General features: G+C 71.0%; 53 protein-coding genes and 1 pseudogene (2 of these 54 cut by a window edge). 20 read left to right on the top strand and 34 right to left on the bottom strand.

The window, feature by feature from the left end; genetic code table 11:
* Window positions 1–576 carry the 3' portion of a dolichyl-phosphate-mannose--protein mannosyltransferase gene (locus tag ACFVQ0_RS19295; protein ID WP_390089501.1) on the top strand. 1,203 nt of this gene lie to the left of the window's left edge, so the window shows 576 of its 1,779 coding nt (coding positions 1,204–1,779); its start codon lies off the left edge, out of view; the stop codon is at window positions 574–576.
* A 78-nt stretch (window positions 577–654) separates the two neighbouring features.
* Here ACFVQ0_RS19295 and ACFVQ0_RS19290 read toward each other — a convergent pair whose 3' ends face one another.
* The gene (locus tag ACFVQ0_RS19290; RefSeq protein ID WP_390089500.1) at window positions 655–948 is read right to left on the bottom strand and encodes a hypothetical protein; all 294 of its coding nucleotides are present in this window, start codon (window positions 946–948) and stop codon (window positions 655–657) included.
* 337 nt (window positions 949–1,285) lie between these two features.
* Here ACFVQ0_RS19290 and ACFVQ0_RS19285 point away from each other — a divergent pair, with 337 nt between their 5' ends.
* Window positions 1,286–2,941, top strand: a complete 1,656-nt coding sequence (locus ACFVQ0_RS19285) for a penicillin-binding transpeptidase domain-containing protein (RefSeq protein ID WP_390089498.1) — start codon at window positions 1,286–1,288, stop codon at window positions 2,939–2,941.
* Between the two features lie 22 nt (window positions 2,942–2,963).
* Here ACFVQ0_RS19285 and ACFVQ0_RS19280 read toward each other — a convergent pair whose 3' ends face one another.
* From ACFVQ0_RS19280 to ACFVQ0_RS19230, 11 genes are all read right to left on the bottom strand, one after another.
* The gene (locus tag ACFVQ0_RS19280) at window positions 2,964–5,135 is read right to left on the bottom strand and encodes a BTAD domain-containing putative transcriptional regulator (RefSeq protein WP_390089496.1); all 2,172 of its coding nucleotides are present in this window, start codon (window positions 5,133–5,135) and stop codon (window positions 2,964–2,966) included.
* A gap of 139 nt (window positions 5,136–5,274) precedes the next feature.
* Entirely contained in the window at window positions 5,275–6,807 is a 1,533-nt protein-coding gene (locus ACFVQ0_RS19275) for a B12-binding domain-containing radical SAM protein (protein WP_390089495.1), read from the bottom strand.
* 150 nt (window positions 6,808–6,957) lie between these two features.
* Entirely contained in the window at window positions 6,958–8,850 is a 1,893-nt protein-coding gene (locus ACFVQ0_RS19270; RefSeq protein WP_390089493.1) for a hypothetical protein, read from the bottom strand.
* Window positions 8,847–10,160, bottom strand: coding sequence for a M16 family metallopeptidase (locus tag ACFVQ0_RS19265; protein ID WP_390089492.1), 1,314 nt, complete (start codon window positions 10,158–10,160; stop codon window positions 8,847–8,849). The genes ACFVQ0_RS19270 and ACFVQ0_RS19265 overlap by 4 nt, the downstream gene beginning before the upstream one ends.
* Window positions 10,161–10,355: 195 nt before the next feature.
* The gene (locus ACFVQ0_RS19260; RefSeq protein ID WP_390089490.1) at window positions 10,356–11,171 is read right to left on the bottom strand and encodes an ABC transporter permease; all 816 of its coding nucleotides are present in this window, start codon (window positions 11,169–11,171) and stop codon (window positions 10,356–10,358) included.
* Complete coding sequence (locus ACFVQ0_RS19255) at window positions 11,168–11,947, bottom strand: ABC transporter permease (RefSeq protein ID WP_390089489.1); 780 nt, start codon at window positions 11,945–11,947, stop codon at window positions 11,168–11,170. The genes ACFVQ0_RS19260 and ACFVQ0_RS19255 overlap by 4 nt, the downstream gene beginning before the upstream one ends.
* The gene (locus ACFVQ0_RS19250; RefSeq protein WP_390089488.1) at window positions 11,944–12,891 is read right to left on the bottom strand and encodes an ATP-binding cassette domain-containing protein; all 948 of its coding nucleotides are present in this window, start codon (window positions 12,889–12,891) and stop codon (window positions 11,944–11,946) included. Before ACFVQ0_RS19250 ends, ACFVQ0_RS19255 begins: the two co-directional genes overlap by 4 nt.
* Complete coding sequence (locus ACFVQ0_RS19245; RefSeq protein WP_390089486.1) at window positions 12,888–13,748, bottom strand: hypothetical protein; 861 nt, start codon at window positions 13,746–13,748, stop codon at window positions 12,888–12,890. The genes ACFVQ0_RS19250 and ACFVQ0_RS19245 overlap by 4 nt, the downstream gene beginning before the upstream one ends.
* A 193-nt stretch (window positions 13,749–13,941) precedes the next feature.
* Window positions 13,942–14,379, bottom strand: coding sequence for an NUDIX domain-containing protein (locus ACFVQ0_RS19240; protein WP_390089484.1), 438 nt, complete (start codon window positions 14,377–14,379; stop codon window positions 13,942–13,944).
* 3 nt (window positions 14,380–14,382) lie between these two features.
* Entirely contained in the window at window positions 14,383–15,030 is a 648-nt protein-coding gene (gene tmk / locus ACFVQ0_RS19235) for a dTMP kinase (protein ID WP_390089482.1), read from the bottom strand.
* A gap of 27 nt (window positions 15,031–15,057) precedes the next feature.
* Window positions 15,058–15,894, bottom strand: coding sequence for a hypothetical protein (locus tag ACFVQ0_RS19230; RefSeq protein ID WP_390089480.1), 837 nt, complete (start codon window positions 15,892–15,894; stop codon window positions 15,058–15,060).
* Window positions 15,895–16,059: 165 nt separating this feature from the next.
* Between ACFVQ0_RS19230 and ACFVQ0_RS19225 the strand changes: the two genes are divergently transcribed.
* Both ACFVQ0_RS19225 and ACFVQ0_RS19220 read left to right on the top strand, forming a co-directional pair.
* A complete protein-coding gene (locus ACFVQ0_RS19225) occupies window positions 16,060–16,575 on the top strand; it encodes a YbaK/EbsC family protein (RefSeq protein ID WP_390089478.1) in 516 nt (171 codons plus the stop codon).
* A complete protein-coding gene (locus ACFVQ0_RS19220; RefSeq protein WP_390089476.1) occupies window positions 16,572–17,423 on the top strand; it encodes an EamA family transporter in 852 nt (283 codons plus the stop codon). Before ACFVQ0_RS19225 ends, ACFVQ0_RS19220 begins: the two co-directional genes overlap by 4 nt.
* Window positions 17,424–17,472: 49 nt before the next feature.
* Here ACFVQ0_RS19220 and ACFVQ0_RS19215 read toward each other — a convergent pair whose 3' ends face one another.
* The 4 genes and pseudogenes from ACFVQ0_RS19215 to ACFVQ0_RS19200 all read right to left on the bottom strand — a co-directional run bounded on the left by ACFVQ0_RS19215 (window position 17,473) and on the right by ACFVQ0_RS19200 (window position 19,213).
* Window positions 17,473–17,886 (bottom strand): hypothetical protein, encoded by a 414-nt coding sequence (locus ACFVQ0_RS19215; RefSeq protein WP_390089831.1) that lies wholly within the window; start codon window positions 17,884–17,886, stop codon window positions 17,473–17,475.
* 62 nt (window positions 17,887–17,948) lie between these two features.
* Window positions 17,949–18,065: pseudogene (locus ACFVQ0_RS19210) on the bottom strand (cupin); the annotation flags it as partial.
* Window positions 18,066–18,391: 326 nt separating this feature from the next.
* Window positions 18,392–18,757, bottom strand: a complete 366-nt coding sequence (locus tag ACFVQ0_RS19205) for a hypothetical protein (protein ID WP_371629464.1) — start codon at window positions 18,755–18,757, stop codon at window positions 18,392–18,394.
* A 219-nt stretch (window positions 18,758–18,976) separates the two neighbouring features.
* Window positions 18,977–19,213 carry a DUF397 domain-containing protein gene (locus tag ACFVQ0_RS19200; protein WP_390089474.1) on the bottom strand — a complete coding sequence of 79 codons (237 nt, stop codon included), beginning with the start codon at window positions 19,211–19,213 and terminating at the stop codon, window positions 18,977–18,979.
* Between the two features lie 418 nt (window positions 19,214–19,631).
* Here ACFVQ0_RS19200 and ACFVQ0_RS19195 point away from each other — a divergent pair, with 418 nt between their 5' ends.
* Together ACFVQ0_RS19195 and ACFVQ0_RS19190 are read left to right on the top strand one after the other, a co-directional pair.
* Entirely contained in the window at window positions 19,632–20,387 is a 756-nt protein-coding gene (locus ACFVQ0_RS19195) for a DUF6879 family protein (protein WP_390089473.1), read from the top strand.
* A 13-nt stretch (window positions 20,388–20,400) separates the two neighbouring features.
* Window positions 20,401–21,252 carry a helix-turn-helix domain-containing protein gene (locus ACFVQ0_RS19190; protein WP_390089471.1) on the top strand — a complete coding sequence of 284 codons (852 nt, stop codon included), beginning with the start codon at window positions 20,401–20,403 and terminating at the stop codon, window positions 21,250–21,252.
* Between the two features lie 191 nt (window positions 21,253–21,443).
* Here ACFVQ0_RS19190 and ACFVQ0_RS19185 read toward each other — a convergent pair whose 3' ends face one another.
* A complete protein-coding gene (locus ACFVQ0_RS19185; protein ID WP_390089469.1) occupies window positions 21,444–22,079 on the bottom strand; it encodes a GNAT family N-acetyltransferase in 636 nt (211 codons plus the stop codon).
* A 557-nt stretch (window positions 22,080–22,636) separates the two neighbouring features.
* Here ACFVQ0_RS19185 and ACFVQ0_RS19180 point away from each other — a divergent pair.
* From ACFVQ0_RS19180 to ACFVQ0_RS19170, 3 genes are all read left to right on the top strand, one after another.
* Entirely contained in the window at window positions 22,637–23,746 is a 1,110-nt protein-coding gene (locus ACFVQ0_RS19180; RefSeq protein ID WP_390089467.1) for a DUF1996 domain-containing protein, read from the top strand.
* 224 nt (window positions 23,747–23,970) lie between these two features.
* Window positions 23,971–25,728 carry a discoidin domain-containing protein gene (locus ACFVQ0_RS19175; protein ID WP_390089465.1) on the top strand — a complete coding sequence of 586 codons (1,758 nt, stop codon included), beginning with the start codon at window positions 23,971–23,973 and terminating at the stop codon, window positions 25,726–25,728.
* A gap of 19 nt (window positions 25,729–25,747) precedes the next feature.
* A complete protein-coding gene (locus ACFVQ0_RS19170) occupies window positions 25,748–26,194 on the top strand; it encodes a DoxX family protein (protein WP_390089812.1) in 447 nt (148 codons plus the stop codon).
* Between the two features lie 98 nt (window positions 26,195–26,292).
* On the opposite strand, the gene ACFVQ0_RS19165 is transcribed toward ACFVQ0_RS19170, so the two are convergent.
* Window positions 26,293–27,774, bottom strand: a complete 1,482-nt coding sequence (locus tag ACFVQ0_RS19165; RefSeq protein ID WP_390089464.1) for an MFS transporter — start codon at window positions 27,772–27,774, stop codon at window positions 26,293–26,295.
* 59 nt (window positions 27,775–27,833) lie between these two features.
* On the opposite strand from ACFVQ0_RS19165, the gene ACFVQ0_RS19160 reads away from it, so the two are divergent.
* Window positions 27,834–28,298 carry a MarR family winged helix-turn-helix transcriptional regulator gene (locus tag ACFVQ0_RS19160; protein ID WP_390089462.1) on the top strand — a complete coding sequence of 155 codons (465 nt, stop codon included), beginning with the start codon at window positions 27,834–27,836 and terminating at the stop codon, window positions 28,296–28,298.
* Window positions 28,299–28,312: 14 nt separating this feature from the next.
* On the opposite strand, the gene ACFVQ0_RS19155 is transcribed toward ACFVQ0_RS19160, so the two are convergent.
* The 5 genes from ACFVQ0_RS19155 to ACFVQ0_RS19135 form a co-directional block, all read right to left on the bottom strand.
* Window positions 28,313–29,107 (bottom strand): SDR family NAD(P)-dependent oxidoreductase, encoded by a 795-nt coding sequence (locus tag ACFVQ0_RS19155; protein ID WP_390089460.1) that lies wholly within the window; start codon window positions 29,105–29,107, stop codon window positions 28,313–28,315.
* Window positions 29,104–30,264, bottom strand: coding sequence for a serine hydrolase domain-containing protein (locus ACFVQ0_RS19150; RefSeq protein WP_390089810.1), 1,161 nt, complete (start codon window positions 30,262–30,264; stop codon window positions 29,104–29,106). Before ACFVQ0_RS19150 ends, ACFVQ0_RS19155 begins: the two co-directional genes overlap by 4 nt.
* Before the next feature lie 74 nt (window positions 30,265–30,338).
* Window positions 30,339–31,112: an energy-coupling factor ABC transporter ATP-binding protein gene (locus ACFVQ0_RS19145; protein ID WP_390089458.1), complete on the bottom strand. Its 774-nt coding sequence runs from the start codon at window positions 31,110–31,112 to the stop codon at window positions 30,339–30,341.
* On the bottom strand, window positions 31,109–31,870 hold the full coding sequence (gene cbiQ, locus ACFVQ0_RS19140) for a cobalt ECF transporter T component CbiQ (protein ID WP_390089456.1): 762 nt from the start codon (window positions 31,868–31,870) through the stop codon (window positions 31,109–31,111). The genes ACFVQ0_RS19145 and cbiQ overlap by 4 nt, the downstream gene beginning before the upstream one ends.
* A complete protein-coding gene (locus ACFVQ0_RS19135; RefSeq protein WP_390089454.1) occupies window positions 31,870–32,934 on the bottom strand; it encodes an energy-coupling factor ABC transporter permease in 1,065 nt (354 codons plus the stop codon). The genes cbiQ and ACFVQ0_RS19135 overlap by 1 nt, the downstream gene beginning before the upstream one ends.
* A 200-nt stretch (window positions 32,935–33,134) precedes the next feature.
* On the opposite strand from ACFVQ0_RS19135, the gene ACFVQ0_RS19130 reads away from it, so the two are divergent.
* Window positions 33,135–33,497 carry an SsgA family sporulation/cell division regulator gene (locus ACFVQ0_RS19130; RefSeq protein ID WP_390089452.1) on the top strand — a complete coding sequence of 121 codons (363 nt, stop codon included), beginning with the start codon at window positions 33,135–33,137 and terminating at the stop codon, window positions 33,495–33,497.
* 213 nt (window positions 33,498–33,710) lie between these two features.
* Here the strand turns inward: ACFVQ0_RS19130 and ACFVQ0_RS19125 are convergent, their stop codons facing one another.
* Window positions 33,711–35,942, bottom strand: a complete 2,232-nt coding sequence (locus tag ACFVQ0_RS19125) for an MMPL family transporter (protein WP_390089450.1) — start codon at window positions 35,940–35,942, stop codon at window positions 33,711–33,713.
* 126 nt (window positions 35,943–36,068) lie between these two features.
* On the bottom strand, window positions 36,069–36,641 hold the full coding sequence (locus ACFVQ0_RS19120) for a TetR/AcrR family transcriptional regulator (RefSeq protein ID WP_390089448.1): 573 nt from the start codon (window positions 36,639–36,641) through the stop codon (window positions 36,069–36,071).
* 192 nt (window positions 36,642–36,833) lie between these two features.
* Here ACFVQ0_RS19120 and ACFVQ0_RS19115 point away from each other — a divergent pair, with 192 nt between their 5' ends.
* Window positions 36,834–40,154, top strand: a complete 3,321-nt coding sequence (locus ACFVQ0_RS19115) for a S41 family peptidase (protein WP_390089447.1) — start codon at window positions 36,834–36,836, stop codon at window positions 40,152–40,154.
* A 114-nt stretch (window positions 40,155–40,268) separates the two neighbouring features.
* A complete protein-coding gene (locus tag ACFVQ0_RS19110; protein WP_390089445.1) occupies window positions 40,269–40,700 on the top strand; it encodes a hypothetical protein in 432 nt (143 codons plus the stop codon).
* 15 nt (window positions 40,701–40,715) lie between these two features.
* Here the strand turns inward: ACFVQ0_RS19110 and ACFVQ0_RS19105 are convergent, their stop codons facing one another.
* Window positions 40,716–41,141 carry an ATP-binding protein gene (locus ACFVQ0_RS19105; RefSeq protein WP_390089443.1) on the bottom strand — a complete coding sequence of 142 codons (426 nt, stop codon included), beginning with the start codon at window positions 41,139–41,141 and terminating at the stop codon, window positions 40,716–40,718.
* Window positions 41,138–41,362, bottom strand: coding sequence for a hypothetical protein (locus tag ACFVQ0_RS19100; RefSeq protein WP_079193632.1), 225 nt, complete (start codon window positions 41,360–41,362; stop codon window positions 41,138–41,140). Before ACFVQ0_RS19100 ends, ACFVQ0_RS19105 begins: the two co-directional genes overlap by 4 nt.
* Before the next feature lie 117 nt (window positions 41,363–41,479).
* Here ACFVQ0_RS19100 and ACFVQ0_RS19095 point away from each other — a divergent pair, with 117 nt between their 5' ends.
* The 7 genes from ACFVQ0_RS19095 (at window position 41,480) to ACFVQ0_RS19065 (ending at window position 47,411) form a co-directional block, all read left to right on the top strand.
* Window positions 41,480–42,361, top strand: coding sequence for a helix-turn-helix domain-containing protein (locus ACFVQ0_RS19095; RefSeq protein WP_390089441.1), 882 nt, complete (start codon window positions 41,480–41,482; stop codon window positions 42,359–42,361).
* The gene (locus ACFVQ0_RS19090) at window positions 42,312–42,515 is read left to right on the top strand and encodes a DUF397 domain-containing protein (protein WP_390089439.1); all 204 of its coding nucleotides are present in this window, start codon (window positions 42,312–42,314) and stop codon (window positions 42,513–42,515) included. Before ACFVQ0_RS19095 ends, ACFVQ0_RS19090 begins: the two co-directional genes overlap by 50 nt.
* Window positions 42,516–42,784: 269 nt before the next feature.
* Complete coding sequence (locus ACFVQ0_RS19085) at window positions 42,785–43,342, top strand: DUF6232 family protein (protein WP_390089437.1); 558 nt, start codon at window positions 42,785–42,787, stop codon at window positions 43,340–43,342.
* Window positions 43,339–43,680 (top strand): hypothetical protein, encoded by a 342-nt coding sequence (locus ACFVQ0_RS19080; RefSeq protein WP_390089436.1) that lies wholly within the window; start codon window positions 43,339–43,341, stop codon window positions 43,678–43,680. Before ACFVQ0_RS19085 ends, ACFVQ0_RS19080 begins: the two co-directional genes overlap by 4 nt.
* A 91-nt stretch (window positions 43,681–43,771) precedes the next feature.
* A complete protein-coding gene (locus tag ACFVQ0_RS19075) occupies window positions 43,772–44,410 on the top strand; it encodes a LysE family translocator (protein WP_390089434.1) in 639 nt (212 codons plus the stop codon).
* A gap of 236 nt (window positions 44,411–44,646) precedes the next feature.
* Complete coding sequence (locus ACFVQ0_RS19070) at window positions 44,647–45,999, top strand: prealbumin-like fold domain-containing protein (protein WP_390089432.1); 1,353 nt, start codon at window positions 44,647–44,649, stop codon at window positions 45,997–45,999.
* Window positions 46,000–46,406: 407 nt separating this feature from the next.
* Window positions 46,407–47,411, top strand: a complete 1,005-nt coding sequence (locus ACFVQ0_RS19065; protein ID WP_390089430.1) for a MarR family transcriptional regulator — start codon at window positions 46,407–46,409, stop codon at window positions 47,409–47,411.
* 44 nt (window positions 47,412–47,455) lie between these two features.
* On the opposite strand, the gene ACFVQ0_RS19060 is transcribed toward ACFVQ0_RS19065, so the two are convergent.
* From ACFVQ0_RS19060 to ACFVQ0_RS19030, 7 genes are all read right to left on the bottom strand, one after another.
* Entirely contained in the window at window positions 47,456–48,208 is a 753-nt protein-coding gene (locus tag ACFVQ0_RS19060) for a hypothetical protein (RefSeq protein ID WP_390089428.1), read from the bottom strand.
* A 12-nt stretch (window positions 48,209–48,220) separates the two neighbouring features.
* The gene (locus ACFVQ0_RS19055) at window positions 48,221–53,020 is read right to left on the bottom strand and encodes a putative T7SS-secreted protein (RefSeq protein WP_390089426.1); all 4,800 of its coding nucleotides are present in this window, start codon (window positions 53,018–53,020) and stop codon (window positions 48,221–48,223) included.
* A 2-nt stretch (window positions 53,021–53,022) separates the two neighbouring features.
* Complete coding sequence (locus ACFVQ0_RS19050) at window positions 53,023–53,667, bottom strand: hypothetical protein (RefSeq protein ID WP_390089425.1); 645 nt, start codon at window positions 53,665–53,667, stop codon at window positions 53,023–53,025.
* Window positions 53,664–54,080: a hypothetical protein gene (locus ACFVQ0_RS19045; protein ID WP_390089423.1), complete on the bottom strand. Its 417-nt coding sequence runs from the start codon at window positions 54,078–54,080 to the stop codon at window positions 53,664–53,666. The genes ACFVQ0_RS19050 and ACFVQ0_RS19045 overlap by 4 nt, the downstream gene beginning before the upstream one ends.
* Before the next feature lie 126 nt (window positions 54,081–54,206).
* Window positions 54,207–54,983: a type I methionyl aminopeptidase gene (map, locus tag ACFVQ0_RS19040; RefSeq protein ID WP_390089421.1), complete on the bottom strand. Its 777-nt coding sequence runs from the start codon at window positions 54,981–54,983 to the stop codon at window positions 54,207–54,209.
* Window positions 54,984–55,157: 174 nt separating this feature from the next.
* A complete protein-coding gene (locus ACFVQ0_RS19035; protein ID WP_390089419.1) occupies window positions 55,158–55,352 on the bottom strand; it encodes a hypothetical protein in 195 nt (64 codons plus the stop codon).
* 86 nt (window positions 55,353–55,438) lie between these two features.
* On the bottom strand, window positions 55,439–56,189 hold the 3' portion of the coding sequence (locus ACFVQ0_RS19030; protein WP_390089417.1) for an SDR family oxidoreductase. The gene runs 143 nt beyond the window's last position; the window shows 751 of its 894 coding nt (coding positions 144–894); its start codon lies beyond the right edge, outside the window — the gene reads right to left on this strand; its stop codon occupies window positions 55,439–55,441.

The raw sequence follows: 56,189 nt of genomic DNA, 5'->3' as shown, positions 1-56,189 counted from the left end.
AACCTGACGTCCGGGCACACCTACCAGTCCAATCCGTGGAGCTGGATCGTGCTGGGCCGGCCCGTCTCGTACTTCTACGAGGAGCAGAACGGCTGCGCCGCCTCGGAGACCGGCAAGTGCGCCCGCGAGGTGCTGGCGCTCGGCACACCGCTGCTGTGGTGGGCCTCCTGCTTCGCGCTGGTGTACGTGCTGTGGCGCTGGTTCTTCCGCCGCGACTGGCGGGCGGGCGCGATCGCGTGCGGGGTGGCGGCGGGCTGGGTGCCGTGGTTCCTGTACCAGGAACGCACCATCTTCCTTTTCTACGCGGTGGTGTTCGTGCCGTTCCTCTGTCTCGCGGTGGCGATGATGATCGGGGCGATGCTGGGTCCGGCGGCGGGTACCGGGGCGAAACACGAACTGGGCCTGACGGCCGGTGACCCCTCGGGCGAACGGCGCCGGACGCTGGGGGCGGTCGCGGCGGGCGTGCTGGTCCTGCTGATCGTCTGGAACTTCATCTACTTCTGGCCGCTGTACACGGGGACCGCGATCCCGGACGGCTCCTGGCGCGACCGGATGTGGCTGGACACCTGGATCTGACCGGCTGGACGGATGTCCGGGGGGCGTGGCCGGCGGCCACGCCCCCCGGACGTCTATCGGCCGATGAGGATGAGGGCGTCAGGAAAGCCTGATGCTTCCGCCGGGGTTGACGTCCCCGGCGTCACCGGAGGCGATGACGGTCACCGGTCCGTCCGCGCACGACGCGTCGAGGAAGACTTCGGCATTCGAATCGGTCTGGTTGTCGACCTGGGCGCCCTCGTCGCCCGCCGCGTAGCAGCCGGCGCCAGGGTTCTCGAACGCCTCTCCATTGACGATCAGAGTGCCGCTCGCGGCGAATGCCGACTGGGTCCCGGCGAACGCGAGCATGCCGGCGGCGGCGATGCTGCCGAGGGAGATCAGGGTGCGACGCATGTGGGGGGTCCTCCTGTTGTCAGGGGTGGTGGGGGGTTTGTCAGGGGCACTTGCTTGCTGCCCTCACCAGCAAGGATCACCATCAGTCGCGGTTGATAAACGGAGAGTCATCACAACGAGTGGGCCCGCGTGCCCTCTTGACGAGAAGGCTTGACGGACGCGAACGCGAACGCGGAGGGGAAAGAGCCGGATGCCCGTATATGGCCGCCCTGTTCACGCCGAGGCGGATCGCGTTCCGATAACAACCGGCTCCACTGTCACTACCGTCCCGTAAAGTGCCGGGAAATGCTTCCTTGAACACGTTCAAGGAAGCCTCCTGGGGAGGGGGACTGCGGGAATGCGCAGTGGAGTGAAGATAGGCATAGTCGGCGGAGTGTTCGCGGTCGTGGTCGGCGGGGTGGGCTACGGGGCCTACAACATCCTGGACGGGCTCGGGGACAGCGGCGTCGGGGGCGGCTCGGACACCGAGACCACCTCGCAGGAGGTGCGGACAGGCCCGGTCACCGAGCAGGAGACAGCCGACACGTCGAAGAAGTTCCTCGCGGCGTGGGCGAAGGGAGACGCGGCGGTCGCGTCCCAGCTCACCAACAACGCGGCCGACGCCGGACCGGCGTTGACCGGCTACCGCGATACGGCCCATGTCACCAAGGCCGTGATCACGCCAGGACCGGCGGTCGGCGCGAAGGTCCCGTACACGGTCGAGGCGACCGTCTCGTACAAGGGGACGACGAAGCCCTGGTCGTACAAGTCCGAACTGACCGTGGTGCGCGGCCAGACCACCGGACACCCGCTCGTCGACTGGAAGCCCGCCGTCCTCCACCCGGACCTGGCCAAGGGCGAGTCGCTGGAGACGGGCGAGGCTAAGACCGCGCCGATCGAGGCGGTCGACCACAACGGCCAGGTGCTCACCAAGGAGAAGTACCCCTCGCTCGGCGCCATCCTGGACGAGCTGCGCAAGAAGTACGGCGGGAAGACCGGCGGCACCGCAGGCGTCGAGACCTGGATCAACAGCGCGAGCGAGGACGGCGCGAACAAGACGCTGCTGACGCTGGTCAAGGGGAAGCCGGGCAAGCTGGCGACCACGCTGGACGCGAAGATCCAGGCGGCGGCCGAGCGGGGCGTGAAGAAGTTCGGCGAGTCGTCCGTGGTGGCCGTCGAGCCGTCGACCGGCGCGATCCGAGCCATCGCCAACAACCGGAAAGACGGCTACGACGCGGCCCGGAAGGCCTCGGTGGCACCCGGCTCGACGATGAAGATCGTGACGGCCGCGATGATCATCCAGAACGGACTGGGCAGCGCGAACGGGCCGGTCAAGTGCCCGCCCGACGTGGCCTGGAAGGGCGTGACCTTCCACAACCTGGAGAACTTCGGGATGACGGACGGGCCCACGCTGAAGCGGGCCTTCGCCAGGTCCTGCAACACGGCGTTCATCAAGCCGGTGCTGCCGCTGGGTGACGGCAAGCGCGACACCGCGCTCGGCGTCGAGGCCGCGCAGTACTTCGGCATCGGCCGCAACTGGCAGACCGGCATCGTGACGGTCGACGGCAGCGTGCCCGATTCCCACGACGCGGAGACGGCCGCGTCGTTCATCGGCCAGGGCAGGGTGCAGATGAACCCGCTGAACATGGCCTCCGTCACCGCCACCGCGATCACCGGCCAGTTCCGGCAGCCCTACATCGTCGCGCGGAACCTGGACAACCGGACCTTCGCCGTCGCCAACCCGCTTCCGAGCGGGGTGTCGGCGCAGCTGAAGGAGATGCTGGAATACACCGCCACCGCCCAGGAGGGCACCGCCACCCAGGCGATGGCGCGGGTGGGCGGCATCAAGGGCGCCAAGACGGGCTCCGCGGAGGTCGACGGCCACGCCACGTCCGACAGCTGGTTCACCGGCTTCAGCAACGACCTGGCAGCGGCGGCCCTCGTCCAGTCGGGCGGCCACGGCGGGGACGCGGCAGGACCGGTCGTCGCGGAGGTCCTGCTCGCGGGACCGTGACGGCGGGCCGTACGCCGGGTGGCTATGCGGTCGGCGGCGGCCGCCCGGCGACCAGGCCGCGCTGCCGCAGGAAGAACCCGTCCAGGCAGCGCGCCAGTTGGCGGGCGTACAGGAGGTGGCCCTCGGCGGCCGCCTGCCGGACCAACTCCGGAAGCACCGCGTGTTCGCGGGCGAGCCACTCCAGGGCCTGCCGGCGGTCGGCGAACTCCGCGACGGCGGTGCCGGGTTCGGCGCCGGGCAGTGGCGGCTCGAACGGCGTGCCGCAGTGGGCGCGGGCGGCGGCCGCGGAGTGCAGGTAGTGGCCGAGGCTCCGGAGCCGGGCCGCGGACCTCTCCCGCGGGGTCTCGTGCTCGTCGACGAGCTCGGCGGCGTAGCGGCGCAGCAGGCCGTGCAGGGTGAACCGGCCCGGTGCGTGCTCGGTGAGGAGGCAGCCGCGCGTCAGCTCGGAAGTCAGCAGCCTGGCGTGCCGCGCTCCGGTCCCGGCGAGGCTGGCAGCGGCGAGCAGCGAGATATCGGGCCCCGGATGCAGGGACAGCAGCCGGAACATGCGGGCACCGGAACGGCTCAACGTGCGGTAGGACCAAGAGAACACCGCCCGCACGCCGTGGGTGTCGTCCACCGCGCCGAACGCGTCCAGGCTCCGGTGGGAGCGGTCCAGGTCGGCCGCGATGGCGGCCAGGGGGAACGTGGGATTCAGCGCTGCGTTGGCCGCGGTGACGGCCAGGGCCAGGGGCAGCCGTCCGCACCGGGTGACGATCTCCTGTACCGCGGGCACCTCCGCGGACGTACGGCCGCGTCCGAGGCGGCGCGTCAGCAGCTCCCTGGCATCGGAGTCGGACAGGGGCTCCAGGGTGAGGGGATGGGCCCCCTCGTCGGCAACCAGGCCCGCCAGCCGGCAGCGGCTGGTGACCAGGACGAGGGAGCCGGGGGTACCCGGCAGCAGCGGCCTGACCTGGTCGGCGTCGCGGGCGTTGTCCAGCAGGACCAGCACGCGCCGGTCCGAGAGGACACCCCGGTAGAGGCGGGCGCGTGCTTCCGGACCGGCCGGGATCCGGGCGGGCGGCACCCCCAGGGACTCCAGGAGTACACGCAGCGCCGTACCGGGGTCGGTGGCGGTGACGCGGTGGTCGAAGCCCCTGAGGTTGAGGAACAGCTGCCCGCCGGGGAAGCGGTGCGCCATCCGGTGGGCCGCGTGTACCGCCAGGGCGGTCTTGCCGACGCCCGGCATGCCGCCGACCGCGATGACCTCCGCGGCGGCGGCGGACGTGTCACCGGCGGGGAGCAGATCCAGCAGGGCGGCCACCTCGCTCCGGCGGCCGGTGAACCCCCGCTGATCGGCGCCGAGCTGGGACGGCACGACGAGATCCGGTACGTCCACGGGGCGGGCGGAACAGGGCCGGGCGGTGGCGTCGGGCCGGGCGGTGGTGTCGGGCCGAGCGGCGAGCAGGGTCGGGTCGGCGCGCAGAATCCGCTCGTGCACCGTGCGCAGCCCCGGACCGGGGTCGATCCCCAGCTCGTCGGTGAGCACCACGCGCCCCCGCCGGTAGACGGCGAGGGCCTCGGCCTGGCGCCCCGAGCGGTACAGGGCGAGCATCAGCATCTCCCGGAAGCGTTCGTCCAGCGGATGTCCGGCGACCAGCTCGGTCAGTTCGGCCACCGTCTCCGCCAGCGAGCCCAGCCGGAGTTCGGCGGCGATGCGTTCCTCGATCGCGGCCAGCCGCAACAGCTCCAGCCTCGCCCGCTGCGCCTCCGCGTAGGCGCCCGGCACTCCGGCCAGCGCCGCACCGTGCCACATGCCGAGCGCGTCCCGCAGGTGCGCGGCGACCGTGGCGTGGTCACCCGCGCTGCGGGCCGCCTCCGCGCAGGCCAGCTGCCGCCGGAACACCGCGAGGTCCAGGTCCTCCGGGGACACGCGCAGCACGTACCCCTTGCCCACCGAGTCGATGACGGCGCCCGGTGGTGCCAGGACCCTGCGCAACTGGTAGATGTAGGTACGGATCACCCGGAGCGCCGAACTCGGCGGTTCGCTCCCCCACACCGCGCTGATCAGCTCACCGGCCGAGACCTGGGCGTCTCCGCGGAGCAACAGGGCGCTGAGGACCGCTCGTTGCTGAGGAGGACCGAGGGGAAGCTCCGTGGCGTCGCGCCAGGCCCGCACCGGCCCCAGCACCGCGAAACACAGTCGGCCGCTCACCTTCGTCCGCACCTCCCGCCCCTGTGGCTTCCGGGATGGAGAAGCCTTTCCGACCTCACCGCTCGTCTCAGGGCAGGTCATATGGATGTATCGACCACTTCGGGCTGTCTTAATCGGCGGCGCCCCGATTTGGCCGGTCTCAGGCGGCCGTCCTCGCGGCACGGCCGCGGGTGTGCTGTTCGCGGGTCAGCGAGGCGAGATGGCCGCGCAGTACGGGCAGCGGTGTCTCGGCGAACTGGATGCCGACCGAGAAGTTGAACTCGTCCCGCGCGCGCATGCTGTCGTCGGCCCCCTGCTCGGTCAGGTCGACGTCCGCGTAGGCGAGCATCTTCTCGGCGTCGTGCCCGGCCTGGACGAGCTGCTGCCACACCGGGGTTCCGGGGTAGGGGCGGAACTCGAACACCGAGGCGCGGAAGGCTCCCGGCAGCCGGTCGGCGGTGTCCCACAGGTGGTGGATGTGCCGGACGGTGGCGTCGATGTCCTCCCGCCCCTCGCCGGGGTAGCCGAGGATGAAGTAGCCCTTCACGTTGATGCCGCGGGCCATCAGCCGGTGCGCCACCGACGCGGTCATGTCCGCCGTGATGCGCTTGTCCATCGCGGCGAGCACCCGGTCGCTGCCGGACTCGATGCCGAGGGCCACCTCGCGCAGCCCGTTGCGGGCCAGGGTGTCCAGGGTCGCGTCGTCCGCGCGGTGCAGGACGTTGATGCGGCCCGTGGCGTCCCACACGTACCGTTCGCCGATCCTGTGCGCGGTGAAGGCCTCCATGGATGGCCGGATCACGCGGGCGGCGCCGAGGAACAGGTCGTCCACGAACCGGAACGCCGTGGCGCCGTACTCGGCGTTCAGCGACTCCAGCTCCTCGACGATGCCCTCGGGCGACCGGGTGCGGATCTTGATGTCCGGGTTCGCGGAGACCGCGGCGCCGCAGAATCCGCAGTCGTACGGGCAGCCGCGGGAGCCGACGATGTTCGCCTCGATCCGGCCGTCGTCCGCCACATAGGGGTCCTGCGGCAGGAACACCCGGTCCACCAGCGGCAGGCTGTCGATGTCGGGAGAGAGCCAGTGCCCGGCGTCCCCGCCCCTGGCCAGCCCCACCGCCGTCGTGCCCAGCAGCCGGTCGCGCCACATGACGCCCGGCAGTTCGGAGCGGCGCGCCCGGTCGGCGAGCAGTGCCGCCACCCGGGGTTCGCCCTCGCCAAGCACCAGCGCGTGCAGCTGTGCCATCCGGGGGTCGGCGAGCACCCGCTTGGGCATGGCCTTGGCGTGGTGCCCGCCCACCATGAGCGCGATGTCCTCGTCCAGCCCGGCGGCGATCCGCGCGGAGAGTTCGTACGTCGGGGCGAGGAGGTTCATCCCGACCCAGCGGGGGCGGGCGGCGTTGATGACAGCGACGGTCGCGGCGACGCCGAGTCCGTGCGCCTCGGCGTCCAGAACGCCGACGTTGAATCCGGCCTGCCGGGCGTAGGTGGCGATGTAGGCCATGCCGAGCACCGGCAGCGTGTAGTCGTTCACCCGGGGGCGCAGGGTGTAGTCGCGTAAGGGGGCGTTGACGAACAGGGCGTCCAGCGACCGGGCGGGATCGGCGCCCACGACGAGGCCGGCCCTCCTCGGCGGCTGGTCGGTGGGAGGCGTGGCGGCGGGAGGTGTGGTGGCGGTCGTCGAGGCAGGCATGAGTCCCCCAGGCGAAGGGTCGACAGGGTCGACGGGCGAAGCTGCGGAAGCGGAGCAGAGGGGCGGGGCGGGCAGTCGGGGCAGCCGGGCGGGGCGGCCGGTCGGGGCGGCCGGTCGGGGCCGCGGGAGGTCATGGCTACTCGCGGGGTCTCACAGTGAGCCGGGAGGGATCGTGGCTCCGGGCAGCGCCGCGGCCTCGGCCCGCGCGCTCTCGAACTGCTCCGGGTCCACCAGACCGCAGTCCACCAGGAGGTAGTCACCGACGGGGGTGAGCAGCAGGGTACCCGCCGCGCACTCGTGGACGCGGGCTCGGCCGGCGTCGGCCGAGGGCGCCCGGACGGGACCGAGCGGCATGCCGTACCGGAGGCGGGCGGCGGGAGCCCGGCCGGGGGCCGCGCGCCTGGCCAGCTCGCGGCCGGACAGTTCGCGCAGTGCCTCTGTGAGCGGCTGCGGGAGGTGGCCGAGCAGCCCGCCCCGGGTGCGGGCGAGTTCGAGGAGTTCGGCCAGTTCCGGGGCCAGCCGCCAACGGTCGGCGGTCGCGGCCAGCAGTTCGGGGTCCGGCATCCGCGCGGGGTGCAGCAGCAGGCCGGCGTCGAGCATGTCCTTCGCGTTGAAAGGGCGTTGGAAGCGCTCCTCGGCCAGCGCCAGCAGATCGGCCAGCACCTGGTCCGCGGGCAGCTCCGGCCGGACCGGTACGGCAGCCATGTCTCCCGCGTAGCCGAAGGTGGCGATCTCCACCCGCATCTCGGGGTCCAGCAGCGGGTCCGCGGGCTCCCAGTACGGGGCCGCCAGCAGCTGCCGCCCGCCGGCGGCCGCCGGCCCGGTGTCCTCCAGCAGCGACACCCCCACGCCCGTGACCGGCTGCCGGGAGAGCACGGTGGCGACCACCCGCCAGAGGGCGGGCTCGTCCGGCACGGTCAGGTCCAGGTCGTTCATGGTCCTGACGATGCCGCCGGGGTACCAGCGGCGGAGCGAGGGGCCCTTCACCGGGCGCACGGCGGGCTCCGACTCCGTGGCCGCGCGCAGGATCTCCTCGTAGGTCTCCGCCCGCTCCCGTGCGCGGCGCAGTTCCTCGGCCGTGCCGGGACCGGGCTCGGCGCCCTCCCGTACGGCGAGCGACAGGGCGAGCGGTACGAGCACCGGGGCGATGCCACGGGCCCGGCGTACCAGGGCCGCCGCCGGCTCCTCCTCGTCCACCTCCAGCAGCCCGTACAGGGTGCGGAGCCCGAAATCGGTTACGGCAAGCGGGTGTTCGCGGGGATGCCACCAGTACTCGTGGGCCACCCGCCAGCCGTGTGCCACCAGGTTGTCGACGACGCCGTCGCCGCTCCGGTCGCGCCGGTGGTGGATGACGTTCCCGATCAGCGGCAGACCGGCCGCGGCGGCCTGCTCGGCGCAGACCCGCACCAACGCGGCGGTGGCGCAACGGCGTTCGGCCGGGTCCTCGACGAGGATGTCCACCAGGTCGACGAAGGCGGCCCCCGCCACCTCGTCCCTGGCGTCGCCGAGCAGTGTGGCGTGGCCCAGGGGCGCGCCCTGCCTGACTGCGACGAAGGAGCGGCGGTCCGGCGCCGCCATCGTCTCCTCGGCCTGCGCCTCGGCCGCCGCGCGATCCAGCCGGTGCCCCTGGTCGGCCGCGCCGGTTTGGAAGGCGTCGGCGAGCCAGCGGCGTACGTGGGAGGCGTCGTCGTCGCGCGCGGGGCGCACGGTGATCCCGTCGCCCGCGTCCCCGGTACGCGCGCCGGGCCTCGCTCCCGCCAGGTAGGTCAGGCGGCGGGCCCAGGGGGACGGCGGTGTGCGGTGGCCGGGGACGCGCAGCAGCACACCGTCCGTGCCGGGGCACTCACCCAGTGCGTGCCCGGCGAAGGCGTTCAGCAGTTCCGGCGCTTCCAGCAGGCGGGGATCGATGTGTTCGACGAGGTAGGAGACCTCGCCCACGAGCGCGTCGGTGTAGCGGTCGCCCACGTAGTCGTAGCCGCGCCAGCCGTGCCGTACTCCGGCGCGGGCCGCGGCGTCGAGGTAGTCCTGCGTCGTGATGCTCATGCTGTCTCCCGTTCGGGCCGGACCACCGCGGTCAGTTCCGCGCACAGCCGGGCGGCCGCCCGCCGGACCTCGTCGGCGGTGACCGCCTCAAGCTCCTCGGCTCCGGACTCGCCCGGCCCGTCCGTGGCCGTCGCGAGCTGCTGGGCGTGCGCCGCGGGGTCCTCGGTGTCCGTCAGGAGTGCCGCCACGGCCTGCCGCCGGGCGACGGCGAGGTCCTCGGGGTCCGGTCCGTGTTCGGCCAGGCCGGTCAAGAGGGCGTGTACGTGTCCGAGTACGGCGGGTCCGTTCGCGGACTCGGCGCCGACCATGACACGCCAGGCGCCGGTGTCGCGGTAGGCGCGCGACCAGGCGAAGAACGTGTAGGCGAGGCCGTGTTCGACCCGCAGCCGCCGGTACAGCAGCGAGGCGGGGTTGGCGCCGAGGAGGTCGGCCAGCACGGTGTACGCGTGGCGCTCCGGGTCCTGGGCCGCGGGGGCCCGGCCGCCCACCGAGAGCCAGCAGAAGCCGTCGGCGGGCCAGTTCACCGACCGGCCAGGGGCGAGCGGCCGCGGCTCGCCCGCGCCGTCACCCGGCCAGTCGGGCCCGGTGGCGGATTCCCCCAGGGGCGAGCCGGCCAGGGCCTCGCGCAGCCCGGCCAGTGGGGCGCCACCCACGACCGCGAGTCTCATCGGGCGCCGCAGGAAGCGGTCGCGGTGGGCGCCGGTCACGGTGGAGACGGTGGCGCGGAGCAACTCCTCGCGCGTGCCGCCCACCGGCCTGCCCAGCGGATGGCCGGCGAAGATCCGGCCGAGGAACACGTCCTGCACCACGTCGCTGGGGTCGGCGTCGGCCGCCGCCAGTTCCTGTAGCACCACGCGGCGTTCGGCCTCCAGCATGTCCTCGTCCACGACCGGGGCCAGCACCGCCCGTGCGAGCAGCGCGGCGGTCTCGGGGGCGTCCCGGTTGAGCACCCGGACCTGGAAGAGCATGCGGTCAAGGCCGGTGACCGCGTTGGCGCTGCCGCCGAGCCGCTGCACGTGCTCGGCGAGCGAGCGGCCGGCGGCCACCGGGGCGGACATCAGCAGGTGCTCCAGCAGATGGGCGGTTCCGCCTTCGCCGTGCGGATCGTGGCGCGATCCGAAGTCCACGGCCAGACAAAGGCTGGTGGTCCGCCAGTGGCCGGCGGTGTGCCCCACCAGCAGGGTCCGGCCGTTGAGCCGGTGTTCTTCCACGGATCTCGCCTCCTCGTCGTCGGCGTCGGCGTCGGCGGTACGGGGGTACGGGGCCGGGGGCGGTGTGCCGCCGCGGGCCGGGGACCCGCGGCGGCACACGAAGGGCTCCCGGCGTCCTACGCCTTGTCGCCGACCTTGACCTTGTCCAGTCGCGGGCGGAGCCCGGACGCGTGCTTGCGGTTCATGGGTGACCTCCTCTCCGAAGTCGTGGCGGCCCGGCGGCGGTCGGCGCCGGGAGTCTGTGCGGCCGTGGCCTGATCCGTGAGCCCCTCGGGACTGGAGAGCCCGTGGGGTTCATGAGGTGAACTCGATCGAACCGTCGCGCCGCCCGTGCTCGACGAGCCGGCGCAGTACGAGCACGGCGAGGGCCAGCCAGCAGGCGCCCACCAGCAGGCCCAGCGCGGCGGGTACGGCCACCGATCGCACCGGCCCGCCCGCGAGCAGGCCCCGTACGGCGCTCAGTTCGTGGGTGAGGGGGAGGGCGGCGGCGAGCGCGCGGACCGGCCGGGCCCAGAAGTCGTGCGGCACCTCGACCCCGCAGACCGCCATCATGACGAGGAACGACACGTTCGCGGCGACATTGCGCAGCGAGGGGAACCCGAGCACGAGCGCCGACACGAAGAGCCCGAAGCAGTACGTGGTGAGGGCGGCGCAGCCGATCAGCGGCAGGGCGAGCAGCAGGGTGACCGGTGTCAGCCGCACCCCGAAGGGCGGGAGCAGCAGGCAGAAGGCGACGAACGAGGTCGCCGTGCCGCTGATCAGCCACTGGACGCCGCGCCCGGCCAGTACCCACACCGGGTTCGCCGGACCCGCCACCAGTAACGGCAGGGTGCCCGCACGGCGTTCCCAGGCGCTGGAGGCGACCACCATCATCGCCTCGATCGCGCAGACCGAGAGCGCGTTGCCGACCACCAGGAACCGCGCGTCGGCGGCGGGGCCCAGCGCTGTGCCCGCGACGGCGAAGAACAGCACCTGGCACACCATCCGGGTCAGCCAGCCGAACGTCCACGACCACCAGGTATGGATGGCCCGCAGATCCGCCAGCCCGTTCGCGGCCCCGCAGCGGGCGGCCCGCAGCGCGGCGGGCAGGGGGGCAGTCGTGGCGCTCATACCAGGCCCGCCGTTCCGGTGGCGCGCACCCGGGTCAGCACCACGCGGAAGGCGAACAGCGCCACCGCGTACCAGAGGAGGCCGAGCAGCACCACGGCCGCCAGCCGCCCCGCGGCGTCGGGCACCGGAGCCGCCTCGACAGACCGGCGCAGCAGGTCGGCGGACCAGGACAGGAAGAACAGCCGGCTCAACGGGCGCACCCAGCCGGGCAGTGCGCTCAGGGGCACGGTGAGCCCGGCGAGCAGGTACAGCGGATAGCTCAGCGAGTTCTGGAAGACCCGGGCCGAGCGCGCCAGCACGAACCCGGCCGACAGGAGACAGGCCGCGCACGTCAGGGCGAACGCCGTGGCGAGGGCGCCGGCGGCGAGCAGGAAGGGGTGCGGTACGGGCGGCCAGTGGCCGACGACCAGCGCCGTGGTGCACCAGCACTCCACGAGGGTGACCAGGCTGACGCCGGTGACGGCGGCGACCCGGGCGGTGGTCACCACCGCCATGCGGGCGGGTGCGGCCACCAGCAGTTCCAGCGTGCCGTCGAAGCGGTCCTGGGCGACCAGGTCGCCCGCGGTGAGCAGCGCCATCGTCCACAGCGAGATCAGTACCGGCACCACGACCGCGTAGCCCAGTGAGTCAGGCCGGCCGGAGTGCTTCGCCATCGCCGTGAAGATCAGCGCGTACAGCGGGGCGGTGAACAGCGGCTGCACGCTGCCGGGAGACCGCAGCAGCAGCGTCGCCTGGAGCCGGAGCGCGGCGCGTGCGGCGGTGGGTGAACCGGTCACCGGACCACCTCCATGCCGCGTCCGCCCACGAGTGCGAGATAGAGCTCGGCCAGATTCGGCCGGACGACGGCGACCCGGGTGACGTCGGCGTCCACCAGCCGCCGCAGCACCTCGCGTGCGGTGGCGTCGTCGTCCACGGCGATCCGCACCAGCGCGTCCGGGCCGTGCTCGACACCCCGCACTCCGGGGAGGCCGTTCAGGGCGGTCAGTACGGCCGCGGGCGGGTCGACCGCCTCCACGCGCTGGTGCCCGGCGGCCCGTTCGCCCAGGGTGCGCGGGCTGTCGGTGGCCAGCACCCGGCCGCCGTCGATGAGCGTCACCCGGTCGCAGAGCGCCTCGGCCTCGGCCATGTCGTGAGTGGCCAGCAGTACGGTGCGCCGCTCGTCGCGCAGTTCACCGACGATCAGCCGGAACTCGTGCGCCGCGACGGGGTCGAGGCCGGCGGTCGGCTCGTCCAGCAGGACCACCGGGGGGTCGTGGACCAGCGCGCGGGCCAGGTGCAGCCGCTGTTTCATGCCCCGGGAGAACGTCTCGGCGCGGTCCCCGGCGTGCGACGACAGGCCCACCCGGTCCAGCAGCGCCGCCACCCGCGCGGGCAGCGCGCGGCCGTCGAGCCCGTACAGCGCGCCCCAGTAGGACAGGTTCCGGGCGGCGCTGAGCCGCCCGTACAGGCCTCGGTCGCCGCCGAGGGAGATGCCGATCAGGGGTCGTACGGCGGCGGTCTCTGTGACCACGTCCCGGCCGAGCACGCTCGCGGTGCCGGAGCTGGGGAGCAGTACGGTCGACAGCACCTTGCACAGGGTGCTCTTGCCGGCGCCGTTCGGGCCGAGCAGTCCGTGCACCTCGCCCTCGGCGATCTCCAGGTCCATTCCGTGCAGCGCGACCTTCTCGGCCGGCCCGCGCACGAAGGTCCTGCGCAGGCCGCGGGTGCTGATGGCGTTCACTCGGCCGCCACCGCCTCGCGTCCGGGCACGCCGCGGCACAGCCCGAGCCGCTCCAGCAGCCCAGAGCGGCGCAGGTTCCGGGCGCCGCGGTCGTAGACCGGCTGGAGGCGCTCCTGAGTTCCGTCGTAGCCGTCCGGGAGCAGCGCCTCCGGGAGGGTGGCGAGCAGGGGGATGTCCGAGCCCCGCCGGGCCCGTTCGGCGACGGCGCGGCCGTGTTCGGCATCGCGCACCTGGTTGAGCACATGGCCGCGCACCAGCCGCAGCAGTTCCGGCGCCACCAGGTGCCGTACGCCTGCCAGCGCGGCGACGTGCCCGGAGCGGGCGGCGTTGACCACGAGCAGGACCGGCAGCCGTTCGGCGGTCGGTGCGAGGTGGTTCGCCAGATCGTGCTCGGGATTCAGCTCGCCCACCGCGCCCGCGCCCTCGATCACCAGCGGGCCGGGGCCCAGCCGGCGCAGCGCCTCCTGGACGGCGTCCGCGCACTCGCGCTGGAGCCGGGGCGAGACCCGGTGCAGGTCGACGCTGTCCTGGCCCCGGATGGGTACGTCACCCGCCGGGACGCCGCACAGGTACAGCTCGCCCCGGTGGCCGTCCTTCCGGTCGGGCACCACGGTGACCGGGTTGTGCCACCACCGCGGGCGGATCCGGGCGGCGCCGCAGTTGTGCAGGGCCCCGCGCAGCGGGACGGGCACCTCCGGGTAGGCCGGGTCGTCGGGGTCCACCACGGCGACGGCCTTGAACGGGCCGGCCGGGACTCCGAGGTCGACGAGCGAGCGCAGGATGTGGCCGCAGACGCTCGTCTTGCCGGAGCCCGCCGACACTCCGAGAACCGTGACCCCGACCCGTTCCGTGTTCAAGAACCCGTCCCTCCGCCGCCGGACCGCTCGATGGGGAGACTCTGGCAGCCGGCTGTCCACGGAGGGACCACAGCGCATCCACGTCCCATACATGGTCGCGAAATGCCTTGCTCAGGGGCGGTGTCCGGGCACGGGGCGGCTGCCGGCCGGTGGACGGCGGCGCGGCGGGACCGGTCGGCGGGTCCCTCGCGGGCTACCGCCGCCAGCCGTGCTGGGTGAGGGTCGAGGTGCCACTGAGATACCCGTGCAGGCCCGCGGCCGGGTACTCGATGATGTCGTCGGGCAGTTCGTGGACGGAGAACCACCGCAGGTCCAGGCACTTGTCCGGTTCCAGGTTGACCGGTTCGCCGCACCACTCGGTGGCCTCGAAGAAGAAGCCGATGCGCTCGATCCCGGTGTCCTGGCTGTGGTGGACGGTGTGCACGTGGCGCAGCCCGTCGGGGTCGACGCGTACCCCGGTCTCCTCGCGCAGTTCGCGGGCGGCGCCCTCGGTGAGGGTCTCGCCGCGGTCGAGCTTGCCGGAGGGGGCGTGCCAGCGGCCGTATCCGTAGGGGCCGCCGCGCTGGGAGAGGAGGATCTTGTCCCCGGCGCGCAGGAACACGTGCGTGTCGACCACAGGGGTTGCGTTCATGGTTCACCGAGCAGACTCGTCGGGGCGTATGGGTCGTACCGAGGCTATCGGGGAGCGGGGGACGGCAGCGGCGATTCGACCGGCCGCTTCCGAAGGGCTGATGTCGCCGGTGTCCAGGGTCAGCACCGGCACGCCCAGGCCCCGCAGCACGCGGGCCGCTTCGCGGTAGAGAGCGGACTCGCGGGCCGGGGCGGCCGGGTCCTCGTGGAAGCGGTGCCGGGCGCCCCGGCGGGCCAGCCGGGCGGCTATGACGTCCGGCGACGCGGTCAGGACGACCGCGAGGTCGGGGAGCAGGACGGCGTCGTTGAGGTGCAGGAGGAACTCCAGCGGCACCCCGTCGATGCGCTGAAGGACCAGCGTCGAGGCCAGGTAGCGGTCGCACACGACGCTGCGGCCCGCGTAGAGGTGCGGGTGCAGTTCGCTCTCCATGTGCTCGTACCGGTTGGCCGCCACCAGACAGGCGAGCGCGCGTCCTTGGAGCTCGCTCGCATGGGCGCGGGTGAAGGCGCCCAGGGGGCTCGTCGAGGGTTCGGCGGTGGTGTGCACGGTGTCGCCGCGTTCCCGCAGGAGTCGGGCGAGCAGCGGGACGGTGGTGGTCTTGCCGACCGCGCCGGGGCCGTCGACGGTGATGAACCGCCCGTGCCCGCTCATGTGCGGGCCTTCGCGGCGGCGCTCGGCTCAGGGTCGGGGCGATGGTCCTCCGTGCGGCGTACGACGGGCATGGCTCCCCCAGGTGAGTGTGAAGAGGGTCAGGGTGTGCAAGGTGTCGCGCTCCGGCGCCCAGGAACGCCAGAGCGCGGAGAACTCCGCTTCCTTGCGCGGCAGTTCCAGCTCCGGGGCCGCAGCGCGAGCCCAGGTGCGTACGGCCAGGTCCCCGTACGGGTAGTGCGAGAGGTCGCCGGTGAAGTCCGCGGTCGCGGCGGCCGCGGTCCACGGGCCGATGCCGTCCACGGTGACCAGTTCCTTGGCCAGCTGTTCACCGTCCAGGGTGAGCCAGTGCGAATGGCATTCGAGGTAGGCACGGGCGGCGGACCGCAGCTTGGGCGCGAAGAACAGCGCCCCCACCTCCCGGAACCGCTCGTCGCTGAGGCCGATGACGGTCTCGGGCGCGGGGACGAGCGCGAGCGGTCCCGCGTCCGTGGCGACGTGCTCCCCGTGGGCGGCCGAGAGGTTCCGGTGGACCTTGCGCGCCTGAGCGGCCTGTACGACCTGGCGCAGTACGGCCGTCGCCACCGCGTCCCACAGCGACGGGTTGGCGAGGCGTACGACAGTGCCCAGCTTCCTGAGCCGCGCGTTCAGCGGCCCGGCCGCCGGCGTGGACGGCAGGCCTGCGGGCGTCGTGGAGCGGACGGGCGGCGGCGGGCGGTCCGCGCCGCCCAGGGGAAGCGAGGTGAGCCCGGCGCCGTCCCAGCGCACGTACCAGGGCGCACCGTCGTAGCGCACGGCACGGTGGGCGCTGCCGTCCTCGGCGAGGTGCCAGGACGGGTGCTCGGTCATCAGGGTGGCGGTGTGCATGCGGTCATTGTCACGTCGACGCGGCAACCGTGGCGGCAGGACCGCCGAGTTGACGGGGGTGGCGTGAGGTGCGGCAGCTGCGGCGGGCGGCCCCCGGCCCGCCCCCTGCCCGCCCCCGGGAATCCGGCTCGCACGCCCGCGACCACGGCCGATAGCGTGCGGGGCATGAGCACTTCCGACACCAACGTACCGGCGGGCGGCGACACCGCCGCCGCCCATCCCCGATTCGCCGAGGCACTGCGCGAGCTGGGTCTCGATGTCGAGATCCGCCGCTTCCCGGAGGCCACCCGGACCGCCGCCGAGGCGGCGGCCGCGGTCGGCTGCGCGCTGAGCGAGATCGTCAAGTCGCTGGTCTTCGAGGCCGACGGGGTGCCGGTCCTGGTCCTGATGGACGGCTCCTCGCGGGTCGACATGGAGCGGCTGCGGGCGGAGCTGGGCGCGGCGAAGGTCCGGCGGCCCGGCGCCGACGTGGTGCGCGAGGCGACCGGGTACGCGATCGGCGGGGTGCCGCCGTTCGGGCACCGCACCAGGACCCGGGTGCTGGCCGACCGGGGGCTCCTCGCGCACGACGTGGTCTGGGCGGCGGCCGGCACCCCGTACACGGTCTTCCCGCTCGATCCGGGGACGCTGATCGGGCACGCGGGCGGCACGGTGGTGGACGTGCGCGAGCAGACCGCATGACGCCGCTGGTCGCCATAGCCGTCCTGATCGCCGCGTTCACCCACGCCGGCTGGAACGCCATCGCACACGCGATCAAGGACCAGCTGGTCTCGTTCACCCTGATCTCCGGCGGCGGACTGCTGATCGGCGCGGCCGCCGCCCCCTTCGTCCCGTTCCCGGCCGCGGACGCCTGGCCGTACCTGGCCCTGTCCGCCGCCCTGCACGTGACGTACATGCTGCTGCTGATGCGCTCGTTCACCCTGGGCGACTTCGGCCAGATGTATCCGATCGCCCGGGGCACCGCCCCGCTCGTCGTCACCGTCCTGGCCGCCGTCTTCGTGGGCGAACGCCCGGACGGCTGGGCCACGGCGGGCGTCGCGGTGGCCTCCGCGGGGCTGGTCGGCATGGCCCTGTGGGGCATCCGCGGCTCCGGCAAGCGCCCGCACTGGCCCGCGATCGTCGCCGCGCTGGCGACCGGTCTCGCCATCGCCGGCTACACGACGGTCGACGGCGTGGGCGTACGCGCCTCGGGCAGTTCGCTCGGGTACATCGCCTGGCTGATGATCCTGGAGGGCGTCGCGATCCCCGTCTACGCCCTGTACCGCCGCCGCTCCGCCCTGGCCGCCCAGCTCCGCCCGTACGCCCTGCGCGGACTGCTCGGCGCCGCCCTCTCGGTAACGGCGTACGGGCTCGTCCTCTGGGCCCAGACCCGCGCCGCGCTCGCCCCCGTCGCCGCGCTGCGCGAATCCTCGATCATCGTGGGCGCGGCCATCGGCACGGTGTTCTTCAAGGAACGGTTCGGCGCCCCGCGCGTCGCGGCGGCCGGGCTGATGGTGGTGGGGATCGGGCTGATGCTGCACACGAGTTGACGGGCGGGCGGGGGCACGGGGTCGGAGCGGAGGCACTTGAAGGCCCCGATCAGGTGGTGTACTCCAGCTCCGTCATCGCGGCATGTCGGACGGCCACCGCCACCTCGCTGACGTCGAGCCCGGACAGGTACTTCACCAGGGCCTCGCGAGCCCCCAGGAGCTGCCTGCCCAGCTCGGCCCCATCGAGTTGTCCTGGGCGCACGACCTGCCGGAATTCGCCCTGCGAGACAGCACCGGCCACCAGCTGCTCGGCAAGCCAAAGGGGTGTGCGCTCCCGCAGGGCGAACGTCAGGTGGACGCTGGTCTCATCGGAGTCCTCGACGCGAGGGTTGTGGACCCAGCCGCGCGGCAGCAAGAGGGACTGGCCGGCCTTGAGGTCGACCTCGTGGTCAGGCCCCTGCGCTTCCCACTTCGGGATGTAGTCATCCCGCCAGACCCGCCAGCTCTCGTTGAATTCACGCATGGGGCCTCTACCGGGGGTCGCCAGAGCTGCCACCGCTTAACACCTGCGGTCTGCACAATCACGGCCATCTGCTGATCCCAGTGGTGGCGCAGACCCTGGTTACCGGGAGGGGTCAGGAAGGCGTGTACGTAGTTCGAGTATCCCGTCTCCTCCTGGACGCGCTTGGAGACGCGCGCCATATACGGCAATACCCTCTGGAGGTTGCCCAGGCGGATGGTGTGTCCGCTCTCGTGCAGTAGCCGCAGCTTGGCTGCGTCGGTCCGGCCGTTCGTCATGAACGCGGCCTTGTTCAAGGACGGGTTCGGAGCCCGGACGACCGCGATCTCGTCCGCAGGTGCGCAGCCGGTGAAGAGATAGTCCTTCAGGAAGTCCGCCGTGATCGTCTCGTCCAGGGCCGTAATGCCTCGCTCGTACACGCGGGGCTCGTCGGGCCAGTTCAGGAGAAGATCGGTCACGCCTTCCTCGGGCAGTAAGAGACTCAGTGACATGCCGGTCACCTCTCGTGCTACTGGGGCGGCAGGGGGCAGGGAAGCTCAGGGTGGAACCGGTTCGGGCAGCACACGACGGAGAAAGCGATCAGGTTCTTCGACGGCATGTAGTACACCCAGCTCACATCAACGCCGCAGGGCAGGACGTCAGTGGCGTATTCCAGCTTGCTGTCGAGACTGTTGTACGCCCGGAGACCGTCCGCGCGCTCGAACGGAAGATTCGCCTCGTACTGCTTGGTCAGCCACGCGATGGCAATGCCCATATCGGCCCACGTGCGATCGGCGGAGACGTGGTTCCTCTTCGTCAGCCACCAGCCGGTCATGGTGGGCGGCACATTGCCCGTCTGGAACTCGGCGGCAGCTTCGCGGTATCGATCGAGCACCTGTTGCTGCTTCTTGTCCTCGGGATTCAGAACCGAAGGCGGCCCATTGGGATGCGGTGGCCGCCTGCCTCCTTCTCGTGCGTACACCGGGGACGGCCCGGTCCACGGTCCGTACCCATGCCAGTGTCCTGACCAGCTCATCTGTACCTTTCCGGGAGGTGCCGGGCCGCCCCCGGGAGGGCAGGGCGGCCCGCAAATGCGGGGTGGGGAGGAGCCAGACTAGAGCGGCAGCCCCTGCTTCTTGACCCAGCCGAGGGCGAAGTCGTTGAGTTCCGCCTCGGTGAACCTGAGTTCGAGACCAGCCCCCTCAGGTTTGTTGTCGCGGACGGCGAAGGCAGTGCCCGATCCGGGGATGGCCCCGACCTCGACGCACGACTCGTGTTCGCCGTTGAGGTTGCCACCACAGAAGTTCTCGAACGTGGTGCCTTCGGCCGTGAGGCTGTAGAGATCAATCATGGAAAATCCTCCTGGTGCTGGACTGAACGGAGATTCGTTCTCTGGGTCGTCGTGCACTTGCGACCCGTCAGGAAAGGGGCATCACGCCAACACAGAAGGCGGCCGGCGTCTCCACGCCCTCGCGGTACCCGACCGGCCGCGTCGGGGCGCTCACGAACGAAGGACGATTCCAACATCGGCCGGCGCCGCCCGAAGGGACTTCGCCGCTCCGAATGGGGTGATGACCCACTGTTGTTCGGTTGCCATGAACCAGACGCTAAAAGCCCACCGTTGGTGCGCGCGTGCTGTTTTCTCAAGATTGCTCGACGGGGGACGTGGATTGCTGCATCTTTCGCGTAGCCCTTGCCTTACTCCGTAGCACCGCGCGGATCTGCTCGGCCATGCTGTTGCATCAACACCACCGGAAGGGAGAACGTCCATGGCTCGTCAGCTGCGCTTCACCGGCACGGACAGCAAGGTCGACGGTTGCCCCGCCCTGCACACCGACGAGAACACCGGCGAGATCATTGTCCAGGGCCCGCCAGTGACCGACCCCGAAGAGCTCGCGCAGCTCCAGCACTTCGGGCCGGACGATGCGGCAGTGGCCGTACCGCGCGAGCTGCTCGTGAACTGGGGACCGAAGGAGATGGAGCGAGTGCCGGAGCTCGTAGACCGGGAAACGTTCCGGCGGCTCTTCGTGACCTTCAAGCACACGGCGTGGCGGCTGGAGACGCGGCGCGGCTACGCGTCGGACCGGCAGGACCCCGACTTCCAGGCATTCCTTGCCACCGGGTCCTCGCCGTGCGACCCGAACGAGCCCTGGTTCATCAACATCAGGGCCCAGACGGACAGCGGCAAGCGCGTCGAGCGCGTCCGGATCGCTGACAACCCGCCCACCACGGGCCAGCTCTTCCTCCTCGACTACGCCCGGCACAACGCCATGGCCGGCGAGGACATCCGCTATCTCTGGCGCGAGGACGCCGACAGAGCCGCTCTGCCCGCAGAGGACTTCTGGATCTTCGACTCACGGATTGTCGCCGTACTGCACTTCGACGACGAAGACGACATGCTCGACATCGAGCTGATCACTGAACCCGCCGAGGTGACGCGGTACGCGGTCGTCCGCGACACCGCCATGCACCACGCCGTCCGGTACGACCAGTTCGCGGTCCAGGTGGCCGCGACGACCGAATAGCGACGCGTGGCCGGTGAGCACTGACTACCAACAAGCACGGGCCTCGCTGGGAGTGCGGCTGCGGGGACTCCGCTTCTCGTGCCCCAGTGGCCGACTCACCGGTCAGCAGCTCGCTCAGCGGCTCGGCTGGGCCGGCTCCAAGGTCAGCAAGCTGGAGAACGGCAAGCAGACAGCCACCCCCGAGGACCTTCGAGCGTGGGCCGACGCGACCGAGCAACCGGGCGTGTACGCCGAGCTGGCAGCCCGGTTGGCTGGGTTCGAGTCCCACATCAGGTCATGGCGAAGAGCCTTGGCCAACGGCTTCAAGCCCTTGCACGAAGGCCTCAGTGCGGAGATCGACCGCACCTCGGACATATGGGTCTGGGAAGAGTCGGTTGTCGCCGGGCTGCTGCAGACTCCGGAGTACACCCGCCATGTCATCCAGCGGTACTCGAACTTGCTGGGCGGAGCCGCCGACATCGAGGACGCCGTGCGCTCACGGGTTCAGCGGCAGGAGTGGTTGTACCGGCCCGGTCACACCATGCACGTGCTGCTGTGGGAAGCCGCGTTGCGATCGCTGATCTGCCCTCCTTCGGTGCTGGCCACCCAGCTCGACCGCCTCACCGGGATGATCGGCATGGACACGGTCGAGCTGGGCGTCATTCCGTTCACGGCGCCCGTGAAGATCGTGCCTGCCAACGGTTTCTGGCTCCTTGATGACCGCGTGGTCGTCACGGAGGACTGGCACGCCGAAGTGTGGTTGGACGACTCCGAAAGCGTCACCCTGTACACGAAGGTCTGGAAGACCCTTCGCGAGTCGGCCGTCTACGGGGCAGACGCGCACAACGTCATCAGCACGGCCCGACAGGCGCTGAAATCCCATTGACGACGCCTCGACGCAGACAACAGCCCTTGGGTGGGCCGCCTGAGCGCGGCAGCGTCCGCATGGCCGGACGCGTCGCAGCTGTCACGGCACGCATGGCACGTCACCTCGAAATCCTGCGGAGAGCCGGTCACGCATGAGGCTCACCGAGCCGATGAACGGGCCGGCCTGACCCGGGACGTTGGGCTTCGTGCCTACGGGGTCGGCCCGAGCCGTCGCGTCAGGTCCATCACCATCACCGAGCCCCACTCCTGCCGTTCGGCCTCCGTGAAGCCCAGCCGGAGGTAGAACGCGTGCGCCCCGGGGTTCCCGGCGCCGACGCCCAGGTGCAGCCCACGCACCCCGCGCTCGCGCAGGGCCGTGAGCAGGGCCTCCATCAGGCGGCGGCCGAGGCCGGCGCCCTGGCCGCGCGGGAGGATGTCGATGTGGAGGTGGGCGGGGTAGCGCTCGTACAGGGTCTTCGGCTCCGGCGGTCCGGGGCGGTGGATGTGCGCCACGCACTGCCGGTCCTTCGTCCCGTCGCCCGGGTCCTCGGCCAGGGGGCGCGGGTAGCGGTGGCGCAGCGACGGCCACCAGTGCTCCTCCAGCCAGCCGTCGAAGGCGTGGGTGTCCGCGGTCGCGACGATGTAGCCGAGCACCCCCCGCTCATCGGCGGCGACGAAGGTGAGGCCGGGGTCGGCGGCCGGGTAGGGGCCCGCGTAGATGTGCGGGAGCAGGTCCGGGTCGCCGTAGAGCCCGGTCGCGTCCCGGCCGGAGTCGCCGGTGCGCAGGCACACCCGGTACATCCCGGGCAGATCGAAGGACTGGAAGGGGCGTACGTCGATGCTCATCGCGCCACCGGCCCCGCCACCGTGAGCGCGAACCGCGCCGTGTGCGGGGGTCGTTGTCCGGACCGGCGTCGGCTGCCGCCGCTCTCCCCCTGGGGCTCCAGGCGGAGCCGTCTTCTCTGTCCCGGTTCGCACGCGCGCGGCTCGGCCGTCATCCATCCCGGCAGCGTACGCAACCGGGCCGATCCGGTGCTCCTCCCGCCCTCCCGCCCGTGGTCGCTCCGACGATCCGGACGCGGTCATCGGGCAGTTGGCGGAGCGGTCCGCCGGGTTCGTGAAAGTGCGTCGGCCGCCTCCGCGCACCGCATGACGTACACGGCCCCCGAGTCCACCTCTCATATACGTGGCGTCCGCCGAGCGGCTGCGCGGACCGGGCGATCAGCGGACCGGCCCAGGCCACAGCATGTTACCGGGAGTAACACATCGCGTTCCGCCAACTCGGCGCGGCGCGGCGGTCGTTCACGAACTATTGACACGCTCTTGTCAGGAGCGGAACACTCCGGAATGGGAGAGCGCTCTCCCACCTTCATGCACCCCCACCCACGCAGCAGGAGGTCTCCATGCCACGGAGGTCGAGAACACTCACCGGACTGCTCTTGTTCACCTCGCTGACCCTGACCACCGCAGGGATCGCGGGGATCGCCGCGACGGCGAACGCGTCGACCGGGAAGCCGGTCGCGGCGGCGGGCGCGCACGCCGAGCACGCCGCGTACTCCATGCCGGGGATGCCCGGCATGCCCGCCTCCACCAAGGCTTCGGGCGACGACCCGGACGGGGACGGCTACATCATGGCCGACCCGCCGGTCACCGGGGTCACCCCCTCGATGGAGGTGCCACCGCCGGCGTACTTCCACGAGTTCCAGGCCAAGTGCGCACCGACCCACACGGCTCCGGACGACCCGATCGTGTACCCGGGCCAGCCCGGCAAGTCCCACGACCACACGTTCATGGGCAACACCACGACCGACGCCTACACCACCGCCGCCTCGCTGGAGACCGGTGACACGACGTGCCTGGCGCCCGGTGACAAGTCCGGGTACTGGATGCCGAGCCTCTTCAACGGGGACACGAAGATCCTCCCCGAGGGCGTCCAGACCATCTACTACAAGTCCGGAGTCACCGACTACCGGAGCGTGCGGCCCTTCCCGAAGGGACTGCGGTACGTCGTCGGCAGCCCGATGCAGTCCCAGGACGAGTTCAAGAACCTCAAGGGAACCGTCGAGGGCTGGGAGTGCGGTGAGTCGTTCAAGAACTACGACTTCCCGGCCAACTGCCCGACCAGCCGGGACACCTACCTCAACCTGCGCCTCCAGGCGCCGAGTTGCTGGGACGGCATCCACCTGGACACGCCCGACCACAAGAGCCACATGGCGTACCCGGTCGCCGGAGGCGCCAACTACAACTCGTGCCCGGCCGACCACCCCGTGGCCCTGCCGATGATCGAGTTCAAGATGGCCTGGCCGGTCAACGGCGACATGTCGCAGGTGAAGCTCGCCAGCGGCAAGGGCTTCTCGTTCCACTACGACTTCATGAACGGGTGGGACACCGCCACGCTCGACGCGATGGTCACCCACTGCGTCAAGGGCGGGCTCCAGTGCGACCCGCACGGCTACGACGAGAACCACCCCGAGAAGGGCGCGGTACTCAACGGGGACTACGAACTCCCGTAGCCCGCAAGGCCGGACGGTCCGACAGCGACCGGGCGACCCGACGACCGGGCGACCCGGCAGCCGGGCGACCGGACGGCCGCACCCCGGGTGGGGTCTTTTTTCGGACCATCTTGGAGAGCGCTCTCCAAGATCACCCGGGGTCACTCCTCCCCCACCAGCCTCCCCCACCTGCCTCTCCCCATATCGCTAACCCCACCTCCTCCCCCACCCTCAAGGAGATCGACATGCACCATCCCCCCACCCGTACGGCCAAACGTCTCGTGGCCCCCTTCGCGGCGGCCGCCCTGCTGGCCGGCGCGATGGTGGCCCTCCAGGCGCCCGCCGCCCAGGCGGCCGGAAGCGTCGTCAAGGTCACCGGTTCCCAGGGGAACTGGCAGCTGACCGTCGACGGTTCGCCGTACACCGTCAAGGGTCTGACCTGGGGCCCCTCGGTCGCCGACGCCGAGAAGTACATGCCGGACGTGGCGTCCATGGGCGTCAACACCATCCGCACCTGGGGCACCGACGCCACCAGCAAGCCGCTCTTCGACACGGCGGCCGCCAACGGCGTCAAGGTGATCGCCGGATTCTGGCTCCAGCCGGGCGGCGGGCCGGGCAGCGGCGGCTGCGTCAACTACCTGACGGACACGCAGTACAAGAACGACATGCTGGCGGAGTTCCCCAAGTGGGTGGACACCTACAAGGACAACCCCGGCGTGCTGATGTGGAACGTCGGCAACGAGTCGACGCTCGGCCTGCAGAACTGCTACAGCGGTGACGAGCTGGAGGCCCAGCGCAACGCGTACACCACCTTCGTGAACGACATCGCGAAGAAGATCCACACGGTGGACCCCAACCACCCGGTCACCTCGACCGACGCCTGGACGGGCGCCTGGCCGTACTACAAGAAGAACGCGCCGGACCTCGATCTCTACGCCGTCAACGCCTACAACGCGGTGTGCAACGTCAAGTCCGACTGGGAGCAGGGCGGTTACGACAAGCCCTACATCGTCACCGAGACGGGCCCGGCCGGTGAGTGGGAGGTCGACGACGACGCGAACGGCGTCCCGACCGAGCCGACCGATGTCGCCAAGGCCGAGGGCTACACCAAGGCGTGGGGCTGCATCACCGGTCACACCGGGGTGGCGCTCGGCGCGACGATGTTCCACTACGGCGTCGAGGACGACTTCGGCGGCGTCTGGTTCAACCTGCTGCCGGGCGGCGAGAAGAGGCTCTCGTACTACGCCGTGAAGAAGGCGTACGGCGCGGACACCTCGGGCGACAACACCCCGCCGGTCATCACCGGCATGAAGGTGGACGACGCCACCGCCGGTGTCCCCACCGGGGGCGATGTGCGGATCAGCGCCAAGGTGTCCGACCCGGACGGCGACGCGGTCACCTCCCAGGTGCTGTTCAGCAGCAACTACATCGACCAGAACAAGGCGCTCGTCCCGGCCGAGACCAAGGACAACGGCGACGGCACCCTGACCGCGAAGGCGCCCAGCAAGACGGGCGTCTACAAGGTCTACGTGAAGGCCACGGACGGCAAGGGCAACGTGGGCATCGAGACCGCGTCCCTCAAGGTGATCCCGCCGAAGGTGGACGGGACGAACGTGTCCCAGGGCAAGACGGCCACGGCGTCCTCGTTCCAGACCGACCCGACCGGCGGCTGCCCGTGCGGTGCGCAGAACGCGGTGGACGGCAAGTTCGACACCCGCTGGGCCAGTGACTGGAGCGACCCGCAGTGGCTCCAGGTCGACCTGGGCGCCTCGACGGCCTTCAAGCACGTGCAGCTCGCCTGGGACCCGGCGTACGCCAAGGCGTACGACATCCAGACGTCCGAGGACGGACAGAGCTGGACGACGGTGAAGTCGGTGACCGACGGCAACGGCGACATCGACGACATCGACGTCAACGGCACCGGCCGCTACGTGCGGATCAACGGCACGGCGCGCGGTTCCGGCTACGGCTACTCGCTCTACGAGTTCGGCGTCTACAGCTGACAGGAGAAGGGCCCTCATGATGATCAACAACCTGGGGCGGGCACAGCCCTACGCGCTCAGCCTGTTCCGCATCGTCATCGGGTTGCTCTTCACCTGCCACGGGGTCGCCTCGCTGTTCGGGCTGCTGGGCGACGCGCGGGTGCCGGCGGGCACCTGGCCCGGCTGGTACGCGGCCGTCATCCAGCTGGCCGGGGGCACCCTGGTGATCCTCGGCCTGGGGACGAGAACGGCCGCTCTGGTGGGGTCCGGCTCCATGGCGTTCGCGTACTTCGACGTGCACCAGCAGCGGGCACTGCTCCCGATGGAGAACGGCGGTGAGGCGGCGGTCTTCTTCTGCTGGACGCTGCTCCTGATCGTCTTCTCCGGACCTGGCGCGCTCGCCGTCGACCGGCTGTTCACCTCCCGCGGAGCCACCCGGGAGGAGACGGAGGTGCGGCGCGGTCAGCGCCTGCGGGTACCCGCCTGAGGGGACGGGTACCCCCACGCACCGGCCCTCCCGGGACTGCCCCCGGGAGGGCCGGTGCCGTGTGCGTCACGCCCGGCACGCCCCGCCCCCGTCCCCCGTTACGCCGCGGCCTTCTCGTCCGCGTCCGCGAACTCGTCGCCCTCCGGCCGGGCCTTCTTCGGCAGCAGCAGGGTGATGCCGAGGAAGGCCACCAGCAGACAGGCCTGGGCGATCAGCGCGTGGCGGTATCCGGCGGTGAACTCACCGGCCGTGGCCCGGTCGAAGAACACCGAGCCGAAGACGGCCACCCCGATCGAGCCGCCGATGGACTGCACCGCCGTGAGCACCCCGGAGGCCGAGCCGATCTCGCTGTCGTCCACGGCGGCGAGGATGAAGCTGAACAGCGCGGCGATCACCATGCCCGCGCCGATACCGGAGACGGCCACGCCGGGCGCGATGTCCCAGACGGAGAACGAGCCGGTCGCGCCGAGCTCGTACCAGAGCAGTCCGGCGCCCGCGAGCTGCACCAGCGGGCCGATCTGGAGGACCATCCGGCCGATCCGCTCGGCCAGGAACGCGCCGCTGACCGCGCCGCCGATCGCGGTGCCCACGGCGAGCGGCAGATTGCCGAGACCGGCCTCGCCCGCGGTGAAGTGCTGCCCGATCTGGAGGTAGAGGGTCAGTACGAGCTGGCTGCCGACGAGTCCGCCGAAGAACAGCGCGATCCCGCCGAGCCCCACGGTGAACGCGGGCTTGCGCAGCAGCGCGGGCGTCACCAGCGGCTGCCGCCCCCGGGCGGCGGTACGGCGCTGCTGGAGCGCGAAGGCGGCGAAGCCGAGGGCGGACGCGGCCATGCAGAGCCAGGTCCACAGCGGCCAGCCGGACTCCTGGCCCTGGTTCAGCGGCAGGACCAGCAGGGCGCAGGACAGGGCCACCAGCGCCGCCCCCACGCCGTCGACGACCACCGCGCGGTCGCCCGGTTTCTTCGGTACGGCCTTCGCGGCGACGATCAGGGCCACGATGCCGATGGGCAGGTTGACCAGGAAGACCAGCCGCCAGCCCAGGCCCAGGAAGTCGCCCTGGATCAGTCCGCCGCCCAGGACCGGGCCGACGATGCCGCCGAGACCCAGCACGGGGCCGAAGATGCCGAAGACCTTGGTGAGTTCGGCACCGGAGAAGTTCTCCCGCAGCAGTCCGAGGCCCTGCGGCAGGAGCATCGCGCCCGCGGTGCCCTGGAGCAGCCGGAAGACGATCAGCGTTTCGATGCTCGGCGCGCACGCGCAGAGAAGCGAGGTGAGGGTGAAGGCGGCGAGGCCCAGCAGGAACATCGGGCGGCGCCCGTAGCGGTCGCCCAGCCTGCCGCCGAGGATCAGTCCGGCGCCCAGGGTGAGCGCGTAGCCGCCGATCACCCACTGGAGGCCGACCGGACCCGCCCCGAGCGACTTCTCCAGCTCGGGTCCCGCCACGTTGACGATGGACGCGTCCAGCAGGTCCATGATCTCCGCGACGAGCATCACGGCCAGGATCAGCCAGCGCCAGCGGTAGGGCTCCGCAGCGGCCGGGGCGGCACCCGGTGCGGCGATCGGCTCCGTCGCGCTCATTTTACCTCAGATCATTGATTACCAATATTCTTAGCAATATCGAGAGTATCCTGAGCCGCATGGATGTCAAACGGCCTGCCACCGAGCCCGCGACGAGCGGTGGCGCCATCCGCGAGCAGCTACGGAACCTGACGCTCCGGCAGCAGCGGTTCGAGCGTTATCTGGGGCGGCGGCTGCGGGTGGACCCGGCGGGCCTGGCCGTGATGGACCATCTCGTCAACGTCGGGCCGACGACGCCCACCGACCTCGCGCGCAGGCTGGACGCCTCGACGGCGGCGACGACCCTGGTGATCGACCGGCTCGTCGCGGGCGGCCACGCCACCCGCGAGCCGCACCCCACCGACCGCCGCAAGGTGATCGTGACCCCGGCCGAGCACTGGGGCGCCACGGCGTACGAGCATGTGGCACCGGTCATCGAAGGCGTCGGCGAGGCCGCCGCGGAGCTCTCGCCTGGCGAACAGGCCGTCGTGGCGGCCTTCCTGGAGCGGATCGTGGGCGTGTACGACGCCGCGACCGACCGCTGAGGCGGGGCCGGGCCTCAGTCCTTCGTGAGGGCCTGCCGGAAGCCGGTGTTCACCGCCGTCAGCCCGCCGTCCACGCACAGTGTCGTGCCCGTGACCCAGGCGGCGTCGCGGGAGGCGAGGAAGGCGACCGCGGCGGCGATGTCCTCGGGCTCACCGACCCGGCCGAGCGGGTAGAGGCCGCTGACCCGGGCCAGCTCGTCCTCGCGGCCGGACCACGCGTCGGTGCGGATCGTGCCGGGCGTGACCAGGTTGACCCGCACCCCGCGAGGTCCGGCGTGGCCGGCGAGGGTGCGGGTGAGGGAGGCCAGGCCCGCCTTGGCGGCGCTGTAGGCGTGGTTGCCGAAGTCCTGTACTCCGTTGACCGAGCCGATGCTGACGATCGCGCCCCGGCCGGACGCCGCGAGGTGCGCCATCGCGGCCCGCGCGCACCGGTAGGCGCCGCTGAGGGTGACGTCGAGATCGCGCTCCCAGACGTCGTCCGGCTCGTCCTCGAACAGCGCCTCGTCGGGGGTGCACGCGTAGGCGTTGTTCACCAGCACGTCGAGCGCGCCGAACACCGCGACGGCGTGCGCCACCGCCGCCTCGACCGCCGCCCGGTCCGTCACGTCGCAGGCCAGCGACTCGGCCCGGCCGCCCGCCGCGACGATGTCCGCCGCCACCCGCGCGGCCCGCTCCGGGTCCAGGTCGGTGACCAGGACCCCGGCGCCCTCGGCCGCGAGGCGGCGGGCCGTGGCGGCGCCGATGCCCTGGCCCGCACCGGTGATGAGGACGCCGTAACCGTCGAAGCGCGCGAGCGCGGCAGAAGTCATAGCGCCGACCGTACTGCCCGGACCAGTGCCTGGGCACGGGGGTCGGCGGTGACTCCTTTCTGCAGACCGTTCGTCACATAGCCGAGCGCGATGCCCGATTCGGGGTCTGCGAAGCCGAGCGAACCGCCCCTTCCGGGGTGGCCGAAGGAGCCCGGGGCCAGCAGTGGGGAGGCCGGTCCGTGCAGCATGTAGCCGAGTCCGAAACGGGTGTTGACGACCAGCACCCGGTCCGGCCCCGCGGACTCCTCCGTGCGGGCCAGGGTCAGCGTGGCGGGGGCGAACAGCCGGTGGCCGTCCACCGGCCCGATCATCGCGGCATAGCAGCGGGCCAGTCCCCGGGCGGTGGCGATGCCGTTGGACGCGGGGAGTTCGGCGGCCTGGTAGCCGGGGTCGTTCTCGTCGGGGAACGGGTCGATCGCGCCGAACGCCCGCCGGGTCAGCGACTCCGGGTCGCGGTAGGCCTCGACGACCGAGCGCTTGGGCCGCATCCGCAGCGCGCCCGTGCCCTCGCCCGAGGGCGCCTCGACCGGGCCGATCCGGCCCACCCGGTGCGCCTCGTCCGCCGGGATGCCGAACCAGAAGTCCAGGCCGAGCGGGCGGGCGATCTCCTCCGCGACCCAGCGGCCGACCGTGCGTCCGGTGACGCGTCGCACCAGTTCGCCGATGAGCCAGCTGTAGGTCTGCGCGTGGTAGCCGTGCTCGGTGCCGGGCTCCCACTGGGGGCGCTGGGCGGCGACGGCGAGCGCCCCGCTCACCCCGTCGGCGGCCTCCTCGGGGGTCAGCGTCCGGTCCAGGGCCGGGATGCCGGCCCGGTGGGCGAGGAGGTGGCGGACGAGTACGCGCTCCTTGCCGTTGGCCTTGAACTCCGGCCAGTAGGTGCCGACGGGGGCGTGCAGATCGATCTGGCCGCGCTGGTGGAGCAGCAGCGGGACGGCGGCGGCGATGCCCTTGCCGGCCGAGCGGACGACCTGCACGGTGTCGACGGCCCACGGCTCCGCGCCGTCCACGTCTCTGGTCCCGGCCCACAGGTCGACGACCTTGTGCCCGTGCCGGTAGACGGTGACCGCCGCCCCCCGGTCGCCGCGCTGTTCGAAATTACGGATGAAAGCATCCCGGACCGGTTCGAATCCGGGCACCACCGCGCCCCGTACGTCCACGCCTGTTCCCGCGCTCCCGCTCATACCCCCATGGTGCATTGCCGCGCAGGTCGCGGGTGGGGCGGGTGAGGTTGTTACCTCGTGTTCACCGTCACGGAGCGCGGGTCGAAGCCGAAGGGCAGCTCCAGCCGGTGGGCGCGCATCAGTTGCTCGTCGCAGAGGAGGTCCTGGGTGCGGTCGTCGGCGGCGATGACGCCCTCGCTGAGGATGACCGCGCGGCCGCACAGCTCCAGGGCGTACGGCAGATCGTGCGTGACCATCAGCACGGTGACGTCCAAGGAGCGCAGGATGTCGGCCAGTTCGCGGCGGGAGGCCGGGTCCAGGTTGGAGGAGGGCTCGTCCAGGACGAGGATCTCCGGGCGCATCGCGAGGACCGTGGCGACGGCGACGCGGCGGCGCTGCCCGAACGAGAGGTGGTGCGGCGGCCGGTTGACGAACTCCTCCATGCCGACCTGCTTCAGCGCGTCGGTGACCCGCTCCTCCAGTTCGGCGCCGCGCAGCCCGCCGGACGCGGGCCCGAAGGCGACGTCCTCGCGGACGGTGGGCATGAAGAGCTGGTCGTCGGGGTCCTGGAAGACGATGCCGACGCGGCGCCGGATCTCCGCGAGGTTGCGCTTCTCGACGGGGAGCCCGGCGACCCGGACGGTGCCGGCGCCCGCGTCGAGGATGCCGTTCAAGTGCAGGACGAGGGTGGTCTTGCCGGCCCCGTTCGGGCCGAGCAGGGCGACGCGTTCGCCGCGTGCGACGGTCAGGTCGACGCCGAAGAGCGCCTGGTGGCCGTCGGGGTAGGCGTAGGCGAGTCCGCTGACTTCGAGGGACGGCGGTACGGGGTCGTGCTCGTGGCTCATACGGTCCATCCCAGCAGACACACGGCGAGGGCGAGCAGGGGGAGTGCCGAGGCGTACGCCCACTGGGTGCGCGAGGCGGTCACCTCGTCGATGACCGGCATGGTGCCGGTGTAGCCGCGGCTGACCATCGCGAGGTGGACGCGTTCCCCGCGCTCGTAGGACCGGATGAAGAGCGCGCCCGCCGATTTGGCCAGTACGCCCCACTGCCGTACCCCGCGCGCCTCGAAGCCGCGCGAGCGGCGGGCGATGGACATCCGGCGCATCTCGTCGGTGATCACATCGCCGTACCGGATCATGAAGGAGGCGATCTGGACGAGCAGCGGCGGCAGCCTCAGCCGTTGCAGGCCGAGCAGCAGGGAGCGCAGTTCGGTGGTGGAGGCCAGGAGTACCGAGGCGGCGACGCCGAGGGTGCCCTTGGCCAGGACGTTCCAGGCGCCCCAGAGGCCGGGGACGCTGACGGAGAGGCCGAGTACGTGGGTCTGCTCGCCGGGCACGACGAACGGCATGAGCAGCGCGAACGCGACGAACGGCACCTCGATCAGCAGCCGCTTGAGGAGGAAGCCGGCCGGGACGCGGGCCGCCGCGGTGACGCCCGCCAGGAGCAGCGCGTACAGCCCGAAGGCCCATACCGCCTCGCGCGGGGTGGTGACGACGACCACGACGAAGCAGAAGACGGCGGCCAGCTTGCAGTGCGGCGGCAGGTCGTGGACCGGCGAGTGCCCGTGCCGGTAGAGCTTGTGGGCGTGCCCCGCGCCCATCAGACCTTCGCGTCCGTGCTCGTGACGGCCTCGGTCCCGTCGCCCTTGCGGCGGCGGCGGGCGACGACGTAGAACGCGCCGCTGCCGACGACGAGGGTGGCGCCGACGCCGATCACTCCGGCCAGGCCGCCGGAGATCCGGGCGTCGGAGATGTCCTTGACGCCGTAGTCCGCGAGCGGGGAGTCCTTGGCGGCGTGCTCCTCGGTCTTCTTGTCGATGCCCTGGTCGGTGGCGACCTTCTCCAGGCCGTCGGGGTTGGCGGAGGCGTAGAAGGAGACGAATCCGGCCAGGACCAGCGCGGTGACCAGCCCGGTGGCCCACAGGCCGCGGTTGGAGCGGGCGGCGGGTGCGGCGGCGACGGGCTCACGGGCGGGCGCGTCGACGAGTTCGCCGTCGATCCGGAGCTTGAGCGGGGCGGTGAGTCCGCGGGCGCCGTGCACGAGGTCGGGGCGTACGGCGATGACGGCGCCGACCGTCAGCGCGGTGATCACCGCCTCACCGATGCCGATCAGGACGTGGACGCCGACCATCGCGGTGAAGACCTTGCCGATCGGGATGTCGGTGGTGCCGCCGATCCAGTACATCAGCGTGAAGGCGCAGGCCGCGGCCGGTACGGAGACGAGCGCGGCGACGAAGGAGGCGGCGGTCATCGAGCGGCGGGTGCGCGGCAGCAGCCCGACGAGGCCCCGGAAGAGGGCGTACGCGACGACGGTGGTGACGATGCCCATGTCCAGGATGTTCACGCCGAGCGCGGTCAGCCCGCCGTCCGCGAACAGGATGCCCTGCATCAGCAGGACGACGGAGACGCAGAGGATTCCGGTGTACGGCCCGACCAGGATCGCGGCCAGCGCCCCGCCCAGCAGATGGCCGCTGGTACCGGCGGCGACCGGGAAGTTCAGCATCTGCACGGCGAAGATGAAGGCGGCGACCAGACCGGCCAGCGGCGCGGTCCTCTCGTCCAGTTCCCGGCGGGCCCCCTTCAGGCTGACGGCCACGGCACCGGCGGCGACGACTCCGGCCACGGCGGAGACGGGCGGATTGATGAATCCGTCGGGTACATGCATGGGGGAGGCTCCGCTTCCTGCGTTACTGCGTGACTGCGCGGGGTCATGAACCTCTCAATAATAGAACCTTGTTGCGAACCGTTCGCAAGAGCGCTGTCGTCACAACTGCCCAGGGTTCTCACAGTGCTCTTTACGTAAAATATGGGACATTAGAGGGCGAAGGCGTATACAAGAGACGTATACACAGGAGGAGCCGGCCCATGTCCCCCGTGATCAAAGAACATGCCAGAGCCCGGCTCGTCACCGACGCCCGCGACCTGCCCGTGGTCCCGGTCGAGCTGCGTCACGACGCCGCCGACGCCCCGCCCACGATCCGGATCGCCTTCCCCGGCGGTACGGAATGGGTCATCGAACGTGAGCTGCTGGAGCGCGGGCTGCGCGCCCCGGTCGAGCGCGACGGCTACCGCGTCTGGCCGTGCGGCCGGGCCCAGCTGGTCGTCGAGCTCCATTCGGCGACCGGCGTGGAGGTGGTGCAGTTCGACAGCGCCCCCCTGATCCGCTTCCTGCGCCGCACCCACGCGGAGGCCAGGACCGGCCCGAGGCCCGAGGCCGCCCCCGCCTGACCCGGGACATGCCGAGAGCCCCCGTGCACACCAGGTGCACGGGGGCTCTCGTCGCTCCGGCCCCCCGTCCCCACAGGTAACCGGCGCTACCGGGGCCGCGCTCCGCTCAGACGCGGCTCCGGAGTTCAGCGGCTCGAAGCGAGCGGCTCGGTGAGCGGCCCGACGGGAACAGCTCGGTGAGCGGCCCGAATGGAGCAGCTCGGAGTGAGCGGCTCAGACGCGGGTCAGCTCGCGCTCGCCGCCGTGGTCCGGCGGACCGGCCCCGTCATCGGTGGCGGCGCCGAGCTCCTTGCGCAGCCCCTCACCCTCCACGTCGACGTTGGGCAGGACCCGGTCCAGCCAGCGCGGCAGCCACCAGGCGCGCTTGCCGAGCAGGGCGAGCACGGCGGGCACGATGGCCATCCGCACGATGAACGCGTCGAAGAAGACGGCGATGGCCAGCGAGAAACCGATCATCTTGATCATCTGCTCGCTGGAGCCGATGAAGCCGGAGAAGACCGCCATCATGATCACGGCCGCGGCCGTGACCACCCGCGCACCGTGCTTGAAGCCGGTGACGATCGCCTGGCCGGGCTTCTCGCCGTGGACGTAGGCCTCGCGCATCCGGGTCACGAGGAAGACCTCGTAGTCCATCGCGAGACCGAAGACGACGCCCACCATGAAGATCGGCATCATCGACATGATCGGACCGGTCTGCTCGACCCCGAAGAGCGAACCGAGCCAGCCCCACTGGAAGACCGCGACGACCGCGCCGAGGGCCGCGACGACCGAGAGCAGGAAGCCGAGCGCCGCCTTCAGCGGGACCAGGATCGACCGGAAGACCACCATCAGCAGCAGGAAGGCGAGGCCGACGACGAGCGCCAGGTACGGCAGCAGCGCGTCGTTCATCTTCTGCGAGAAGTCGATGTTCATCGCGGTGGAGCCGGTGACCAGGACCTCGGCGCCGGTGTCGGACTTGATGTCCTTGCCCGCGTCGCGGATCGCGTGGACGACGTTCTCGGTCTCGACCGAGCTGGGCCGGTCCTTCGGGACGACGGTGATCATCGCCGCGTCCCCGGTCTTGTTGAAGTTGGCCGGGGTGACGGCGACGACACCCTTCATGCCGGAGATCTCGTCACCGACCCGCTTGGCGGCGGCCTTGCCGTCCGAGCTGTTCTCGGTGTCGACGACGACCATCAGCGGGCCGTTGAAGCCGGGGCCGAAGCCGTCGGAGAGCAGGTCGTAGGCGCGGCGCTGGGTGGTGCTGGTGGGCTGGGAGCCGTCGTCCGGCAGGCCCATCTCCAGCGAGGCGGCCGGGATCGCGATCGCGCCCAGGCCGAGGACGCCGACGAGCAGCACCCACACCGGCTTGCGCAGCACGAACCGGGCCCAGCGGGTGCCCATGTTCGGCTTGGCATCGGGCCTGTTCTCGTCCTCCGCCGCCTTGCGCGCCTTGCGTCCCATGACCCGCTTGCCCGCGAAGCCCAGCATGGCCGGAACGAGGGTGAGCGCGATGAGGACGGCGATGGCGACCGTGCCGGCCGCCGCGAAGCCCATCTTCGACAGCATCGGGATGTTGACGACGGCCAGCCCGACCAGGGCGATGACCACGGTGAGCCCGGCGAAGACGACCGCGGAACCGGCTGTGCCGACCGCCCGTCCCGCCGCTTCCTCGCGCTCCCTGCCCTCGGCCAGTTCGGCGCGGTAGCGGGAGACGATGAAGAGCGCGTAGTCGATGCCGACCGCGAGGCCGATCATCATGGCGAGCGTCGAGGTGGTGGAGCCGAGGTCCAGCACGTTGGCCAGGGCCGTGATCGTGGAGACGCCGATGCCGACACCGATCAGCGCGGTGAGCAGTGGCAGCCCCGCCGCGATGAGCGAGCCGAAGGTGATGACGAGCACCACCGCGGCCAGCGCGATGCCGATGACCTCGGTGGCACCGGTCTCCGGCATCACCTGGAGCGCGTCACCGCCGATCTCCACGGTCATCCCGGTCTTCTGCGCCGCCTCGCCCGCGTCCTCCAGGGCGTCCCGGGTGGCGTCGGTCAGCTCCATCGAGTTGACCTTGTAGGTCACCGAGACGTACGCGGTCGAGCCGTTCTTGGAGACGGCGTTCCCGGTGTACGGGTCGACGACCGAGGCCACCTGGTCCGAGCCGGACTTCAGCTGGGCGGTGATCTTCTTGACGTCGGCCTTGTTGGCCGGGTCCGTCATCTTCTCGTTCTCGGGCGCCTTGAAGACGATGCGCGCGGTCGCGCCGTCGGCGCTGGCCGCGGGGAACCGCTGTTCCAGCAGGTCGAAGGCCTTCTGCGCCTCCGTGCCCGGGATCGAGAAGGAGCTGGAGGTGGCGGTGGACGCGGAGGCCGCGCCGAATCCGGCGAGCGCCAGCAGGGCCACCCAGATCAGGGCGACATAGCGGCGGCGCCGGAAGGCGAGCCGCCCGATTTTGTAGAGGAATGTGGCCACGGAGGCGTACTCCCGGTCGGGTCGTTGAGTGGAAAAAGGCGTACGGAACCAGCCCGACGACGAGAGCGGCGTGTCAGGTGGAGCTGCTTCTGGGGAGAGGGCTGTGCGGGGCCGTGGGGACGGCGGTCAGACTCCGAGAGCGGGGAGGATCACGGAGTCGACGTAATCGGTGAGGAACGCGTGATCGACCGGACGGTCCTCGATGAGCTGCCGAGCGGTGAACGCGCCGATCAGCATGTGGGGTACGTACTTCAGCGCCGGGTTGTCCGGACGCAGCTCACCCCGGTCCAGGGCTCGGTTCAGCAGCACTTCGAGACCGGAGAGCTCCGGCTCGACCAGCAGTGCGCGCAGGGCCTGGAGCAGGTCGGGGTTGTTGTGGACGGCATGGCTCAGACCCCGCATCAGCGCGGCGTCCTTCTCCATCTGACAGTCATCGGTACGGCTCAGGACGGCGTGGAAGTCACCGCGCAGCGAGCCGGTGTCGACATCGCCGAGGGACACGGGCTTGTTGTGCCGCAGGGCCGTGACGACGAGCTCGGGCTTGCTCCCCCACTGGCGGTAGAGGGTGGCCTTGCTGGAACGGGTGCGGGCGGCGACGGCGTCCATGGTCAGGGCGTCGTAACCGACCTCACGGAGCAGGTCGAGCACCGCGGCGTAGAGCTCGCTCTCGCGTTCGGGCGTGAGCCGTGTGCGTGCCATGTGTCGACCCCCGTTCCGAGCTCGCGATGTGTAGGTGTTGTGGCTCGGACTTGCGTCTCGAACTCATGTCAATCGAACGAAACTGTTTCGTACACCTCGACGGTACCCCGGCCACCCAGCGAAACGGAATCGTTTCGCTTGTGTTCCGCACCACAAGTTGCCGCCCCCCGCTCGCGCGGAAAGCATTGGGGGGTGAGTGACGACGTCTCGTATCTCCGGTTCCCGCACCTCCACGAGGATCTCCTCTGCTTCGCGGCGGAGGACGATCTCTGGGTCGCCCCTCTCGCAGCGGAGGGCGAGCGGCCCGGACGTGCCTGGCGGGTGACGGTCGACCGCACCAGAGTCAGCCATCCTCGCTTCTCGCCCGACGGGACCCGGATCGCGTACACGACCTGGCGCAGTCTCGACCCGGAGATCCACCTCGCCCCGGTCGACGGCGGCCCGGCCCGCCGGCTCACCTACTGGGGGTCGACGGACGCCCGGGTCTGCGGCTGGACCCCGGACGCCGGGGACGCCGCGCAGATCCTCGCCGTCTCCTCGCACCGGCAGCCGTTCTCGTACTTCTCCTGGGCCTACAGCGTGCCCACGGACGGCAGCCCCGGCGGCAGGCTGCCCTGGGGCCCGGTCTCCGACATCGCCGTGGCGGACATCGACGGCGAGCGCCGCACCCTGCTGCTGTCCGGCACCCCGCCGCACGAGCCCGCCGCCTGGAAGCGCTACCGGGGCGGGGCGACGGGACGGCTGTGGCTGCACGGCGAGCGGCTGCTCCCGGACATCGGCGGGCACCTCGGCTCACCGATGTTCGTCGGCGGCCGGATCGCCTTCCTCTCCGACCACGAGGGCGTCGGCAACCTCTACTCCTGCCTGCCCGACGGCACCGGTCTGCGCCGCCACAGCGACCACGACGCGTTCTACGCCCGGCACGCCTCCAGCGACGGGCGGCGCGTCGTCTACCAGTGCGCGGGCGAACTCTGGCTGGCCGAAGACCTGGAGTCGCCCGACACCGTCCCGCGCAGGCTGGACGTGCGGCTCGGCGGCCCGCGCGCCGGGCGGCGCCCGTACCAGGTGGCGGCCGCCAGCCACGTCGACGCGCTCTCCGTGGACGAGACCGGCCGGGCCAGCGCCGTATCGGTACGCGGCAGCCTCTACTGGCTCACCCACCGCGACGGCCCCGCCCGCACCATCGCCGACACCCCCGGCGTCCGGGTCCGGCTGCCCGAGATGCTCGGCAGCGGCGGCCAGGTGGCGTACGTGACGGACGCGGAGGGCGAGGACGCGATCGAGATCGCCTACCTGCCGCGCGCCAGCGGCGACCGCGCCCCGCGCCGCCTCGCCTCCGGGCGGATCGGCCGGGTCCAGGAGCTGGTCGCGGACCCGGACGGCGAGATCCTCGCGATGGCCTCGCACGACGGCCGCCTCCTGCTCCTGGACGTCGAGGAGGACACGACCGGCGAACCCGTCGAGCTGATCCGCTCGGCCAACGGCCCGGTCCGCGATCTGGCGTTCTCCCCGGACGGGGCCTGGCTGACCTGGTCGCACCCCGGCATCGGCCGCACGCTGCGCCAGATCAAACTGGCCCGGATCACCGGCGCCGGATCACCCGTGATCGTCGATGTCACCAACGGCCGCTTCGAGGACGAGAACCCCGTCTTCACGGGCGACGGCCGCTACCTCGCGTTCCTCTCCTGGCGGGGCTTCGACCCGGTGTACGACGTGCACACCGGGGACCTCTCCTTCCCGCTCGGCTGCCGCCCCTACCTGGTCCCGCTCTCCTCCGCGACCCCCTCCCCCTTCGCGCTCTCCCCCGACGGCCGCCCGGCCGCGGGCGGCCTGGACCCGGTGGACACGGCGGAGGCGGGCGTCGCCGAGGGCTCCACGGTCACCGTCGAGTTCGAGGGCCTGGAGAGCCGGGTCACGCCGTTCCCGGTCGCCGCCTCCAAGTACTCCGCGCTCTACCCGGTCAGCGGCGGCGGGCTGGTCTGGCTGCGCTGGCCGATCTCGGGTGCGCTCGGGGAGACGTTCGCCAACCCGGCGGACATGTCGGGCCGCCCGACGCTGGAGCACTTCAACATCGCCAAGGCGCGGAAGACCGAACTCGTCGGCCACCTCGACTGGTTCGCCGTCAGCGGCGACGCCTCCCGGCTGGTCGTGATGGACGACGGCGAGCTGCGCGCCGTCCCCGCGACCGAGCCCGGCGACAACGACTCCACGGTCTATCTGGACCTGCGCCGCATCCTGCACGACGTCGACCCGGCGGCGGAATGGCGCGGCGCCTACGACGAGGCGGGCCGCATCATCCGCTCCTACTTCTGGGAGCCGGACATGTGCGGCATCGACTGGGACGCGGTCCTCGACCAGTACCGCCCGCTGCTCGAACGGGTCTCCACCCCCGACGAGTTCGCGGATCTGCTCCGCGAGGTCCTCGGCGAACTGGGCACCTCGCACGCCTACGTCGCCCCCGCCCGCCGCAACGAGGGCCCGCCGCACTACCAGCGCGCGATCGGCCTGCTCGGCGTCAACTTCCTCTGCCGGGACGGCGACTGGACCATCGGGCGCATCCTGCCCGGCGACTCCTCCGACTCCAAGGCCCGCTCCCCGCTCGCCGGTACGGGCATCAGGGAGGGCGCGGTCCTCACCCACGTGGACGGCCGCCCGGTCGACCCGGTCGCCGGCCCCTACCCGCTGCTCGCCGCCGCCGGGGGCACCACGGTCGAGCTGACCTTCAGGCCCGCGGAGGGCGAGGGCCGCTCCCGCCGGGTCGCGATCGTCCCGCTGGTCGACGAACGCCCGCTGCGCTACCAGGACTGGGTGGCCAAACGCCGCGAGGTCGTACGGGAGTTGAGCGACGGCCGCTGCGGCTACCTGCACATCCCCGACCTGGGCGGCTCGGGCTGGGCCCAGTTCAACCGGGACCTGCGCCTGGAGGTCTCCCGCCAGGCCCTGATCGTCGACGTACGCGGCAACGCGGGCGGCAACATCAGCGAACTCGTCATCGAGAAACTCACCCGCACCATCCTCGGCTGGGACCTGACCCGTGACGCCCAGCCGGTGAGCTACGCCTCCAACGCCCCGCGCGGCCCCGTGGTCGCACTGGCCGACGAGGCGACGTCCTCCGACGGCGACATGATCACCGCCGCGTTCCGGCTGCTGAAGCTGGGCCCGGTGGTCGGCCAGCGCACCTGGGGCGGCGTGGTCGGCATGACCGGCCGCCACCAGCTGGGCGACGGCACGGTGATCACGGTCCCGATGAACGCCGCGTGGTTCGACGCCTACGGCTGGACGGTGGAGAACCACGGCGTCTCCCCCGACGTGGAGGCCCTGCGCACCCCCCTGGACTGGGCGGAGGGCCGCCACGCGGTCCTGGACGACGCGGTCTGGATGGCCCTGGACCTGCTGGCCGCGACCCCGCCGAAGACCCCGCCGACGTACGACGCGGTCCCGGACCTGAGGCGGCCGCCGTTGCCGCCGCGCGGGTCCGGCACGGACGGGGGCCCGCCGTCACGGACACCTTGAACAGCCACCTATATCGCTTGCAATTCGCGGAAGCAATCCAATAGATTCTCTCAAGCAAAGCCTCGGGAGCTAGGCAACCTCACGAGGTGAAGAGCGACTTGGGGGGTCTGTCCGGTGTCCGATTCACATGAGTATGTTCGCACTCCGGAACATCTTCCGTTCGGGCACTACGATGCCAACGCGTCAGGCGCCCGCCCCTACGACCGGCCGTGGCCCGACGGCACGGTCCGGGCGAGCCGCCACCACACGCTCGTCTGCCTGGAGGGCGACTACGCGGAGAGCCGTGGGGACGACGCGCTGACGGCCCTGCGCGAGGCGTACCCCTGGCGGCACGTGACCCGGTGCGGGAACACGATCGTGGTGTGGCCGGTCGGCACGGTGTGGGTCTCCCACCAGCCGGGCGCGGTCATCCTGCGCGGCGACATAGACGGCCTGGACCGGGCCGCCGTCCAGGCCATGTATCCCGGCCGGACGGTCAGTTGCGACGGGGCACAGCTGACCGTCTGGCCACCCACGGACCACCGGACCGCCACCCGGTCCGACTGACCCTCGCCGCCCCTGTCACCGTCTCTGGAGGCACCGGCGCCCGACGTCGAGCCCCCGCCCGACGGCGGACGCCCGCAGCTCGCACCACACCGTCTTCACGTACGGCCCCTGCTCCACGCCCCACCGCAGCGCGAACGCGTCCAACAGCAGCAGCCCGCGCCCGGTCTCCGCATCGCCCGCCGCGAACCGTATCGCCGGCCACACCCCCGGCGCCGGATCACTCAGCTCGACCCGCACCCGCCCGGCCCCCGTACCGCTGATCCGCAACGTGACCGGCGCCCCCGCACCCACGTGCACGATCACGTTGGTCAGCAACTCACTGACACAGAGCAGCAGATCGGGCACGTCCACCTCCCCGAACCGCCACCGCAGCATGCGCCGCATCTCCGGTACGGCCTCCGGCACGGCGAGCAGCTCCACCGTGAACGGCAGTGCGTTCATCCCCCGGCCCCCACCCGCAGCGCCTCGGCCAGCCGCCGCGCGGTCACCACGTTGCAGTTGCCGAGCGCGACCAGCGGCGGATGCTTCGACCACCCGGCCAGCGTCAGCGGATCGACCCCGAGCGACGGCAGCGTGATCCCGTGCGCGGCGAGCGCGGCGCGCAGTGCGTCGATGTCCTTGACGATGTCGTACGTGGGTGAGTCGTCCCTGATCTCGTCCATGAGGAGGCGTGCACCTTTCGTTGCTGACTGTGACGAACGCCTCACACGCTGCCGCACCGGGCCCTACGGTGGAAGCCATTACCGCTCCACAGAGCGCAGCGCGAAAGGCGGTCACCGGTGGCCACACGCAAGGAAATCGACGGCTCGGCGGGGGTCCCGCAGTTCTACGGGAAGGAACTGCGCTTCAAACGGGAGGAAGCGGGCCTCACGCTGGAGAAGCTGGTGGACGGCAGCTTCTTCGGCATCACGTACCTGAGCGAGATCGAGCACGGGCATCGGCGTATGCCGGTAGAGCTGGCGCAGCATGTGGACCGGGTGCTGAGGACTGACGGGTTCTTCAAGCGGCGTTGTGAAGACGTACGAGAAGCGCGTCGCAAGGGCCATGCCAAGTACTTCGAGCGCGTACTGGAGACGGAGAACCAGGCAGTGACGATCGGACAGTGGTCGCCCACTGTCATCCCCGGCCTGGTGCAAACGGAGGCATACATTCGCGAGCTGTTCCGGGCCGAACGCGCGCCGGGCCTTACCGAAGAGACGGACGTAATGGTCCAATCAAGGCTGCAACGAGCCCAACATCTCCTGGAACAGGGTAATCCGGAGTACTGGATCGTCATCCCCGAGACCCTGCTCTGGCAACCGGTCCTGCCACCGGCGCAGATGGCTGAACAGCTTGAACATGTGGCCGCTCTCACCAGAAGCGGACGGGTCATTCTACAGATCGTTCCGTGGAACACCGGGGCTCACGCCCTCATGTACAACAACGCCATGCTGCTGGACTTCGCGGACGCGCCTCCGCTCTGCTACACCGAAGGGCAGTACCACGGGAACACGATCGACGATCCGGGGATCGTGAAGCAGTATCGGAGGTCCTACGATCTGCTCAGGGCCGCCGCCGAGTCGCCGGACTCATCCCTGGCAGTGCTCGAAGCAGCGACAGAGGACTATCGAAATGGTGCGCTCCCCAAGCATCTTGCACGGCGCAAACTGGCGGAGGAGTAGTTACAGCAACGCGAACGGCGGCGACTGCCTCGAAGTCGCCGACGGCCACCCCGGGCTCGTCCCCGTACGCGACTCCAAGCGGCCCGACGGCCCCGCGCTGATCATGCACGCGGCTGCCTGGGCGCCCTTCATCGAGTCCGTCAAGGCTTCCTGAGCCCCGGCGGACCGCAGGGGCGCACGCCACTCGTCAACTACCGGCCAGCACGCGGCAATTTGGCCGCTTACCCTCTGCCCCACACCGCTCCCTGAGCGCTTAATGGTTCTCCTGCGGCATGCGGGTGCGACTGACGAGCACACGGGGGAGCCATGGACGACACCGGAACGGTCGGCGCACCGCCGCCAGAGCCGCCACCCAATTCGCCTCCACGGCCGAAGGCTCCCCCGCTGCCGCCGCAGGGACGGCCCGTCCAGTCGGGCTCTGCGATGCCCGGACGCCTCCAGAACCCCGGAGGCGGTGATCAGCCTCGCCGCAAGGGGGACCCGCTGGTCCTCCGGGTCAGCCGCCGGACGCTGTGGGTGGGCTCTGCGGCCGTCCCGCTGCACAACGTCACCTGGGTCGACGCGTTCAGGCTCAGCCACGACTGGGGCAGGGCCTTCAGCCGCCTCGTACTGTGGCTGGTCCTCGCCGTCATCGTCTACGCCGCGATCAACTACGCGAGCGCGGGCGACGTCGAGCAGAATGGGAACGGCGGCCTCGTGCTCATCGTCGTAGCGATCTGCGTGTTCGTCGTCATCAGGGAACTGATCGCGTCGGCGAAGCCGGTGCTGGTCGTGGAGATGAACAGCGGCTCCAGGGTGGTCGTGACCCTGCCGAGCATGGACGAGCTGCGTGAGATCGCCGGACAGATCGTGTACGCGATCGACCACCCGGAAGCCGAGTTCACCGCGATCGTCCGGCAGTTCCACAACAACAGCACGAACAACTACGGCCCGGTCGTCAACATGAACAACGGCCGGGGGAACACGGGGTTCAAACTGTGAGCGAGGCGTCGAACTACTACGGGCCCGTGGTCAACATGAACGGCGGCCGGGAGAACATCGGCATCAACTACGGCACCGTCGGCGGCGCCGCAGAGGACGTCGAGCTCCGGGCCGCTGTCGAGGACCTCACCCGCGTACTGCGGGAGCTGCGCCCGCACCTCGCCCCGGACCAGGCCAGGACCGTCGAGGGTGCGCTGCCCGAGCTCACCCCCGACCGCGGCGCCCTGCGTGAGCGCGGCATGGTCCTGGCATCCGTCGCGCAGATCGCAGCCACGGTCGGCGAGGTGGGCCGGCCCGCGGCGGAGGCGGTGGGGCGACTGCTCGGGCTGCTGGGCTAGGGGCTGCCTCCTGGGAGTGGAGGCTGAACAGCTCAAGATCCACCAAACCCGCTAATAGGGTGGGTGATCTGGCGGGGTAAGCTGGCATTCCATGGCAATAAGCTCCGCTCTGTGGTCCTTCGCCCTAGTTGTAGGGCTTCTCACTCTGACTCCCGGACTCGACACGGCGCTGATCCTGCGCACGTCGGCCCTCGGCCGGCGCAGGAGAGCCTGGGGCGTCGTCCTCGGAATCCAGACCGGCACCCTGGTGTGGGGTGCGTTCACCTCTCTGGGAGTGACCGCGCTTCTCACGGCATCCCATCTCGCTTACACCGCGTTGCGCTGGATCGGCGCCGCCTACCTGGTGTGGATGGGGTTCCGCATGCTCCGGGACACTTTCCGGGGGCTGCCTTCGGCAGGCCGGGAGGACTCCGTTCCGGCTGCCGGTGCGGACTCGGTCGGCGGAGGCTGGCGGCAGGGGACGCTCACCAACCTCCTGAACCCGAAGATGGGCGCCTTCTACGTCGCCGTCCTGCCTCAGTTCATCCCCCCAGGTACGGGTCATTTCACCGCCGGCCTCCTGCTCACCACGGTGCACATCTTGATCGGACTGCTCTGGTCCGCCGTCCTCATCGGCTTCGCTCGCGTCCTCCAGGGGTGGCTCCGCAAGCCCCAGGCCCGCCGCGTGCTCGACCGCGTCACCGGCACCGTCATTGGCGTCTTCGGTATCAGGCTGGCCTTCGGTAACTGACGATCGGACGCCTGGCTGAGGCTCCCCGGGCCCGTCCCCGTACGCGAATCCAAGCGGCCCGAGGGGCCCGCGCTCGTCTTGCAGGCGGCCGGCGCGGTGATCCTCCTGCCGCAGGGCCTCGACGCGCTGCGTGCAGTCGGGACATGAACGGAACTGCAACTCCATTGGAGCGACCTCGCAGCGCGTATCACCTACGCACCGGACACCGACCGTGTGAAAATGTCTATGTTTCGCCCATGAAACGACGAATCCATCTCATCAGCGGTGTCTCTCTCGTCGCTGCGATGACCTCGCTGGCCATGCTTCCTTCCCCCGCTCTGGCGAACTCGTCCGCGAGCACGCGGCAGGCGGGTCAGATGACCTTCGAGTTCAGCGGCCAACCCACCAACTTCACCGTTCCTGACGATGTCTGCAGCCTGACCGTCGAGGCGACCGGAGGGCCGGGAGGCACCGGACAGTACGGGGTGCCGGGCGGCGGCGGCGCGGACGTCCTGACACCGCTCGCCGTGACGCCCGGCGAAGTGCTCACCGTGAACGTCGGCGGTCCGGGTCACTCCGGTGAGGACTACGACGACCCGCAGCGCAGCCTGGGTGGCTACAACGGAGGCGGCCGGGGCGGTGCCTACATCGCGGGCGGTCAGATCGCCGGCATCACCGCAGGCGGCGGTGGCGGGCGGACCACGGTCAGCGCCGGAACGACCGACCTGATCGTGGCGGCAGGGGGCGGGGGCGGCGGTGGTTCCTTCTTCTCCAGCGACATCGGCGGCGGCGGTGGCGGGCTGACCGGGGAGCCCGGTCACGGGCTGCCCGGCGACGACGAGGGCAAGCCCGGCCGGTCCGGCGGTGAGGGCGGCCAGGGCGGCATCAACGTCCCGCGCCCGGACCCCAACGGTGAGAACGGCTCCTCGGCCGTAGGCCCGATCGGCGGCGCCGGCGGAAACAACACCGGCGACCCGCACGGCGGCGTGGGCGGCGGTGGCGGCTCCGGAGTCACCGGCGGTGGCGGTGGCGCGGCCTCTCCCACCGCACAAAACAGCGGCGCGGGCGGCGGCGGAGGCTCCAGCCTCGCGCCCGAAGGAGCCAACATCGCGACCGGGGCCTACAGCGGTACTCCCTTCGTCCACTTCGAGTGGACCCCCTGTGCCAACCCCGTCGGAGACGTGACGGTCGTCAAGCAGGACGCCGACACCGGCAAGCCCCTCGCGGACGCCACCTTCCAGCTCTGGAAGGAGACCAACGGCATCCCCGGCCTCCAGACCACCGGCACCAACGCCGACACCCGCATCGGCGAGCCCTGCGTCACCGCCGCCGACGGCACCTGCACCAGGACGGTCCCGACCGGCACCTACTACTGGGAGGAGACCCAGGCCCCGCCCGGCCACAACCTCCCCGCCGACCACGTCTTCGGGCCCATCGAACTGACCCCCGAGAACGCCGGCACAGGGGTCAGCACCATCGTCACCGACACAGCCAAGAAGCCGCCGAAGCACTGCCACCACGGCCACCACAACAACCACAGCCACCACGGCAACCACGGCAACCACGGCACCGACAAGGTCGGAAACCTCCGGCACCGGGCGAACGCCTAGCGCCGCTCCCGGCAAGCTCCATCCCGCTCCTGGAGTCGCGAGAAGTCGGTACGGGGTCAGCGGGCGCCAGGAAGCTGCCGAGAACGAAGCCCCGAGCCCTGAGGGCCTGTTCACTCGTTCGTGGGTACGTGAGAGAGGGGCGCCCCGAGTCTCGACCCTCGGGATCCGAGGGTCGGGAGCCGGGCTTCGAGATTCGAGCGATGCCTGACAACCGGTAGGTAAAAGAAAGGGATTGGGAAATCCTCCCCACCTCCCTGACCCGTAACGGCGAGCAAGTGTGACTATTTGTGACCGACTTGCGGCGGAGCGTCGCGACTGCTTACCGTGCCCCCAACGAAACGACCCCGACGCGGTGTTGAACGCACCGGCCGGGGTCTCACCCCAAGATCGAAAGAGACACCGATCTCGTGGCTACCCAGAACTTTAGCTCCGCCCTGCCGACGCCCCCAGTCCCGGCCCCGGCCCCCGCCCTCTGTCCGAAGGCCAGCCCCGGCTACGGGAAGCGTTCCGTCCCGGACCAGCGCCCTCCCCGCGCCGACGACTTCGCGTTCCTGCCGGAGCGGGAGCGGTACATCGCCGGATACGTCGACCAGCTCCCCGAGGGCGCGGCGATGAACATCAAGTCCTTGGCCAAGTGCCAGCCCCTGTACGGGCAGATGGCCGTGGGCAGCGCGCTGCGGGCCCTGGGCGTGGCCGGACACCTGCGCCAGGCGCGGTGCGCGGTCGGTGACGGCGACACCGTCCGCTGGGTCACCCGCACCTTCTGGTCGCGCACGGCCCGCGACAACGAGTGGTGGAACACCTTCCTCACCGCCGAAGCGGGTCAGCGCCTGCACCAACCGGAGCCCGCACCAGCCGCACCCCCTCCCCCATGGGTCCCGGCCGAACCCGCAGCCCCCGCGACACCCGAGGCACCCGCGCCCGCACCCGTCGTACCGCAACAGCGCACCACCCCGGCAGACGCGTCGCCTGCCTACCTGGCCCTGACCCGGCTGGGTCCTGCCGACAAGCGCCTGGGGCTCTCCGAGGGCGACTGCCGGGAGCTGGAGGAGTCGGCAGCCGAATGGTTCGCACGCGGTGTGGACGCCGACTACCTCGTCCACGCCGTCACGGCAGGGCTGCCCGCGACGGTCGACTCACCGCTCGGCTTCGTCAGGAAGCGCCTCATCACCAAGCTCCCGCCCCACCGGCCCGCCGCCGCAGCCCCCGCACCGCAGGGCGGTACGTCAGCCCCCCGCCTGATGGTCGAGTGCACCGACTGCGGCGCACCGGGCAGGGCCGAAGCGTTCCGGGACGGCTTGTGCGGCCCCTGCCGCGAACCCGCCCACCCGGCGCCCGCCGAGGAGCCCGGCATCGAACGCGACATCCAGGCCCACGTGAAGCGCCTACGCGAACAGCTCAAACTGCGCTGACGGCCCCCACGCTTCCCGTGCACCTCATCCCGACCGGCTCGTGCTCACGTCGCGTAATCCTCGACGAGTTGCGCGATGAGCGCGTGGAGGGCGTCGGCCCGGTGGCGATCGTCGGGCTGGTTGCGCAGAGCGTCGTCGAGTGACCTGAGTCGGGTCAGGGCGGCCGGGTCCCGCCCCCTCAGCTCGTCGAACGAGGTGGTGACCAAGTCCAGGCACTGGGTGAACAAGGCCCGAGTGGCAGTGGCCGGAGGAGACGGGTCCGAGGCAGTGAGCCCACTGGTCAGGTAACACACGGGATCCGTGAGGCTCCAGCCGACGACCGTGCCGTGCTGGAGGAGGAGCGCCACGCCGGGGGCGATACCGATGCGGGCCTCCAGTGGCTCGTCGAGCACGTCGAGGTCGCGCAGACACGTCAGGACGGTGTCTCCGGGAGCGCGGCACAGTTCCGTGGTCGTCGCCATGCGGAAGTCCCGGACCTCATCCGCACGAAGCCCGCCCGGGCGGACGGCAGGCGTGACGGGTACGCACAGGCTGTCCTCGGCGTCCGCAACATCATTGGGGAGGCGGAACTCCGCGCCAACCAGTTGCCGGCTCTCCCGGTCGAAGCGAAGCTCGTCGGGGGTGTCCCACAGCCATTCCGTACTACCGAAGGTGTCGAGCTGGAACTGCGAGCGCTCCTCCACGTCCGTGTAATTTCCGATGTACACACGGAAGTCCCGGAAGTCGAAGCGCGGCGCAACGGCCAGGGGCTCCCCCACAACGGTCGCGGTCCAGTCACCATCGATGGTGATCTTCACGGTGGTTGCTCCTCATCGGATCTGCTCGCCGGGCGCCATATTGCCTTGTTTGCCGGGAATCCTGCCCTCAACGACGTCGGTGTGGGTAATCGGCGAACCGACATCGGTAGGCAGGCCGCCCGTCGCCCTGGCCCCGGAATCGCCCAGAACGCCCGACGGACCGTACGCCGTGATCGCGTTACCCGCCCCAGGACCACCACCGGTCGTCACCACGATGTCATCGCCCTGTCTGAAGATCAGGTTGCCGCTGTTCGCAGTCGAGCGGTACACCGCGTCCGGATTCTTGAGGATGTCCAGAACCCGTTCGTCGCTGAAGCTATGCCCGGTGTCCGCGTGGTAGTTGCCGGCTTTCTTGAACTTGCCGTTCTGCGCCCGTTCAACAACCTCATCCGTGGTCTTCTTGGCATCTTCCTTGGCCTTGGCCGCCTTCTTCTCCGCCCTCAACTCCGCCTTGGACTTCTCGGGGTACTTGGGCATCAGGCCCAGCGGGTCGTAACCGCCGTGCGGGTTGTCCACGTACGCGACGGGGTTGGGGGCGGGGGCGAGGCCGAGGGGGTCGGGAGAGACGTAGCGGCCGGTTTCGGGGTCGTAGTGGCGGAAGAGGTTGTAGTGGAGGCCGGTTTCGGGGTCGTAGTACTGGCCGGGGAAGCGGAGGGGGGTGTACGTGCCGCTGTTACGGGACCAGGCGGTGGTGCCCCAGAGGGTGGAGCGGGAGCGCCAGGCGATGTCGCCGGACTCGTCGATGAGTTCGGTGGGGGTGCCGATGAGATCGGTGGCGATGGCGAAGAAACGGCGGTCGATCTCGCTCTGGCGGTCGTCGGGGGTGAGGATGCGTTCGGTCTGGGCCAGGGGGGTGTGGCCGCGGTGGTCCCAGGTGAGGGCGACCGTGTTCGGGGCGTCCGGGTGGTGGGTGGTCTGTTCGCACAGGGTCAGGCCGTCCCAGGTGAACCGGGTCTCCTCGGCCACGCTCGCGCCGTCGGCCGTGAGGCGTTGTTTCGCGGTGCGGCGGCCGAGCGGGTCGTAGCGGTAGCGCCAGCGGGTCCCGTCGGGGGTGGTGACGGCGGTGAGGCGGTTCTCCGCGTCCCAGGCGTAGCGCCAGATGTCGGGTTTGCGGGAGAGACGGGTCTTGCGCCGCTGAGTGATCCTGCCGAGGGCGTCGTGTTCGAAGCGGACGTCCCCGGCCCGGGTGATGCTGGTGCCGCTGTAGGCGCGGGAGCCGGTGGCCTCGCTGCCGGGGTGGCGGTCCGGCCAGGACGCCGAGGTCTGGTTGCCGGCGTCGTCGTAGGCGTAGCGCTCCGTCCAGTTCCTGGCGTGGACGGCGGTGACGCGGCCCGCCCCGTCGAGGTCGAAGGTGCGGGTGCCCGAGAGCCGGTCGGCGATGGAGGTGAGGTGGCCGTCGGCGCGGTAGGAGTAGGCGCGGCTGTTGACGGCGCGTGCTCCGGCGGTGATGTGCTGCGCGGAGAGCCGGCCGGCCTCGTCCCAGGCCGACGTCATGGTGACCGTGTCGCCGAAAACGCGGGACAGCTCCCGGCCCACGGCGTCGTGAGTGAAGTCGATCCGGTGAGCACCGCTGGTCAAGCGCTGGGTCGTGCTGTCGGCGGCGTAGGTGTAGGTGGTGACGTGGCCGGTGGGTGTGGTGCGTCGGGTGCGGCGGCCCAGTGCGTCGTAGGAGTAGTTCATGGCGCGACCGTCGACCAGTTCGGTCTTGGTGAGTCCGCGCCGGTCGTACTGGTAACGGAGTTCGGTGTCCGGACCGGTCGCCTCCAGCAGGAGTCCGGCCCTGTCGTAGGTGTAGGTCGTCACCTGGCCGTCGACGTCCTTGCGGACCACCTGGCCGAGCTGGTCGCGCTCGAAGGAGATGGTCCCGCCGAGCGCGTCGGTGCGGGCGGTCAGTCCGTCCGCGGCGTCCATCTGGTAAGTGAGGGTACGGCCGTCGAAGTCGGTCTCGGAGACGATACGGTCGGCCGCGTCGTACTCGTAGGTCCAGTTCAGGCCTTGCGGGTTGGTGACGCGGGTGAGGCGCAGTGAGTTGTCGTGCTCGAACTCGTAGCGGGTGCCGTCGGGCAGGGTGCGGGCGAGTGGCAGGTCGAAGTGGGTGTATTCGGAGCGGGAGACGCCCCCTGACGTGTCCGTGTGGGTCAGCGGGTTGCCCTCGCCGTCATACGTCCACGACTCGGTGGCGCCGTCCGGGGCGGTGTGACGGGCCAGTTGTCCGTCCGCGTGCCATTCCAGGAGGGTGACGCCGCCCGCCGGGTCGGTGACGCGGACCGGTCTGCCGAGGACGTCCCTCTCCGTGCGGGTGACGGCGCCGGTCGGGCCGGTTACCTCGACGGTCCTGCCCGCCGCGTCGCACACCACATGGGTGGTGGCGCCGAGTGCGTCGGTGACCGAGGTGAGCCGTCCCGCGCGGTCGTAGGTGCAACGGGTCGTGGCGCCGGCCGGGTCGGTGGCCGCCGTGTGGTTGCCGCGTTCGTCGAACTCATGGATCGTCCGGGTGTCGTCGGCCGCCACTTCCTCCACCGACAGTCCGAACGGGTCCCGCACGGTGCGTAGTTCGCTGCCGTTGGGGTGGGTGGTGGCGACCAGCCGGTCGTTCTCGTCGTAGGCGAAGGTGGTGGTGGCGCCCAAGGGGTCGGTGGTGGTGGTGAGGTTGCCGCGTGGGTCGTAGCGGAACCGGGTGGTGTGGCCGAGCGGGTCGGTGACGGCCAGCGGGTGGCAGCCGGAGCCGAACACATGGCGGGTGGTGTGGCCGTCGGCGGTGGTGAGGGTGGTGGTGCAGTGGCCCGTCGTGGGGTCGGGTTCGGTGTACGTCAGGGTGATCTGGACGTGGCCGGCCTCGCCGCCCTCGGCTATGACGCGGTCGTGGTCGTCGTAGACGTAGTCGTAACGGCTGTTGTTGGAGTCGATCCAGGCGGTGACGCGGTGGCGGTCGTCGTGGACGAAGGTGGTGGTGGCGCCGGACGGCTTGGTGACGGTGGTCAGGACGCCGTCCTGGTAGCCGTAGCCCATCAGCGGCAGGTCGGCGCCGTCCTCGCCCGCGCCGGCCAGGGACAGGGCGGTGACCAGGCCGTCCGTGAGGGACAGGTTCAGCTGATGGCCTGCCGAGTGGGCCAGGGCCAGCGGGACACCGTCCTCGTCGCGGTCGATGGTGACCCGGTGGCCGTTGCGCTCGCTGATCTCCGCCAGCCACGCCACTCCGTCGCCCCCGGGTTCGCTGCCCGGCGGGGCGTTGAAATCGAGGACCAGGCCGCTGTCGGGGTCGGTGACCGTGTAGTCGCCGTTGGCGTCCCGGGCCAGCAGGGTGCGGGATCCGCCCGGCTCCGACTCGGTGGGCGCACCGGGCACCGGGTGCGGGTAGCGGATCAGGAGGCCGTCGGCGGTGACGTGGACGACGCCGATGGCATCGATCTGAAGGCGCTCGTCCACGGTGGATGTCCAGGACGGGCCGAGGAAGCGGCCGATCGCCAGACCGGACTCGGTGCGGCGGGTGAAGACCAGCGGCAGGATCCCGGGGATCGTGACATCGGTCTGCGGGAGATACATCCGGCCCGTGGCGAGGTCGACCGGGTCGGTGCGCTTGCTGAGGCGCTTCCCGTCCGGGCGGCGGTGGGTACCCTCGGGGACCTTGTCGACGAGCCTGCGAAGCCGGGCGGCCTTTGCGGCCTCCTCGGCGACGCGGGCGCCCTTGACCGCAGCGCCGCCACCACCGGTGGCCACGGTCAGCGCGATATCCGGGATCAGCCGACCCAGACCCTCGGCCGGGTCCTTCATGAAGTCCTTGGCCATCTGGATGCCGGTGCCGGTCGGGTCGTTCGCGGCGACCACCAGCCCCGCCGCCAGACTGTTCAGGGACGTCACGTACTCGGCCGGATGCGTCAGGTTGTACGGGTCCATCGGGTTGAGACCGCGAACGAAGTTGAGGGTGCCCGCGGTGGCCTTGATGATGCCGCCGTCCAGATGCATCCCCATGACCTGGAGTTCCTCCGCCCCGTCACGCAACTGCTGGGAGTAGGACGGCTTCTTCGGCGCCATGTCGCGGGCCGCGCAGATCGCCGTACGGGCGGTCTGCGCGGCCGTGTTCCGCTGGGTGCGGGCCTCGGCCAGGATGTCCTGCGCATCCTTCATCAGCTTCTTGCCCGGGTCCTCGAACGTCGCGGCGGGCCGGGGCGGCAGCTCGGAGGGGTCGCGCTTGTCCGACGCCTTTGCGTTGTAACGGTCGACCGCCTTGTTGTAGTCATCGACCTTCTTGCGGTGCGCGTCGGCAGCGGTCTCGGAGGCCTTGGTGCCCTCCTTCCACTTGTCGATCGCCGTCTGCGCCTGACCCTGCGCCCAGGTGACCGTCGACGCGAACGAATCCAGCGCCCCGAGCGCCTTGGAGGTGGCATCGGCCGCCGCGTACCACTTGGCGGGCTGGGTACCCACCGCGCTGCGCAGCGCGTTCGCGGTCTCGCCCTTGAGCTCCCCGGAATCCAGCCCCTTCAAGCCGTCGCCGGTGCTGTCGAAGGCCGCCTGGAACGCCCGGAGCTTGGAGACCGTGGCATCGAGCTTGCCCGAGCTGCCGTAGATCAGCTTGGTCTTGTCCTCGGTCTGCCCGAGGTCCATCTCGTCGACCTCGGCGCCCATCCGGTTGGCGACCGAACGGGACTGCTCGCGCACCCAGTCCGCCCCGGAGTCCCAGCCGACATCGTCCAGCCGGTCCGCCGTCCAGTTCCCGACGTCCTCGACCCGGTCACCGGCCCACTCGACACCGTCCTCGATCGCGTCCTCGACCGAGTCGGGCGTGATGTCCTTGATGAAGTCGCCTATACCCACAGTCAGTTGCCCCCCGACTCACCCTGCTGGGCGCGCTCCTCCGGAGACGGACCCAGCGTGTCGTCCAGCATCTGGTCGAACTGGTCGTCGGAGACACCGAGCGCGCTGTTGAACATGTCGGACTGCCGCCCGCCATACCCCTCGGTCAGGACGGTGCGGCCGGTGTCCTTCCAGGTCTGGCCCATGTCCTGACCGGCCTTCTCGAACGACTCCGGGCTGAAGTCCGGGTCCAGATAGTCCGGCGTGAAGATGTCGCCCCAGTCCTGCTTGGCGATCTCCTCCTCACTCGCGTGCGGATTACCGCCGAACACGGCGTTCGCACCCACCTTGAGCGTGCCCGCGAGGTACTGATCGTTCTCCCACTGCGTACCCGCCGCCAGCCCGAGCCGGTCCGCGAGCCCGCTCGCGTCCCGCACCAGCGCCCGCACCCCCCACTCCCAGCGCTCACAGAAGTCCTCGAAGTCGACCGAGACACCGTGATGCCCCGCCTCCATCCCCGTGATCGCCAACGACGAGAAACCCTTGCCCATCACCGAACCCGTCGCACCACCCAGATCACCGAGCTCGTCGATCGTCGAGTTCAGGCCCTTGGTGAACTTGGCGACCGACTCCTTGTCCAGATGCAGATCCGCCCCGTCGCCGCTCATCGGCCCGCCCCCGCGTCCGCTTCACCGGTATCGAGAGCGACCGCGTCCGGAACGATCCCGGAGACCGGCGGGAAGAACATCGACCCGTCCTCCGTCGCGATATCCACCGCGAGGCCCGCCGGCTCACCCAGCGCGGGCACGATCTCATCCACGATCCGCGCACCCAACAACGCCGCGTAATCCACCGGTTGATCGCCAGGACCGTGATGAAGAGCGAACCGGGCCAGCGCCGCCTCATCGGTGAACCCGCAGATCCACCGCACCCCGCCCATCCGCACCGACCACAGCCGCTCATCAGCCACCGGCACCAGAAGGAGCGAACGCCGCATCTCCCCCACCAGCGCCCGAGGGTCCCCGCCCCCGCTCCTGCGCTCGGCAATCCGCTCGGCCAGCACCGTTCCTGCCCCGCCCATGCCCCTCCCCCGTCCTTGGTGACTGAAGGCACCGTAGAACAGGACGCGCGACAGGACACGACCGGTTCTCCCGAGAGATCCGGACGAGCACCCGGTCACCCAGAGGCCCGAGAGGGCCTGGCGACGTCAGGAGGCCGTCGGCAGGGTGAGGATTTCGGCTCCGCTGTCGGTGATGGCGATGGTGTGCTCGCTGTGCGCGGTCCGGCAGCCCGTCGCGCTGCGCAGGGTCCAGCCGTCGGCGTCGGTGACGAGTGTGGCGGTGTCGGCCATGACCCACGGCTCCAGGGCGAGCAACAGTCCGGGGCGCAGCTTGTATCCGCGGCCGGGGCGTCCGGTGTTCGCGACGTGTGGGTCCTGGTGCATGGTCGAGCCGATGCCGTGGCCTCCGAACTCGGTGTTGACCGGGTAGCCCGCCTCGCCGAGGACCGTGCCGATGGCGTGGGAGAGGTCACCGATGCGCGCCCCGGGCTTGGCGGCGGCGATGCCCGCGGCGAGTGCGCGTTCGGTCGCCTCGATCATGGCCACGCTCTCCGCAGGCCTGGCCCTGCCCACCAGGAAGCTGATCGCGGCGTCCGCGGCCACCCCGCCCTTCACCACGGCGAGGTCGAGGGTCAGCAGGTCCCCGTCGGCCAGCGCGTAGTCGTGAGGGAGCCCGTGGAGCACTCCGTCGTTGACGGCCGTGCAGATGTAGTGCCCGAACGGGCCGCGTCCGAAGGAGGGCGCGTAGTCGACGTAGCAGGACTGCGCGCCGGCCTCGTCGATCATCTCCTTGGCCCAGCGGTCGATGTCCAGCAGGTTCGTCCCGACCACGGTGCGCCGCTTCAGCGTGTGAAGGATGTCTCCGACCAGGGCGCCGGTGCCCCTCGCCCGCTCAATGCGCGCGGCATTCAGGATCTCGATCACGGGGAACCTCTCAAGTGCGTCCAATAACTATACCGGTCTAACTATACCGGTATAAGAATGGTGTCATGGCCGGGTTGCCGCTCACCGGCCTCTGACGCACGGAGGGGCGTGCCCGGGTGACCCGGGCACGCCCCTCAACACACATCACTCATCGCTCAAAGGCGATCGCCGCCGTCAGCGGTCGAAGCGCCCGCGCACGTCGTCCGCCGCACCCCGGGCCTTGTCGCGCGCCTGCTCGGACGCGTCGGAAGCCCGCTCGGAGGCGTCCTGGGAACGGTTCCGGCCGTCGCCCTCGTCGTCCTTCATCGCCTTCTGCGCCTGGTCGGCAAGATCCTTCGCCTTGTCCTTGAACTGGTCCGCGATGCCCATGCTGTTCACTCCTCGTGGGGTGCGTGGGGGACGGCCCGTAAGGGCCTCGACCAGACTTGCACGAGCGGGCGGGCATCGCATTTCGATCATTTACGCTGCGTGTGCGACGCGCGTTCTGCCTGGTCAGCGGCGCCTCCCGCACCGACGAGGCCCTTGCTGACGCCGTCCAGCCGGGAGCCGTACCGCTCCATCTCGCGGCGGCCGCCGACGCCGAGCACCGACGGCAGGTAGCCGCGTACGGACTGCATGCCGCGCAGCCACCACTGGGCGTAGACGTGGGGGGAGCGGCGCTCGATGCCGGCCACTATCCGGTCGACGGCGGGGCCGAGCGGGTACGTCCGGTTGGCGGGCCAGGGCAGCCGCTGGCGCAGCTCGCGCATGACGTCGTCCTCGTCGGCGCCGCGCACCATGTCGGTGTCGGTCCAGGAGAGGTAGCCGACGCCGACCTTCACCCCCCGGTAGCCGACCTCGGCGCGCAGGCTGTGCGCGAACGCCTCGACGCCCGATTTGGAGGCACAGTAGGCGGTCATCATCGGCGCGGGGGTCATCGCGGCGAGCGAGGCGATCTGGAGGAAGTAGCCCCGGCTCTCCATGAGGACGGGCAGGAACGCCCGGCAGGTGACCGCGCCGCCGATCAGGTTGACCTCGATGACCCGGCGCCAGGCCGCGGGGTCGGAGTCGACGAACGGGCCTCCGGAGGCGACGCCCGCGTTGGCGACGACGACGTCGATCTTGCCGAAGCGCTCCTTGACCTCCTGGGCCACCCGGACCATCGTCTCGTGGTCGGTGACGTCCGCGTGCCAGTGGTCGCTGTCGCCGTGCAGCCGCTCCGAGACC

The organism is Streptomyces sp. NPDC057900 (assembly GCF_042887885.1).
Lineage (GTDB): Bacteria > Actinomycetota > Actinomycetes > Streptomycetales > Streptomycetaceae > Streptomyces.
Note: the sequence above shows the minus strand (reverse complement) of the source record. Positions and strands in the feature narration are given on the sequence as shown.

Excerpts from the sequence above, each read along its gene's own strand:
- ACFVQ0_RS19290 (WP_390089500.1), bottom strand. The coding sequence starts at position 948 with ATGCGTCGCACCCTGATCTCCCTCGGCAGCATCGCCGCCGCCGGCATG.
- ACFVQ0_RS19285 (WP_390089498.1), top strand. The coding sequence starts at position 1,286 with ATGCGCAGTGGAGTGAAGATAGGCATAGTCGGCGGAGTGTTCGCGGTC.
- ACFVQ0_RS19275 (WP_390089495.1), bottom strand. The coding sequence starts at position 6,807 with ATGCCTGCCTCGACGACCGCCACCACACCTCCCGCCGCCACGCCTCCC.
- ACFVQ0_RS19270 (WP_390089493.1), bottom strand. The coding sequence starts at position 8,850 with ATGAGCATCACGACGCAGGACTACCTCGACGCCGCGGCCCGCGCCGGA.
- ACFVQ0_RS19260 (WP_390089490.1), bottom strand. The coding sequence starts at position 11,171 with ATGAGCGCCACGACTGCCCCCCTGCCCGCCGCGCTGCGGGCCGCCCGC.
- ACFVQ0_RS19240 (WP_390089484.1), bottom strand. The coding sequence starts at position 14,379 with ATGAACGCAACCCCTGTGGTCGACACGCACGTGTTCCTGCGCGCCGGG.
- tmk (WP_390089482.1), bottom strand. The coding sequence starts at position 15,030 with ATGAGCGGGCACGGGCGGTTCATCACCGTCGACGGCCCCGGCGCGGTC.
- ACFVQ0_RS19230 (WP_390089480.1), bottom strand. The coding sequence starts at position 15,894 with ATGCACACCGCCACCCTGATGACCGAGCACCCGTCCTGGCACCTCGCC.
- ACFVQ0_RS19225 (WP_390089478.1), top strand. The coding sequence starts at position 16,060 with ATGAGCACTTCCGACACCAACGTACCGGCGGGCGGCGACACCGCCGCC.
- ACFVQ0_RS19220 (WP_390089476.1), top strand. The coding sequence starts at position 16,572 with ATGACGCCGCTGGTCGCCATAGCCGTCCTGATCGCCGCGTTCACCCAC.
- ACFVQ0_RS19215 (WP_390089831.1), bottom strand. The coding sequence starts at position 17,886 with ATGCGTGAATTCAACGAGAGCTGGCGGGTCTGGCGGGATGACTACATC.
- ACFVQ0_RS19200 (WP_390089474.1), bottom strand. The coding sequence starts at position 19,213 with ATGATTGATCTCTACAGCCTCACGGCCGAAGGCACCACGTTCGAGAAC.
- ACFVQ0_RS19195 (WP_390089473.1), top strand. The coding sequence starts at position 19,632 with ATGGCTCGTCAGCTGCGCTTCACCGGCACGGACAGCAAGGTCGACGGT.
- ACFVQ0_RS19185 (WP_390089469.1), bottom strand. The coding sequence starts at position 22,079 with ATGAGCATCGACGTACGCCCCTTCCAGTCCTTCGATCTGCCCGGGATG.
- ACFVQ0_RS19180 (WP_390089467.1), top strand. The coding sequence starts at position 22,637 with ATGCCACGGAGGTCGAGAACACTCACCGGACTGCTCTTGTTCACCTCG.
- ACFVQ0_RS19175 (WP_390089465.1), top strand. The coding sequence starts at position 23,971 with ATGCACCATCCCCCCACCCGTACGGCCAAACGTCTCGTGGCCCCCTTC.
- ACFVQ0_RS19170 (WP_390089812.1), top strand. The coding sequence starts at position 25,748 with ATGATCAACAACCTGGGGCGGGCACAGCCCTACGCGCTCAGCCTGTTC.
- ACFVQ0_RS19165 (WP_390089464.1), bottom strand. The coding sequence starts at position 27,774 with ATGAGCGCGACGGAGCCGATCGCCGCACCGGGTGCCGCCCCGGCCGCT.
- ACFVQ0_RS19160 (WP_390089462.1), top strand. The coding sequence starts at position 27,834 with ATGGATGTCAAACGGCCTGCCACCGAGCCCGCGACGAGCGGTGGCGCC.
- ACFVQ0_RS19155 (WP_390089460.1), bottom strand. The coding sequence starts at position 29,107 with ATGACTTCTGCCGCGCTCGCGCGCTTCGACGGTTACGGCGTCCTCATC.
- ACFVQ0_RS19145 (WP_390089458.1), bottom strand. The coding sequence starts at position 31,112 with ATGAGCCACGAGCACGACCCCGTACCGCCGTCCCTCGAAGTCAGCGGA.
- cbiQ (WP_390089456.1), bottom strand. The coding sequence starts at position 31,870 with ATGGGCGCGGGGCACGCCCACAAGCTCTACCGGCACGGGCACTCGCCG.
- ACFVQ0_RS19135 (WP_390089454.1), bottom strand. The coding sequence starts at position 32,934 with ATGCATGTACCCGACGGATTCATCAATCCGCCCGTCTCCGCCGTGGCC.
- ACFVQ0_RS19130 (WP_390089452.1), top strand. The coding sequence starts at position 33,135 with ATGTCCCCCGTGATCAAAGAACATGCCAGAGCCCGGCTCGTCACCGAC.
- ACFVQ0_RS19120 (WP_390089448.1), bottom strand. The coding sequence starts at position 36,641 with ATGGCACGCACACGGCTCACGCCCGAACGCGAGAGCGAGCTCTACGCC.
- ACFVQ0_RS19105 (WP_390089443.1), bottom strand. The coding sequence starts at position 41,141 with ATGAACGCACTGCCGTTCACGGTGGAGCTGCTCGCCGTGCCGGAGGCC.
- ACFVQ0_RS19100 (WP_079193632.1), bottom strand. The coding sequence starts at position 41,362 with ATGGACGAGATCAGGGACGACTCACCCACGTACGACATCGTCAAGGAC.
- ACFVQ0_RS19090 (WP_390089439.1), top strand. The coding sequence starts at position 42,312 with ATGGTGCGCTCCCCAAGCATCTTGCACGGCGCAAACTGGCGGAGGAGT.
- ACFVQ0_RS19085 (WP_390089437.1), top strand. The coding sequence starts at position 42,785 with ATGCCCGGACGCCTCCAGAACCCCGGAGGCGGTGATCAGCCTCGCCGC.
- ACFVQ0_RS19075 (WP_390089434.1), top strand. The coding sequence starts at position 43,772 with ATGGCAATAAGCTCCGCTCTGTGGTCCTTCGCCCTAGTTGTAGGGCTT.
- ACFVQ0_RS19070 (WP_390089432.1), top strand. The coding sequence starts at position 44,647 with ATGAAACGACGAATCCATCTCATCAGCGGTGTCTCTCTCGTCGCTGCG.
- ACFVQ0_RS19050 (WP_390089425.1), bottom strand. The coding sequence starts at position 53,667 with ATGAGCGGCGACGGGGCGGATCTGCATCTGGACAAGGAGTCGGTCGCC.
- ACFVQ0_RS19045 (WP_390089423.1), bottom strand. The coding sequence starts at position 54,080 with ATGGGCGGGGCAGGAACGGTGCTGGCCGAGCGGATTGCCGAGCGCAGG.
- ACFVQ0_RS19035 (WP_390089419.1), bottom strand. The coding sequence starts at position 55,352 with ATGGGCATCGCGGACCAGTTCAAGGACAAGGCGAAGGATCTTGCCGAC.